Source organism: Ensifer sp. ENS08 (genome assembly GCF_014852195.1).
GTDB lineage: Bacteria > Pseudomonadota > Alphaproteobacteria > Rhizobiales > Rhizobiaceae > Ensifer > Ensifer adhaerens.
Map to the genome: position 1 here is coordinate 1 of NZ_JACVBF010000007.1, position 56,811 is coordinate 56,811.

The 56,811-nt window shown below is 62.6% G+C and carries 54 protein-coding genes and 3 tRNA genes (1 of these 57 only partly in view); 30 read left to right on the forward strand and 27 right to left on the reverse strand.

What is annotated here, in order from left to right; genetic code table 11:
• From IB272_RS17015 to IB272_RS17025, 3 genes are all read right to left on the reverse strand, one after another.
• The coding region (locus tag IB272_RS17015) for a GTP-binding protein (protein WP_244520023.1) at positions 1-127 on the reverse strand (127 nt) is incomplete at its 3' end.
• Positions 128-404: 277 nt separating this feature from the next.
• Positions 405-478 (reverse strand) — tRNA-Gly (locus IB272_RS17020).
• Between the two features lie 23 nt (positions 479-501).
• A tRNA-Tyr gene (locus IB272_RS17025) sits at positions 502-586 on the reverse strand.
• 217 nt (positions 587-803) lie between these two features.
• Here IB272_RS17025 and IB272_RS17030 point away from each other — a divergent pair.
• Positions 804-1,679, forward strand: a complete 876-nt coding sequence (locus tag IB272_RS17030) for an RNA methyltransferase (RefSeq protein WP_060606536.1) — start codon at positions 804-806, stop codon at positions 1,677-1,679.
• A 199-nt stretch (positions 1,680-1,878) separates the two neighbouring features.
• On the opposite strand, the gene IB272_RS17035 is transcribed toward IB272_RS17030, so the two are convergent.
• Positions 1,879-2,139 carry a hypothetical protein gene (locus IB272_RS17035; protein WP_226020708.1) on the reverse strand — a complete coding sequence of 87 codons (261 nt, stop codon included), beginning with the start codon at positions 2,137-2,139 and terminating at the stop codon, positions 1,879-1,881.
• Positions 2,140-2,299: 160 nt separating this feature from the next.
• Positions 2,300-2,920, reverse strand: a complete 621-nt coding sequence (locus tag IB272_RS17040) for an FMN-dependent NADH-azoreductase (RefSeq protein ID WP_034795463.1) — start codon at positions 2,918-2,920, stop codon at positions 2,300-2,302.
• Positions 2,921-3,057: 137 nt separating this feature from the next.
• Here IB272_RS17040 and IB272_RS17045 point away from each other — a divergent pair, with 137 nt between their 5' ends.
• Positions 3,058-3,999: a LysR family transcriptional regulator gene (locus IB272_RS17045; protein ID WP_043614179.1), complete on the forward strand. Its 942-nt coding sequence runs from the start codon at positions 3,058-3,060 to the stop codon at positions 3,997-3,999.
• Between the two features lie 197 nt (positions 4,000-4,196).
• Here IB272_RS17045 and IB272_RS17050 read toward each other — a convergent pair whose 3' ends face one another.
• The gene (locus IB272_RS17050) at positions 4,197-4,670 is read right to left on the reverse strand and encodes a hypothetical protein (RefSeq protein WP_210339465.1); all 474 of its coding nucleotides are present in this window, start codon (positions 4,668-4,670) and stop codon (positions 4,197-4,199) included.
• Between the two features lie 27 nt (positions 4,671-4,697).
• Here IB272_RS17050 and IB272_RS17055 point away from each other — a divergent pair, with 27 nt between their 5' ends.
• Complete coding sequence (locus tag IB272_RS17055) at positions 4,698-5,024, forward strand: hypothetical protein (protein ID WP_210339466.1); 327 nt, start codon at positions 4,698-4,700, stop codon at positions 5,022-5,024.
• Positions 5,025-5,130: 106 nt separating this feature from the next.
• Here IB272_RS17055 and IB272_RS17060 read toward each other — a convergent pair.
• A tRNA-Thr gene (locus IB272_RS17060) sits at positions 5,131-5,206 on the reverse strand.
• Positions 5,207-5,363: 157 nt separating this feature from the next.
• On the opposite strand from IB272_RS17060, the gene IB272_RS17065 reads away from it, so the two are divergent.
• Both IB272_RS17065 and IB272_RS17070 read left to right on the forward strand, forming a co-directional pair.
• Complete coding sequence (locus IB272_RS17065; RefSeq protein WP_034795458.1) at positions 5,364-6,137, forward strand: NAD kinase; 774 nt, start codon at positions 5,364-5,366, stop codon at positions 6,135-6,137.
• Between the two features lie 102 nt (positions 6,138-6,239).
• Positions 6,240-6,728 carry a hypothetical protein gene (locus IB272_RS17070; protein WP_060583568.1) on the forward strand — a complete coding sequence of 163 codons (489 nt, stop codon included), beginning with the start codon at positions 6,240-6,242 and terminating at the stop codon, positions 6,726-6,728.
• Positions 6,729-6,796: 68 nt separating this feature from the next.
• On the opposite strand, the gene prfB is transcribed toward IB272_RS17070, so the two are convergent.
• From prfB to IB272_RS17085, 3 genes are all read right to left on the reverse strand, one after another.
• A protein-coding gene (gene prfB, locus IB272_RS17075) for a peptide chain release factor 2 (protein ID WP_112771310.1) occupies positions 6,797-7,928 on the reverse strand; the annotation gives its coding sequence in 2 pieces (ribosomal slippage) (positions 6,797-7,858 and positions 7,860-7,928; 1,131 coding nt in all).
• Positions 7,929-8,025: 97 nt separating this feature from the next.
• On the reverse strand, positions 8,026-10,479 hold the full coding sequence (locus tag IB272_RS17080) for a penicillin-binding protein 1A (protein WP_034795452.1): 2,454 nt from the start codon (positions 10,477-10,479) through the stop codon (positions 8,026-8,028).
• A 338-nt stretch (positions 10,480-10,817) separates the two neighbouring features.
• Positions 10,818-12,038: an N-acetylmuramoyl-L-alanine amidase gene (locus IB272_RS17085; protein ID WP_060583578.1), complete on the reverse strand. Its 1,221-nt coding sequence runs from the start codon at positions 12,036-12,038 to the stop codon at positions 10,818-10,820.
• A gap of 770 nt (positions 12,039-12,808) precedes the next feature.
• On the opposite strand from IB272_RS17085, the gene IB272_RS17090 reads away from it, so the two are divergent.
• Positions 12,809-15,619 (forward strand): ribonuclease E/G, encoded by a 2,811-nt coding sequence (locus tag IB272_RS17090; protein WP_113135672.1) that lies wholly within the window; start codon positions 12,809-12,811, stop codon positions 15,617-15,619.
• 114 nt (positions 15,620-15,733) lie between these two features.
• Here IB272_RS17090 and IB272_RS17095 read toward each other — a convergent pair whose 3' ends face one another.
• Complete coding sequence (locus IB272_RS17095; protein ID WP_089045752.1) at positions 15,734-16,891, reverse strand: aminotransferase class I/II-fold pyridoxal phosphate-dependent enzyme; 1,158 nt, start codon at positions 16,889-16,891, stop codon at positions 15,734-15,736.
• A gap of 233 nt (positions 16,892-17,124) precedes the next feature.
• On the opposite strand from IB272_RS17095, the gene IB272_RS17100 reads away from it, so the two are divergent.
• From IB272_RS17100 to aat, 5 genes are all read left to right on the forward strand, one after another.
• Positions 17,125-17,892, forward strand: coding sequence for a DsbA family protein (locus IB272_RS17100; RefSeq protein ID WP_034795449.1), 768 nt, complete (start codon positions 17,125-17,127; stop codon positions 17,890-17,892).
• A gap of 106 nt (positions 17,893-17,998) precedes the next feature.
• Entirely contained in the window at positions 17,999-18,445 is a 447-nt protein-coding gene (aroQ, locus tag IB272_RS17105) for a type II 3-dehydroquinate dehydratase (RefSeq protein ID WP_034795448.1), read from the forward strand.
• A 25-nt stretch (positions 18,446-18,470) separates the two neighbouring features.
• Positions 18,471-18,950 carry an acetyl-CoA carboxylase biotin carboxyl carrier protein gene (gene accB, locus IB272_RS17110; protein ID WP_043614150.1) on the forward strand — a complete coding sequence of 160 codons (480 nt, stop codon included), beginning with the start codon at positions 18,471-18,473 and terminating at the stop codon, positions 18,948-18,950.
• Between the two features lie 12 nt (positions 18,951-18,962).
• Entirely contained in the window at positions 18,963-20,306 is a 1,344-nt protein-coding gene (accC, locus tag IB272_RS17115; RefSeq protein WP_034795446.1) for an acetyl-CoA carboxylase biotin carboxylase subunit, read from the forward strand.
• Between the two features lie 10 nt (positions 20,307-20,316).
• Positions 20,317-20,931, forward strand: a complete 615-nt coding sequence (gene aat, locus IB272_RS17120; RefSeq protein ID WP_034795444.1) for a leucyl/phenylalanyl-tRNA--protein transferase — start codon at positions 20,317-20,319, stop codon at positions 20,929-20,931.
• Between the two features lie 37 nt (positions 20,932-20,968).
• Here the strand turns inward: aat and IB272_RS17125 are convergent, their stop codons facing one another.
• From IB272_RS17125 to gatB, 5 genes are all read right to left on the reverse strand, one after another.
• Positions 20,969-21,421: a DUF2155 domain-containing protein gene (locus IB272_RS17125; protein ID WP_034795441.1), complete on the reverse strand. Its 453-nt coding sequence runs from the start codon at positions 21,419-21,421 to the stop codon at positions 20,969-20,971.
• Between the two features lie 125 nt (positions 21,422-21,546).
• Positions 21,547-21,942 (reverse strand): NADH:ubiquinone oxidoreductase subunit NDUFA12, encoded by a 396-nt coding sequence (locus IB272_RS17130; protein ID WP_060522222.1) that lies wholly within the window; start codon positions 21,940-21,942, stop codon positions 21,547-21,549.
• 108 nt (positions 21,943-22,050) lie between these two features.
• Positions 22,051-22,542 (reverse strand): GNAT family N-acetyltransferase, encoded by a 492-nt coding sequence (locus tag IB272_RS17135; protein WP_246810373.1) that lies wholly within the window; start codon positions 22,540-22,542, stop codon positions 22,051-22,053.
• A 102-nt stretch (positions 22,543-22,644) separates the two neighbouring features.
• On the reverse strand, positions 22,645-23,139 hold the full coding sequence (locus tag IB272_RS17140) for a GNAT family N-acetyltransferase (protein ID WP_034795435.1): 495 nt from the start codon (positions 23,137-23,139) through the stop codon (positions 22,645-22,647).
• A 2-nt stretch (positions 23,140-23,141) separates the two neighbouring features.
• On the reverse strand, positions 23,142-24,644 hold the full coding sequence (gene gatB, locus IB272_RS17145; RefSeq protein WP_034795650.1) for an Asp-tRNA(Asn)/Glu-tRNA(Gln) amidotransferase subunit GatB: 1,503 nt from the start codon (positions 24,642-24,644) through the stop codon (positions 23,142-23,144).
• Positions 24,645-24,804: 160 nt separating this feature from the next.
• Between gatB and IB272_RS17150 the strand changes: the two genes are divergently transcribed.
• Positions 24,805-25,083 carry a DUF1294 domain-containing protein gene (locus IB272_RS17150; RefSeq protein ID WP_060583564.1) on the forward strand — a complete coding sequence of 93 codons (279 nt, stop codon included), beginning with the start codon at positions 24,805-24,807 and terminating at the stop codon, positions 25,081-25,083.
• 207 nt (positions 25,084-25,290) lie between these two features.
• The gene (locus IB272_RS17155) at positions 25,291-25,545 is read left to right on the forward strand and encodes a YjhX family toxin (RefSeq protein WP_034795416.1); all 255 of its coding nucleotides are present in this window, start codon (positions 25,291-25,293) and stop codon (positions 25,543-25,545) included.
• 77 nt (positions 25,546-25,622) lie between these two features.
• On the opposite strand, the gene IB272_RS17160 is transcribed toward IB272_RS17155, so the two are convergent.
• The 5 genes from IB272_RS17160 to IB272_RS17180 all read right to left on the reverse strand — a co-directional run bounded on the left by IB272_RS17160 (position 25,623) and on the right by IB272_RS17180 (position 30,419).
• The gene (locus IB272_RS17160; protein WP_089045735.1) at positions 25,623-27,074 is read right to left on the reverse strand and encodes a GGDEF domain-containing protein; all 1,452 of its coding nucleotides are present in this window, start codon (positions 27,072-27,074) and stop codon (positions 25,623-25,625) included.
• Positions 27,075-27,206: 132 nt separating this feature from the next.
• Complete coding sequence (locus tag IB272_RS17165; protein ID WP_060583560.1) at positions 27,207-27,698, reverse strand: GNAT family N-acetyltransferase; 492 nt, start codon at positions 27,696-27,698, stop codon at positions 27,207-27,209.
• 87 nt (positions 27,699-27,785) lie between these two features.
• Complete coding sequence (gene gatA, locus IB272_RS17170) at positions 27,786-29,267, reverse strand: Asp-tRNA(Asn)/Glu-tRNA(Gln) amidotransferase subunit GatA (RefSeq protein ID WP_060583558.1); 1,482 nt, start codon at positions 29,265-29,267, stop codon at positions 27,786-27,788.
• A 50-nt stretch (positions 29,268-29,317) separates the two neighbouring features.
• A complete protein-coding gene (gene gatC, locus IB272_RS17175) occupies positions 29,318-29,605 on the reverse strand; it encodes an Asp-tRNA(Asn)/Glu-tRNA(Gln) amidotransferase subunit GatC (RefSeq protein WP_034795408.1) in 288 nt (95 codons plus the stop codon).
• Positions 29,606-29,714: 109 nt separating this feature from the next.
• A complete protein-coding gene (locus tag IB272_RS17180; RefSeq protein ID WP_034795392.1) occupies positions 29,715-30,419 on the reverse strand; it encodes a metal-dependent hydrolase in 705 nt (234 codons plus the stop codon).
• Between the two features lie 81 nt (positions 30,420-30,500).
• Between IB272_RS17180 and ruvX the strand changes: the two genes are divergently transcribed.
• Positions 30,501-30,986 carry a Holliday junction resolvase RuvX gene (gene ruvX, locus IB272_RS17185; RefSeq protein WP_034795390.1) on the forward strand — a complete coding sequence of 162 codons (486 nt, stop codon included), beginning with the start codon at positions 30,501-30,503 and terminating at the stop codon, positions 30,984-30,986.
• Here the strand turns inward: ruvX and IB272_RS17190 are convergent.
• Together IB272_RS17190 and IB272_RS17195 are read right to left on the reverse strand one after the other, a co-directional pair.
• A complete protein-coding gene (locus tag IB272_RS17190) occupies positions 30,932-31,273 on the reverse strand; it encodes a DUF6105 family protein (protein WP_060522216.1) in 342 nt (113 codons plus the stop codon). The genes ruvX and IB272_RS17190 overlap by 55 nt on opposite strands.
• Entirely contained in the window at positions 31,270-31,410 is a 141-nt protein-coding gene (locus IB272_RS17195) for a hypothetical protein (RefSeq protein WP_089045732.1), read from the reverse strand. The genes IB272_RS17190 and IB272_RS17195 overlap by 4 nt, the downstream gene beginning before the upstream one ends.
• A gap of 241 nt (positions 31,411-31,651) precedes the next feature.
• Between IB272_RS17195 and IB272_RS17200 the strand changes: the two genes are divergently transcribed.
• A complete protein-coding gene (locus IB272_RS17200) occupies positions 31,652-32,587 on the forward strand; it encodes an AEC family transporter (RefSeq protein WP_060583557.1) in 936 nt (311 codons plus the stop codon).
• Between the two features lie 48 nt (positions 32,588-32,635).
• Here the strand turns inward: IB272_RS17200 and IB272_RS17205 are convergent, their stop codons facing one another.
• Positions 32,636-34,288 (reverse strand): acyl-CoA dehydrogenase family protein, encoded by a 1,653-nt coding sequence (locus IB272_RS17205; protein ID WP_060583555.1) that lies wholly within the window; start codon positions 34,286-34,288, stop codon positions 32,636-32,638.
• A gap of 157 nt (positions 34,289-34,445) precedes the next feature.
• Between IB272_RS17205 and IB272_RS17210 the strand changes: the two genes are divergently transcribed.
• From IB272_RS17210 to rpmG, 10 genes are all read left to right on the forward strand, one after another.
• Entirely contained in the window at positions 34,446-35,387 is a 942-nt protein-coding gene (locus IB272_RS17210) for an aspartate carbamoyltransferase catalytic subunit (protein WP_034795379.1), read from the forward strand.
• Positions 35,384-36,676, forward strand: coding sequence for a dihydroorotase (locus IB272_RS17215; RefSeq protein WP_034795376.1), 1,293 nt, complete (start codon positions 35,384-35,386; stop codon positions 36,674-36,676). Before IB272_RS17210 ends, IB272_RS17215 begins: the two co-directional genes overlap by 4 nt.
• Before the next feature lie 30 nt (positions 36,677-36,706).
• Positions 36,707-37,318, forward strand: a complete 612-nt coding sequence (gene plsY / locus IB272_RS17220; protein WP_060583553.1) for a glycerol-3-phosphate 1-O-acyltransferase PlsY — start codon at positions 36,707-36,709, stop codon at positions 37,316-37,318.
• The gene (gene dprA, locus IB272_RS17225; RefSeq protein ID WP_060583551.1) at positions 37,318-38,466 is read left to right on the forward strand and encodes a DNA-processing protein DprA; all 1,149 of its coding nucleotides are present in this window, start codon (positions 37,318-37,320) and stop codon (positions 38,464-38,466) included. The genes plsY and dprA overlap by 1 nt, the downstream gene beginning before the upstream one ends.
• Before the next feature lie 229 nt (positions 38,467-38,695).
• Complete coding sequence (gene topA, locus IB272_RS17230; RefSeq protein ID WP_060583550.1) at positions 38,696-41,362, forward strand: type I DNA topoisomerase; 2,667 nt, start codon at positions 38,696-38,698, stop codon at positions 41,360-41,362.
• A gap of 2 nt (positions 41,363-41,364) precedes the next feature.
• Positions 41,365-43,737: a ribonuclease R gene (rnr, locus tag IB272_RS17235; protein WP_060583547.1), complete on the forward strand. Its 2,373-nt coding sequence runs from the start codon at positions 41,365-41,367 to the stop codon at positions 43,735-43,737.
• A 26-nt stretch (positions 43,738-43,763) separates the two neighbouring features.
• Positions 43,764-44,219, forward strand: a complete 456-nt coding sequence (locus tag IB272_RS17240; RefSeq protein WP_034795645.1) for a DUF983 domain-containing protein — start codon at positions 43,764-43,766, stop codon at positions 44,217-44,219.
• A complete protein-coding gene (locus IB272_RS17245) occupies positions 44,216-44,920 on the forward strand; it encodes an NUDIX hydrolase (protein ID WP_060583546.1) in 705 nt (234 codons plus the stop codon). The genes IB272_RS17240 and IB272_RS17245 overlap by 4 nt, the downstream gene beginning before the upstream one ends.
• A gap of 13 nt (positions 44,921-44,933) precedes the next feature.
• On the forward strand, positions 44,934-46,118 hold the full coding sequence (locus tag IB272_RS17250; RefSeq protein WP_034795359.1) for an MFS transporter: 1,185 nt from the start codon (positions 44,934-44,936) through the stop codon (positions 46,116-46,118).
• A 93-nt stretch (positions 46,119-46,211) separates the two neighbouring features.
• Positions 46,212-46,379, forward strand: coding sequence for a 50S ribosomal protein L33 (gene rpmG / locus IB272_RS17255; protein ID WP_034795357.1), 168 nt, complete (start codon positions 46,212-46,214; stop codon positions 46,377-46,379).
• Positions 46,380-46,958: 579 nt separating this feature from the next.
• On the opposite strand, the gene IB272_RS17260 is transcribed toward rpmG, so the two are convergent.
• Positions 46,959-48,326: a PleD family two-component system response regulator gene (locus tag IB272_RS17260; protein ID WP_060522207.1), complete on the reverse strand. Its 1,368-nt coding sequence runs from the start codon at positions 48,324-48,326 to the stop codon at positions 46,959-46,961.
• A 17-nt stretch (positions 48,327-48,343) separates the two neighbouring features.
• Entirely contained in the window at positions 48,344-48,715 is a 372-nt protein-coding gene (locus IB272_RS17265) for a response regulator (protein WP_003537642.1), read from the reverse strand.
• Between the two features lie 156 nt (positions 48,716-48,871).
• Between IB272_RS17265 and IB272_RS17270 the strand changes: the two genes are divergently transcribed.
• From IB272_RS17270 to IB272_RS17285, 4 genes are all read left to right on the forward strand, one after another.
• Positions 48,872-49,141 carry a DUF3572 domain-containing protein gene (locus tag IB272_RS17270; protein ID WP_060583544.1) on the forward strand — a complete coding sequence of 90 codons (270 nt, stop codon included), beginning with the start codon at positions 48,872-48,874 and terminating at the stop codon, positions 49,139-49,141.
• A gap of 2 nt (positions 49,142-49,143) precedes the next feature.
• Entirely contained in the window at positions 49,144-49,785 is a 642-nt protein-coding gene (locus IB272_RS17275; RefSeq protein WP_034795346.1) for a hypothetical protein, read from the forward strand.
• 167 nt (positions 49,786-49,952) lie between these two features.
• Entirely contained in the window at positions 49,953-51,245 is a 1,293-nt protein-coding gene (locus IB272_RS17280) for a DNA polymerase IV (protein WP_060522204.1), read from the forward strand.
• A 139-nt stretch (positions 51,246-51,384) separates the two neighbouring features.
• Entirely contained in the window at positions 51,385-52,614 is a 1,230-nt protein-coding gene (locus IB272_RS17285) for a L,D-transpeptidase family protein (RefSeq protein ID WP_060583542.1), read from the forward strand.
• A 109-nt stretch (positions 52,615-52,723) separates the two neighbouring features.
• Here the strand turns inward: IB272_RS17285 and dnaE are convergent, their stop codons facing one another.
• Positions 52,724-56,221 carry a DNA polymerase III subunit alpha gene (dnaE, locus tag IB272_RS17290; protein WP_192444579.1) on the reverse strand — a complete coding sequence of 1,166 codons (3,498 nt, stop codon included), beginning with the start codon at positions 56,219-56,221 and terminating at the stop codon, positions 52,724-52,726.
• A 417-nt stretch (positions 56,222-56,638) separates the two neighbouring features.
• Here dnaE and IB272_RS17295 point away from each other — a divergent pair, with 417 nt between their 5' ends.
• Positions 56,639-56,811: the 5' end (the start) of a hypothetical protein gene (locus tag IB272_RS17295; RefSeq protein ID WP_060522202.1), read on the forward strand. 397 nt of this gene lie beyond the right edge of the window; the window shows 173 of its 570 coding nt (coding positions 1-173); the start codon lies at positions 56,639-56,641; its stop codon lies off the right edge, out of view.

Sequence of the window (56,811 nt, forward strand, 5' to 3'; positions counted from 1 at the left end):
CGTACGCCTTGAACTCGCCGAAGTACTTCGTGATCGCTGCGGTCAGCGACGTCTTGCCATGGTCAACGTGGCCAATCGTGCCAATGTTAACGTGCGGCTTGTTGCGCTCAAATTTGCTCTTTGCCATGGGTACGTTTCCTGTGGTCAAGTATGAATAATGATCAGCCGGCAGGGCCGGTTTGTGGAGCCGTTTAAGGGTTTCAGGGGATTTGCGCAAGACTTAATTGCGCGCGCCCGGACCGGCCGCCGCTGGCCTTTTCCTGCCGATATATAAGAAGCGCGCGACGCCGCTACAAGATTCGGTGCTATCGAGCTACGAATCGCAGCCGCAGCAAAACATTCAAACGCTTAGCGATGAACGTTGACTTGATACATTAATTCGAAAAGAAAGAGGAAGCCGCTATTGGAGCGGGTAGCGGGAATCGAACCCGCGTATTCAGCTTGGAAGGCTGCTGCTCTACCATTGAGCTATACCCGCGGGCCTTCGATCCAGAAGCAGAATGGTGGAGGGAGTTGGATTTGAACCAACGTAGGCTGAGCCAACGGATTTACAGTCCGTCCCCTTTAACCACTCGGGCATCCCTCCATTATTCTGTCGGGATCTTTCGACCAAGCATTTGAGATCGTGAGACAACCAGCGACTTGGCCGTGCCGCTCTCGATCTGTGGCCGGGTATATGACTGCCCCGTTTCGTCCTGTCAACACGGGTCAGCGGAAAATTTCCGATTTTCTCCACAGCCGTAAAAAAGGACCCGGCGCTGAAAACCGTTTCGCCCCGCGTGCAACCTCTCTATAAGACGCCAATGAGCAAAGATCGCACCGGCGACAAGAGCGCCAAGGACACCCATTACGCCAACCTTCGGCGCGCGCATCGCGACGCCAAGCGGGAACGTGGCGAAATCCCCACGCCAAGAGAGGACAAGCGCCGCAAGGCGCCGGCCGACTGGAAGCCGCAGCCGCTCTCGCCCGAGCAGGTTCTGCTCTATGGCCTGCACACGGTTCGCGCGGCGCTGGACAATCCGGCGCGCAAGGTCATCCGTCTCAGCGTTACGCCGAACGCGGCCGCCCGCCTGGAACTCGGCGAGCTTTCGGCCCTGCCCTTCCCGGTCGAAACGGTGACGCCGCAGGATCTCGACAAGATTCTCGGTCCCGACGCGATCCACCAGGGCGTGATGCTCGAGACCCGCCCCCTGCCGCATCGCCGGCTCGAGGCTCTGCGCGACTGCCCGCTGATTCTCGTGCTCGATCAGGTGACCGATCCGCACAATGTCGGCGCCATCATGCGCTCGGCCGTCGCCTTCGATGCCGGCGCGCTGATCACCACGATGCGCCACAGCCCGACCGAATCGGGCGTGCTCGCCAAATCGGCCTCCGGCGCGCTTGAGATGATCCCCTATATCCAGATCACCAACCTTGGCGATGCCATCGAGGAACTGCATCGGCTGGGCTTCCAGACGATCGGCCTTGATTCGGAAGGGCCGCAGCCGCTGGAAGGGACATTCAGCGGCGAAAAGATCGCCCTCGTTCTCGGCTCAGAGGGCAAGGGGCTTAGGCAGAAGACCCGCTCGATCGTCAACGATCTTGCCCGGCTCGACATGCCCGGCGCGATAAAGTCGCTGAACGTATCGAACGCAGCGGCGATCGCGATGTATGCGGCGCGCCAGCATCTGAAGCGCTGACATCACCAGGTGTTCCGGGCGGCCTCACCGCAAAAACGCGGCGGCCGCATCCTCCGCAGCTCACAGACAACGGCGCCAAAGCCGAGGCGGTAACGCGAAATAGCGCCTGTGGAAATTTCCGCCCCGGTGGGATCGCGGAGCACTGCGCCATGCAGTTTCGAAAAAGATCGGAATGAGGACGGCAAGCCGCTCTTCCGCGTCAGAAACGGATCGATTGCCCCGCAAGGCTACCCGGTGTGCTCATGCCAGCCGTAGGGCAGCCTTCACGCAGTTTCTTCCAGGTCGTGACGTTGAGGTTCATCTCGCAGCGCGCGAGATAGGCGTTGCCGTCGACACGCAGGCAAGCGACCTGCCCAAGTTCGTATTTGGAACCGTCTCGATTGCGGCAGGTGCAGCCATGATCCGGCGGCGCAGCAAGGGGCGCTTCGGCGGCGAGCAAAAAGGCCACCGCAGCGGTCATGCCCCAAAGGATCGTCCGCCCGTCCATCATGAGGGCATTATAAAGCAGATATCGATGTTCGAAAACGGACAATGCCGGCTGCTTGCGCAACCGGCACCGTCCGCACGTGGGGCATACGCCCCTCCCACCGGATCACCTCGGTGATCCGCTGAATTTGGTCTTAGCTCGCCAGGCGAAGCACGCTGCCTTCGGAGATGGTCTTTTCGGCCTCGGCGATCGCAAACTGCTTGCTGTCGGCGCTGAGGTTCAGGCCTTCGGCGCGCACGAATTCGACATCGGTGATGCCAAGGAAGCCGAAGACCGTCTTCAGGTAAGATTCCTGATGATCCATGACGGCTGCCGGGCCGGCGGAGTAGTGGCCGCCGCGGGTCGAGGCGACGATGATCTTCTTGCCCTTGGCGAGGCCTTCCGGACCATTCTCCGTGTAGCGGAAAGTCTTGCCGGAGACGGCGATGCGATCGATCCAGGCCTTCAGCTGGCTCGGAATGCCGAAGTTGTACATCGGAGCGCCGATGATGACGGTGTCGGCGGCGAGGAATTCTTCCAGCATGTCGCGGCCAAGCTTGACGTCGGCAGCGAGACCCGCGTCGACGCCTTCGAGGTCGGCCGGGGCCATGATCTGGGCGCCGGTCAGATGGGGCAGCGAGCTGGCAGCGAGGTCGCGATAGGTCACCTGCGCATCCGGGCGGTCAGCCTTGACCTGGGCGGCAAGGGCGGCCGTCAGACGGCGGGAAACCGAGTGGTCGCCAAGGATACCGGAGTCGATATGAAGAACGTTCATGGGAACACCTTTGTGTTTACGTTGCGGTGATCCACATATGAGGGGAAAACAATGGCCCGATAAGCCAGCGGATATTTGACATACTGTTTCCAGACGGAAACAATCATACCCATCATCCGCACCTCGGAGACAGGACAATGCAGGATCTGAACGACCTCGGGCTTTTTGCCGCCGTCGTGCGAAACAACGGCTTCAGCGCTGCGGCACGGGACCTCAATATACCCAAATCCAAGCTCAGCAAACATGTGGCCCGCCTCGAGGAGCAGCTCGGTGTGCGGTTGCTGGAGCGCTCGACCCGCAAGCTGCGTGTCACCGATATCGGCCGGGTCTTCTATGAGCATTGCCAGAGCCTTCTCGACGGGGTGGCTGCCGCCGAAGCCGAGATCGCCGCCGTGCGCGCGGAGCCCTCGGGCACGGTGCGGCTCGCCTGCCCGCTTGGTTTCACCCCTATGCTTGCCGACATCCTGCCGGCGTTTCACCGCCGCTACCCCGGCGTCCGCCTGCTGATCACCGCCACCAACCGTCGCATCGATCTGATCGAGGAGCGGGTCGACGTGGCGCTGCGTGCCCGCGGGCAGCTCGATACGGACAACCAACTCATCATCCGCAAGTTCGGCGAGGTTCGCGAGCGGCTTGCAGCCAGCCCCACCTTCCTCGCCCGCTCCGGCGAGATCACGATCGAGAACCTCAGCCAGCAGGCGACGCTGTCGATGAACGAACAGCACCCGACCGATGTCTGGCGGCTGGTTTCAATCGATGGCAACACGACGGAAATCACCCATCGTCCGATCGTCGGCTGCAGCGATTTCCTGATTCTCGAACGCGCCGCGATCGAAGGGATGGGGGTCGCCCTCTTGCCTGACCATATCTGCGAGCGCGCTTTCCGCGCCGGCGTCCTTGCGCCGGTGCTGCCGGAATGGACGTCGAACGACGTCGTCGTGCACCTCGTCTTCCCGTCCCGCCAGGGCATGTTGCCGGCGACCCGGGCGCTGATCGACTATCTCGCCGAAAACCTGCTCAACGCCCTGCAGAAATGCCGCGAGGTTCCGGTGCGCATGGGACCGTCCTTCGACATCTGATGCCGCCGCGCTGCGGCTTTTCCGATCAGCAGCGGCAGATCATCAGCACGTCGCCGTCGGGATCGCGAATCGTGAACCATTGCCCGGACTGCACCGGCGTCACGATCTCGAGACGCACGGAGAGCGCCGGACCAAGCGATGCGGGAGCCGGTGATCGATCGAGCGTTGACCGCTTACTCCGACCAAGGCTCCGCATCTCATCGGCGGCAAAACTCGCCGCCGTCTGCAAGCTCGGCAAAAGACTTGGCGCCGACGTCATATCGATAGGCAATCACCTCCACTGTGCAGGCGTCCGTCGATCGCGCGCAAGCCTCCATCGAAACGCAGAGATGGTCGTTAGCACCCCAGACCTTCGCAGGGGGATTGTCATAGATGCCTTCGTAGATCGTCTGCGTCCGCTTGCCGCCGTCACGCCACTCAACCACGATCTCCGAACGAAAGTGGTCATAACCGATGTTGCTGTATCCCACGGAATAGCGGACCGCCCCCAAACCGGAAACTTGGGTCGCGCCCGAACTCATCTCCGCCCAATCGGATCCCTCCTGCGCGTTGGCAGGGCTCCAGACGACAAACCCACAAAGCAGAACGACCGCCCATCTGACCGGCGCCAGTGCCGCGGGGTTGGTAAGGCTGCTTTCGGCGGCAGCCGAAAGAACGTGTTCGATGACCAAGACCTTTCCAAGAGAGCCAGCTGACGAATGCTCGTCCTCCGTTCATCGGCGCTGGAGAAACAATCGGCGGTGGCCGAAACCACTGATTCCCTATATTTCAGGAGGATGAGAGCTCTTGGAAGACTGATCATCTCCGCCGTCCTGGCGTTCCTTGTCAGCCTTATCGTCGCGGGGCTGTTCCTACCCGTCTACGGCATATTCGAGGGCGGGCCGTACAACTGCCTGAAGGATGGCATTGCGGTATGCATCGCCGGCATACCGCTGAGCGCGCTGATCTATGGGCCGCTATTTTCGATTGCCGGCGTTCTGATCGGCACACCAGTGTTCATGGCCATCTTTGCGATGCGTGACTAACTGCTCGCTTTGCGCCGACGGTATACCCGCGGCAACACGCCGAACCTGAAATTCCGGCTCGAATAGCCGCCAAAAATTCGGAAAAAACAATGGGGAGGAAATGAAGTGGTGCCCCCAGAGAGACTCGAACTCCCGACCTACTGATTACAAATCAGCCGCTCTACCAACTGAGCTATAAGGGCACTTGCTTTGGTGGGAGTTACCATAATCTCATGTGGTGTAAAGCAAAATTGCGAATTCTCCCAATTTTTCAGATGCGTTCGGTTCCGGGCCATGCCAGAAACGATAGAGAGAGATTGCCGCTGGCGGCGCATAACATATCGAGCGGACTAGAGTTTCATGGCCCGAACGTTCACTTCCCTAGCCTTTCTCGCCTCGTCCGCGGAAGAGGCACAAAAGGCTGCGGCTGATCTCAAGGCGATCTATGGCGACCATGATCCGTCGAAGGCCGATGTGATCGTCGCGCTTGGCGGCGACGGCTTCATGCTGCAGACGCTGCATCAGACCATGAACAGCGGCAAGCTGGTCTACGGCATGAACCGTGGCTCGGTCGGGTTCCTGATGAACCGCTACAGCACCGAGAACCTGACGGACCGCATCTGCCAGGCAGTCGAGAACGCGTTTCATCCGCTGGAGATGCAGACGACCGACGTATATGGCGAGAGCTTCACGGCACTTGCGATCAACGAGGTCTACCTTTTCCGCCAGTCCTACCAGGCGGCGAAGCTCCGCGTCCTGATCGATGGCAAGACAAGGCTGGAGGAATTGACCTGCGACGGCCTGCTGGTCGCCACCCCTGCCGGCTCCACCGCCTACAATCTCTCCGCCCACGGGCCGATCCTGCCGCTCGAGGCCCCGCTTCTGGCGATGACCCCGGTCAGTGCCTTCCGCCCGCGCCGCTGGCGTGGCGCGCTTCTGCCGAACCATGTCACAGTCGAGATCGAAATCCTCGAGGCCGACAAGCGGCCGGTAAACGCGGTGGCCGACCATCAGGAAGTGAAGTCCGTGGTCAAGGTGAAGATCGCCGAATCGGAAAACATGACGGCGCGCATCCTCTCGGATCCCGATCATTCCTGGTCGGACCGCATCCTGGCCGAGCAATTTTCGAACTGAGCGCACGTTCTCCGCGCGATCTATGGTATCATCATGCCGGCCAGGTTTCCGCCGGCCCGCAGCATACGGCAACCGAGCCGCCGCCTTAAGGACGACGACCCAATGCACAGATCCGCCCTCCTCGCGCTGTTCCTGTTTCTCAGCAGTGCCGGCGCCAAGGCTCAGGATGCCAACATCGTTCCGCCTGAGGCGACCTTCGTGACCAGCACCGGCTACTGGGAGGAAAGCGGAGAGCCGCTTTCATCCCTCGATCCGAACGCGGCCGCCGAGAAGCCGGGCGACGCCCGGCGCGGTTACTACAAGCTGATCGCGCTTCGCCAGGCGGATGGAACCGCCCAGATCCATCTGCAGCAGGTAGCAGCGACCCCGGCCGGCCCTGTGGTGATTTCGTCGGCGGAACTCGAAGAATTCTCCGCGCTCAAGGCCTACGTCACCGACATCCGCCCGGAGACCTCGACCGGTGTGACCGCGCAGCCCGGCATGTTTGCGACCGTCTATCTGAAGACGGACCCGTCGGTGAGAGAGCCCGAGAGCTGGACCGTGCTCATCGACGATCTCGGCGACATCAAGATCGAGCGTGCCTCCAACTGAGCAAAAGCAAGGGCCGGATGCGAACACCCGGCCCTCTTCAATTGCATTGGTGCAGACCGCTGTCTGCCTTAGTTCAGATCATCCACGACGGCATCCGCGCCGCCGCTGACGCGGTGCGCAAGGGCGGCCTCCATGAACTCGTTGAGTTCACCGTCAAGAACGTCGCCCGGTGCCGTGCTTTCGACGCCCGTGCGCATGTCCTTGACCAGCTGATAGGGCTGCAGAACGTAGGAGCGGATCTGGTGGCCCCAGCCGATGTCGGTCTTCGACGCGGCTTCGGCGTTGGCGGCCTCTTCCCGCTTCTTCAGTTCGGCCTCGTAGAGGCGCGCACGCAACATGTCCCAGGCCTTCGCCCGGTTCTTGTGCTGCGAACGTTCCTGCTGGCACTGCACGACGATGCCCGACGGGATGTGCGTGATGCGCACGGCCGAGTCGGTCGTGTTGACGTGCTGACCGCCGGCGCCCGACGAGCGGTAGGTGTCGATACGGCAATCGCTCTCGTTGATGTCGATCTGGATCGAATCATCGACGACGGGGTAGACCCAGATCGAGGAGAACGAGGTGTGGCGGCGCGCGTTGCTGTCGTAGGGCGAGATGCGAACCAGGCGGTGCACGCCCGATTCGGTCTTCAGCCAGCCATAGGCATTGTGGCCCTTGACGAGCAGCGTCGCAGACTTGATGCCGGCCTCTTCGCCGTCCTGGATTTCCATAAGCTCGACCTTGTACCCCTGGCGCTCGGACCAGCGGGTGTACATGCGCAAAAGCATGTTGGCCCAGTCCTGGCTTTCGGTACCGCCGGCACCCGAATGCACTTCGAGATAGGTATCGTTCTGATCCGCCTCGCCCGAGAGCATGGCTTCGACCTGCTTCTTCGCCGCTTCGTTTCTGAGATCCCGCAACGCCTGTTCGGCGTCAGCGATGATGGCGGCGTCGCCCTCTTCCTCGCCGAGTTCGATGAGTTCGATGTTGTCATTGAGCTGCTGCTCGAAACGGCGCAGGCCATTGATGCCGTCATCGAGTTGCTGGCGCTCGCGCATCAGCTTCTGCGCTTCCGAAGCGTCGTTCCAAAGCGCCGGATCTTCCGCTTTGTTGTTCAACCAGTCCAGTCGTCTTACCGCCTGATCCCAGTCAAAGATGCCTCCTCAGCAGGCTTATGGCCTGCTTGATTTCGTCGACAATGTTCTCGATTTCGCTGCGCATGATCCTGCTTCTTGTGAACCGATAGGAAAGTGAGCGTCAAATAGCGATGCCCACCGCTGATGTAAAGGCGGCGGGCATCGCGTGAAGGGGATAAGGATTAGAACAGGCCGTTGGAACCGGAGGTCACTGCCTGGTTCGCCTGCGGCGAGTTCTTGAGGATCTCTTCTGGCGGCACGTACTGGTCAAGACCACCGATGACCGAGAAGGTGTCGGCCGGGCCGGTGCCGGGCTTGAAGGCCTCGATGATCGTGTCCGGCTCGCCCTCTTGGGCGGCCATGCCGGTCTTGCGGTTGACGGCGACCATGCTCATGCCTTCGGGCACGACGAACTTGCTCGGGCGCGTGCCCTTCACTGCTTCTGTCATGAAGTCATTGAAAATCGGCACGGCGAGGCTGCCGCCGGTCGCGCCGCGGCCAAGCGGGGCCGGGTTGTCGAAGCCGAGATAGAGGCCTGCAACCATGTCCGGAGTGTAGCCGACGAACCAGGCGTCCTTTTCGTCATTGGTGGTACCGGTCTTGCCGGCAACCGGACGATCGAGCTTGATCTTGCCGGCAGCCGTGCCGCGCAGCACCACGCCCTCCATCATCGACGTGATCTGGTAGGAGGTCATCGGGTCGAGCACCTGCTCGCGGTTGTCGGTGAGAACCGGTTCTTCCTGGCTCTGCCAATCGCCGGCGTTGCAGTTGTCGCAGGTGCGGTCCTCGTGACGGAAGATCGTCTTGCCGTAGCGGTCCTGAATGCGGTCGATCAGCGACGGCTTGATCTGCTTGCCGCCGTTGGCGAGCACGGAATAGGCCGAGACCATGCGCAGAACAGTCGTTTCGCCCGAGCCCAGCGACATCGCAAGCAGCGGCGGCATCTTGTCGTAGATGCCGAAGCGCTCGGCATATTCGGCGACAAGGTTCATGCCCATGTCGTTGGCAAGGCGAACGGTCATCAGGTTACGCGACTTCTCGATGCCGAGACGCAGCGTCGACGGACCGGCCGAGCCGCCGCCGTAGTTTTCCGGGCGCCAGACTTGGCCACCGGCGACGATCTCGATCGGCGCGTCGAGAATGACCGATGCAGGCGTATAACCGTTGTCGAGGGCGGCCGCGTAGACGAAGGGCTTGAACGACGAACCCGGCTGGCGCATCGCTTGCGTCGCGCGGTTGAATTCCGACTGGCCATAGGAGAAGCCGCCGACCATCGCCAGAACGCGGCCGGTCTGCGGGTCCATGGCGACGAGGCCACCCTGCACCTTCGGCGGCTGGCGCAGGCGATACTCGCCCTTCTCCGGCAGCGGCTCGACATAGATGACGTCGCCGGCGCCGAAGACGCCTTCAGGCGACTTCGCCGACTTGCGGTCGCCGCTGGCGGAACGGTAGGCCCACTGCATGTTCTTGGCGGAGATATGCCCGGTGACACGCTCGGCGACAATCTTGCCCGAGGCTTCCTTCTCTGGCTGAATGCCGATCTCGGCGCCCTGTCCATCGACGGAGAGAACAACGGCAAGCTTCCACTCCGGCACGTCGTTGAAGGCTACGACAGCGCCCAGCGGCTCGCCCCAATCGCCACCGATTTCGATCGACTTGACCGGGCCGTGGAAGCCGCGACGCTCGTCGTAGCTGAGCAGACCCGCCTGCAGCGCCTTGCGCGCGGCGATCTGCAGCCGCGGATCGAGCGAGGTGCGGACCGACAGGCCGCCTTCATAGAGAGCGTTGTCGCCGTATTTCTGGATGATCTGCCGGCGGACTTCCTCGGCGAAGAAGTCGGAGGCGAAGAGATGCGCCCCGCCGCGACGCGGGTTGACGCCGAGCGGCTGCTTCTTGGCTTCTTCGCCATCGGCCTTGGTGACGTAGCCGTTCTCGACCATGCGGTCGATTACCCAGTTGCGGCGCTCAAGCGCCGCTTCGGTCTTGCGGAACGGATGATAGTTGGCCGGGCCCTTCGGAAGGGCTGCGAGATAGGCGGTCTCGGCAATGGTAAGCTCAGTCACAGACTTATCGAAATAGGTCAGCGCCGCACCGGCTATGCCGTAGGAATTCAGGCCGAAGAAGATCTCGTTGAGATAGAGTTCGAGAATGCGGTCCTTGGTGTAGGCCTGCTCGATGCGGAAGGAGAGGATTGCTTCCTTGACCTTGCGGTCGATCGTCTGGTCGGACGAGAGCAGGAAGTTCTTGGCCACCTGCTGCGTGATCGTCGAGGCGCCGACCGGGCGACGGCCGGAGCCGAAGTTCTGCAGGTTCACCGCGATGGCGCGCGCAAGACCGGTGATGTCAACGCCCGGGTGCTGATAGAAGTTCTTGTCTTCAGCCGAGATGAAGGCCGCCTTGACGCGATCCGGGATGGCCTGGATCGGCAGATAGAGACGCCGCTCGCGGGCATATTCCGCCATCAGCGCGCCGTTGCCGGCGTGGAAGCGCGTGGTCACCGGCGGCGAATACTTCGCCAGCACCTCGTAATCCGGCAGGTCCTTGGTGACGACACCAAGATAGAGCGCCACGGCCCCGGCCACACCCAGCAGCAGAAACGCGCCAATCCCGAAGAAATATCCAATCAGCCTGATCATCAGTCAGATACCGGTACCTTAATTATCGTCCAATTGCCGAACCGCCCGACTGACAGTCCATGCTCTGTCCTGCCGGCTTCTATACAGCGGGCCGACCAAACTCTTTCACGAGAAATCGTCTGGCGTCGCAACGCCCCACCTAGCCCGGCTCCTCATATGGCGGGGAACTCCGGGCTTCAACTCGTTTCTCAACAAATCCGGGCGCAATTCCGGTTAGGTCCCGGATTGTGCGTAAAATAGGGCTGTTATGCGATAATCCCGTGCGCATCCCGTTGAAAAGCATAGCGCTGTTACCGGGGCGACACAAATCACTTCGTTCCAGGGCCTGCCTTCAAGCGTCAGCCGCCGCTGGCGATGGCCTGCTCGCGGTATCGCTGAACAGCGACCGCAAGACGCTCTGAAACCTTCTTGCGCCACTCCGGATCCAGCAGCAGTTTTTCGTCCTCCTTGTTCGACAGGAAGCCCAGTTCAAGCAGGATCGAGGGCACGTCCGGCGCCTGCAGCACGCGGAAGCCGGCAAAACGGTGCGGATTGTTGATGAGATTGATCTGGCCCTCGAAGGACGTAACGACGGCGCGCGCCATGTTGACCGAGAAGGCCTGCGTCTCGCGGCGCGTCAGATCGATCAGGATGTCGGCCACTTCCGCCGGCTCGCTCTGAAGCGGCACGCCGGCGATTTCGTCGGACAAATTTTCGCGGGCGGCAAGACTTGCGGCCAGGTGGTCGGATGCCTTGTCGGAGATGGTATAGACCGTCGCGCCGCGGATGTCCTTCTGGCGCAGCGCGTCCGCATGAAGCGAAATGAAGAGATGGGCGCCCTTGTTGCGGGCGATCTGTACGCGCTGGGGAAGCGAGAGGAAGACGTCCTTGTCGCGGGTGAGGAAAGCCTCGATCCCGGCGCCCTTGTTCAGGGCCTCGACGAGATCTTTCGCGAAGGCGAGCGTTACATGCTTCTCCTCCGTCTTCGTTTCGCCGGCGAGCGCACCGGTATCGATGCCTCCATGGCCCGCATCGATCGCGATGATGAACGGCCCGCCTTCCCTCGTGGGAGCGACGGCAACCGGCCTGTCGGTCTTGGCGGCGGCGACCGATCCGGTCCACTGCTGTTCGCCGAGAAGCGCATCGAAGCGCGCCTGGTCGACGCGCTCGGCATCGAGCACGAGCCGGTAGCCCTTGCCCCCCTCTTCCGCGACGACTTCCGCATGGGTTACCGCCACGGGGCCTTTCGCCGAAAGAACGATGCGGGAGCTGCCCGCCCCCATGCCGCCGTAGCGGATCGCATCGAATAGGCCGCGCGGTTCAAGGCTGTCCGCCTTGAGGCCGAAGGCCGTTTCCGGCAGGTCGACCACGACGCGAACGGGATCGGCTACGTAGTGCAGGGAGAATTCCGGTTTGCGATCGAACTCGACGACGACGCGCGTGCGTGCATCGTCACCGGCGATCCGCGCAGCAAAGGCGAGCAAAGGCCCCGGCTCGGCGGCAACCGCCGCCGGCACGTTCAAAAGAAGACCGCCGGCAAGCAGCGATGCTCCGAGCAGAAGCCTGCCCGTGCGCGACATCAACGACAACAGCGAACCACGCATACAAACCGCCAAAGGCCTCACCTCGGGCTCTCCACCACTTTCTCAGAAAACCAACAGCAGCCGACGCACGGCTGCTGGACGCACAGGTTGATCAATGAACCCTTATGGTTAACCAATGCTTGACAATGATCATCTTCCCCGGCCCGCCGGGACAATCGATTTACCGTTTATCGACCTACTCCACGTGGACAAGCGAATCGATCATTATTGTGGCGGCACGGGCTTTTCCCTTGCCAATGTGACATAGAAAACATAAAAGCGTCACAAGGAGAAAGTGTTGACGGGATAGAACAGTCGACCGGGCAGCCGGAGCTTCTCCAAAGCTTGGCGCCAGGGTGCGGTCGAACCGGATTGACCGGTTAACTTATCGCAATTCCGCGGTCGCAAGTGTTCATCCGCCGTCGCTGCATTTCCTCCCCGTACACTGGATCGCAAATTTCCGGCGGTGGCCGGAGTTCTTGATGGTGATTTTTCACCGACGCCCGCAAGCGGGCGCATTCATCGGGTCTTCATGAGACCTTGGACATTGGCATTCTTGTTTGGTCATTGATGTTGACTCAGCAGTATCGGTCAGAAGTAGCGCGGCCCCGGGACACACATGTTCCGGCTGTCGTCTGGCTGCTGCACCATCGCCTGCGCCAAACAGGAACTTTCATATCCGGCGCACCTTCCGACGTGTTTGGCAGTCTTCCTAAGGAAGCAGGTCTGTCTCCCGTTCCGCTGGCGCGCCGAGGAGCACAGCTTAGATGGCAGAGAAAATGCTTATCGATGCGTCTCATTCAGAAGAGACGCGCGTCGTTGTCGTTCGCGGGAACCGCATAGAAGAGTTCGACTTCGAGTCGGAACATAAGAAGCAGATCCGCGGCAATATCTATCTGGCGAAGGTCACCCGGGTGGAGCCCTCGCTCCAGGCCGCCTTCGTCGACTACGGCGGCAACCGCCACGGATTCCTGGCTTTCGCCGAAATCCATCCCGACTACTACCAGATCCCGCTCGCCGATCGTCAGGCGCTCTTGAAGGCCGAAGCCGAAGAAGCGCGGCGTGACGACGACATCGAGCATGTCGAGACCGCCCCTGCCCCGGCAAGCGAACTTTCCGTTCCCGTAGACCTCGAAGTCGTCGCGGAAACTGAAGCCGAGCCGGTCGCAGCCGTCGCTGACGCCGCACCGGTCGTCGAAGAGGAAGCGCCAGCCGAAAAGCCGAAGGCGAAGCCGAAGCGCACCCGCAAGACCAAGGCCAAGGCCGCTGAAGAAGCGGCTGCTGCATCGACCGACGGCGACGAGAGCAATGGCGGCGAAATGGCTGCCATGGTCGATACCGACGCCATTTCCGAGGATGTCGACAGCCGCCGTCGCCATGACGACGACGATGATGACGACGACAGCCACGACGGCGAAAAGGAAATCATCGAATCCGTCGGCGCCGAAGACGCCATGGAAGAAGTTCCGGATCGCCAGGTTCGCAAGCCGCGCAAGCAGTACCGCATCCAGGAAGTCATCAAGCGCCGCCAGATCCTGCTGGTTCAGGTCGCCAAGGAAGAGCGCGGCAACAAGGGCGCGGCACTGACGACCTACCTGTCGCTCGCCGGTCGCTACTCGGTGCTTATGCCGAACACCGCACGTGGCGGCGGCATCTCCCGCAAGATCACCAATCTGCAGGACCGCAAGCGCCTGAAGGAAATCGCCCGCGGCCTCGAAGTGCCGCAGGGCATGGGCGTGATCCTGCGCACCGCCGGTGCCAACCGCACCAAGGTCGAGATCAAGCGCGACTTCGAGTATCTGATGCGCCTGTGGGAAAACGTCCGCACGCTGACGCTGAATTCCACGGCCCCCTGCCTCGTCTATGAAGAAGGCAGCCTGATCAAGCGCTCGATCCGCGACCTCTACAACAAGGACATCAGCGAGATCATCGTTTCCGGTGAGGAAGGCTACAAGGAAGCCAAGGGCTTCATGAAGATGCTGATGCCCAGCCACGCCAAGGTGGTTCAGCCTTACCGTGACGTGCATCCGATCTTCTCGCGCTCCGGCATCGAAGCGCAGCTCGACCGCATGCTGCAGCCGCAGGTAACGCTGAAGTCCGGTGGCTACATCATCATCAACCAGACCGAAGCCCTGGTTTCGATCGACGTCAACTCCGGCCGTTCGACGCGCGAGCACTCGATCGAAGACACCGCTCTCCAGACGAACCTGGAAGCGGCGGAAGAAGTGGCACGCCAGCTCCGCCTGCGCGACCTTGCCGGCCTCGTCGTCATCGACTTCATCGACATGGAAGAAAAGCGGAACAACCGCTCGGTCGAGAAGCGTCTGAAGGATTGCCTGAAGAACGATCGCGCCCGCATCCAGGTCGGCCGTATCTCGCATTTCGGCCTGCTCGAAATGTCGCGCCAGCGCATTCGCGCCTCGGTGCTCGAATCGACGATGCAGACCTGCCCGCACTGCAACGGCACGGGTCACGTCCGCTCGCAGTCTTCGGTTGCACTGCACGTCTTGCGCGGCATCGAGGAACACCTGCTGAAGAACACGACGCACGACATCACCGTGCGCACCATCCCGGATATCGCGCTCTACCTGCTCAATCAGAAGCGCGGCACGATCATGGACTACGAAGCCCGCTTCGGCGTTTCGATCATCATCGAGGCTGATGCCCATGTCGGCGCACAGCACTTCGCGATCGATCGTGGCGAGCCGGTCGAAAATCCGGTCAAGATCGAACAGCTGCTGCACTTCGAGCCGGACGAGGAAGAAGACGACGTCGTGATCGAAGAGGATCTCGACGAGGAAGAAGCAGAAGAAATTGCCGGCGAACAGCGGCAGGAACAGCCGAAGGCTGCTGCCCAGTCCGACGATCAGAACGGACGCAAGCGCAAGCGCCGTCGCCGCCGGCGCGGCAAGGGCGGCCAGCAGGCCGAAGGCAGCGCTCTCCAGGTCTCCGAATCGGCAGGCGATGCCGACGACGGTTCCGATGAGGACGAAGGCGATGACGAGGGCGTCGATGCAGACGCCGCGACCGCCGATGGCGATCAGAAGCGCAAGCGCCGCCGCCGCGGCAAGCGTGGCGGCCGCCGCAACCGTCCGGAAGGCGAAGGTGAAGGTGAAGGCGAAGGCCAGCTTGAAGCCGGTGCCGATGCGGAAGCCGGCGACGACGGCGCAGAAGAAGCCGAAACCGTAGAGGCACCGGCCGCTGCGGCCGAGGTCGAGGTGGCTGTCGCTGTTGAGGAAACGGCTGTGGTGGCCGAAGAAGCCGAGGTGGCGGACGTAAAGCCTGCCAAGCCGAAGCGCACCCGCAAGAAGGCCGTCAAGGCTGAAGAACCGGCAGTAAGCGTCGACGAAGCTGCTCAGGCAGTGATCGAAGACCAGCCTGCGGTTGCCGACCCGGCCGTCGAAGCGGTGGAAGAGGCTGCGGCCGACCTTGCCGAAACCAAGCCTGTGCGTGCGAACCGCGACCTCTCGAAAATCGCTTCCGAACCGGTGGTAACGTCGAGCGCGACGAAGCCCGAAGAGGAAGAGCCGGGCAAGCCCAAGAAGGGCGGCTGGTGGCAGCGCCGCGGCTTCTTCTAAGAAGCCGCGCGGCCAGCGCCAAACTCTGAAAACACGAAAGGCCCGGAGCGATCCGGGCCTTTTCCTTTGGGCGGATGGCAGAAGGGACTTGCCCCTGCCTGCCTGTTCAGAGCGTCACGCCAGCCAACGCGCGATCCTGTCCATGGCCTCGACCATGTCGGCCTCGGCGCCGGCATAGGAGAAGCGCATTGTGCGGTGCCCTTCCAGCGGATCGAAGTCGAATCCCGGGGTTGCCGCGACGTTGATCTCGGCGAGCATCCGCTTGGCAAAGGCCATGCTGTCATTGGTAAAGCGGGTGACATCCGCATAGGCGTAGAAGGCACCGTCCATCGGCGAGGCGATCGAGAAGCCGATCTCCGGCAACCGCTTCATGAGCATGTCCCGGTTGGCGGCATAGGCGGCCTTGTAACGGTCGAGCTCCTCATGCGCGTTGAGTGCTGCTTCTGCCGCGATCTGCGAGAGCTCGGGCGGCGAGATGTAGAGGCTCTGGGCGATGCGCTCGAAGCCGCGCACCTTGTCAGCCGGCAGCACCATCCAGCCGATCCGCCAGCCGGTCATGCAATAGTATTTCGAGAAGGAGTTGATGACGATTACCTCGTCGGTCACCTCCAGCGCGCTTGCCTCTTCGCCGGCAAAGGTCAGTCCGTGATAGATCTCGTCGGAGATGAAGGCGATCGATTCGGCCCGGCAATAGTCAGCCAGCGCCTTGAGGCCCGCCCTGCCCGTCACCGTTCCGGTCGGGTTGGCTGGGCTCGCCAAGAGCACGCCCTTCAATGGACGGCCTATTTTCGCAGCGGCACGCGAAAGACTTTCAGGCGTCAGAGTGAAGCCGGTCTCGGCATTGGCCTCGACCTCGACGACCGTCAGGCCAAGCGCTGCGAGGATGTTGCGATAGGCCGGATAGCCGGGCCTCGCGATCGCTACGCAATCGCCAGGATCGAAGAGGGCCAGGAAAGCGAGATTGAAGCCTGCGGATGAGCCGGTGGTGACCGCGACCCGCTGCGGATCGAGCGCGATGCCGTGGCGCTTTTCATAGTGCCGGGCGATTGCTGTGCGCAGCGACAAGGTGCCGAGCGCGTCGGTATAGCCGAGCCGGCCATGTTCAAGCGCTTTGCGCGCCGCTTCAAGAGCTGCCTTCGGCGCCGGGTGGGCGGGCTGCCCGACGGCCATCGAGATCACCGGGTGGCCGGCATCCCGGCGACGGGTCGCCTCCGCCAGTACGTCCATCGCATGGAAAGGTTCGACGGCACTGCGTTTTGACAAATCTACCAACGGAAAATCCTCGATATGCGGCTGTTCTCCAGCCCTTTGCCCGATGAAAATGACCTTCACAAGTCCGCGAGTGCCGTATTTCCGCCGATTTTGCCGTTTCGTTTCCGCGGCACCCACCCTATGCTGCCGGCATATTGCGGATACGAGGAATCCTGTTGTCATTCAGAACAGCCGGTTGACCCGGCGACACGCGATGGACGACACACGGGATACGCAAGGACAACGAGGTAGAAATGAACTTCAGCACCAAGATGATTGCCGCCGGGACGCTCGCAGCGCTCGTGGCCGGGGTCAGCCTGCCCCAGAACGCATTCGCGCTCGACGCGAAGCAGAAGGAAGAGATCGGCGCCTTCATCAAGGAATACCTGATCGCCAATCCGGAGATCATGCTCGAGGTCCAGGAGGCGCTGACGACGAAACAGCGCGCCAAGCAGCAGGAAGCGGCGGAAAGCGCGATCACCGAGAACAACAAGGCGATCTTCAATTCCGACTACGACATGGTGCTCGGCAATCCCAAAGGCGACGTCACCGTTGTCGAGTTCTACGACTACAACTGCGGCTACTGCAAACGCGCGCTTTCCGACATGGACGACATCCTCGCCAAGGACAAGAACGTGCGCTTCGTGCTGAAGGAACTGCCGATCCTCGGACCGGATTCGCTGGCCGCCCACAAGGTGAGCGCCGCCTTCCGCCTGGTCGCTCCGGAAAAATACGGCGACTTCCACCGGGCGCTGCTCGGCGGGGAAGACCGCGCCACGGAGGAGACAGCGCTTGCGGTTGCCGCCAAGCTCGGCGTCTCCGAAAAGGACCTGCGCGCGAAAATGGAAAAGGAGCCGCATGATGCGGCCGTGCGCGAGGCCTACAGCCTTGCCAACGACCTCGGCATCACCGGAACGCCCTCCTACGTCATCGGCAACGAAGCGGTCTTCGGGGCCGTCGGCGCCGAGGAGATCGAGGGCAAGGTCGCCAATATGCGCGAATGCGGCAAGACCGCCTGCTGACAAACCTTCCCATGACTGTGGACAAATCCCGCGGGGGCCCAAAGGGCTTTTCCTCGCGGGACCATCAGTCTATAGGTAACCCTCCATGACCGGACCGGAATCCCTTATGCCATCGACCATTTTCGTGCTGAACGGCCCCAACCTGAATGCGCTGGGCAAGCGCGAGCCGGGTATTTATGGCGGCCAGACCCTGGCCGACATCGAGGCCATGTGCAAGGCAGAAGGCAAGGCGCTCGGATTCGACGTCGATTTCCGCCAGTCGAACCATGAGGGAATGCTGGTCGATTGGCTGCACGAGGCCGGCAACGTCGCCGCGGGCGTGGCAATCAACCCGGCCGCCTATGGCCACACGTCGATCGCGCTTCACGATGCCATCCGCGCCATCGGCATTCCGGTCGTCGAACTGCACCTCTCGAACATCCATGCGCGTGAGGAGTTCCGCCACAAGTCGATGATCGCACCCGCCGTCAAGGGCGTCATCTGCGGCTTCGGCGCCCAGAGTTACATTCTTGCGCTGCATGCGCTAAAGAACCTGACAAATCCGTCGAAATAAAAAGAACACAAGAGGCTCATATTCCATGGCTGACAAGAAACCAGGTATCGACCAGGCGCTGATCCGCGATCTCGCCAACATTCTCAAGGACACCGATCTGACCGAGATCGAAGTCGAGCAGGACGACCTGCGCATTCGCGTTTCGCGCAACGGCACGCCGGTTGCCATGCCGATGGCCATGCCGCAGATGCCGGCTTACCAGATGCCCGCCGCAGCGGCCGCTCCTGCAAACGCCGTTGCTGCTCCTGCCGCCGAGAGCGCCCGTGCATCGAAGAATGCCGTGACCGCGCCGATGGTCGGCACTGCCTATCTGTCTCCCGCACCGGGAGCCCGCCCCTTCGTTGAGGTCGGCGCCACGGTCAAGGAAGGCCAGACGATCCTCATCATCGAAGCGATGAAGACAATGAACCAGATCCCGGCTCCGCGCTCGGGCAAGGTCACCGAAATCTTCGTCCAGGACGCAGCCCCCGTCGAATATGGCGAACCGCTGATCGTAATCGAATAAGGCGGCGCGGCGATGATCTCGAAAATTCTCATTGCCAATCGCGGCGAAATCGCCCTTCGCGTGCTTCGTGCCTGCAAGGAACTCGGCATCGCCACGGTCGCCGTTCATTCCACGGCCGACGCCGACGCCATGCATGTGCGCCTCGCCGACGAGAGCGTTTGCATCGGCCCGCCGCCCTCGCGCGATAGCTATCTGAACATTCACCAGATCGTCGCCGCCTGCGAAATCACCGGTGCAGACGCTGTGCATCCAGGTTACGGCTTCCTGTCGGAAAACGCCAAGTTCGCCGAAATCCTTGAAGCGCACGACATCACCTTCATCGGCCCGACGGCGGAACACATCCGCATCATGGGTGACAAGATCACCGCCAAGCAAACGGCGCAGGAACTTGGCATCCCGGTCGTTCCGGGCTCCGACGGCGAAGTGAAGCCGGAAAACGCCCTCGAAGTCGCCCGCAAGATCGGTTTCCCGGTCCTGATCAAGGCGACCGCTGGCGGCGGCGGCCGCGGCATGAAGGTCGCCCGCAGCGAGGCTGACCTCGAGGAAGCCGTTGCGACGGCCCGCACCGAAGCGCTTGCCGCTTTCGGCAACGACGCCGTCTACATGGAGAAGTACCTCTCCAAGCCGCGCCACATCGAAATCCAGATCGTCGGCGACGGCGCCGGCAATGCGGTGCATCTCGGTGAACGCGATTGCTCGCTGCAGCGTCGTCACCAGAAGGTCTGGGAAGAGGCAAACTCCCCGGCGCTCAACGTCGACCAGCGCATGAAGATCGGCCAGGTCTGCGCCGACGCCATGAAGAAGCTGAAGTATCGCGGCGCCGGCACGATCGAATTCCTCTACGAAAACGGCGAGTTCTATTTCATCGAAATGAACACCCGTCTTCAGGTCGAGCATCCGATCACCGAGGCGATCACTGGCATCGACCTGGTGCACGAGCAGATCCGCGTCGCCTCCGGCGGTGGCCTCTCGGTCCGGCAGGAAGACATCGTGTTCTCCGGCCACGCGATCGAGTGCCGCATCAATGCCGAAGACCCGCGCACCTTCGTCCCATCCCCGGGCACGATCACGCATTTCCATGCGCCGGGCGGTCTTGGCGTGCGCGTCGACTCGGGTGCCTATCAGGGCTACCGGATCCCGCCTTACTACGACAGCCTGATCGGCAAGCTGATCGTGCACGGCCGTACCCGCGTCGAATGCATGATGCGTCTGCGCCGCGTGCTTGACGAATTTGTCATCGACGGCATCAAGACGACGCTTCCGCTGTTCCAGGACCTGATCAATAATCAGGACATTGCCAACGGCGACTACGATATCCACTGGCTGGAGAAGCATCTGGCCGCCACGTCCGAGTAAGGACCTGACATTGAAGGGGACGCGCAGCAAGCAGCCCGATATTACGCCGGACATGCTGCTGCGCGCCTATTCGATCGGCCTCTTCCCGATGGCCGATTCGGCTGACGACCCGGAAATCTTCTGGGTCGAGCCGGAAATTCGCGGGGTGATCCCGCTCGCAGGCTTCCACACCTCTCGCAGCCTCGCCAAAACCATCCGCCGAAAGCCCTTCGACATCCGCTTCAACACCGCGTTCGAAGCGGTCATGGACGGCTGCGCTGCCCCTGCTCCCGACCGGCCAACCACCTGGATCAACAACAAGATCCGCACGCTCTACGCGACGCTGCATACGATGGGCTATGCCCACAGCGTCGAGGCGTGGGAAGGCGACCAACTGGTTGGCGGACTTTACGGCGTTTCGCTCGGCTCGGCCTTCTTCGGCGAAAGCATGTTTTCCAGACGCACCGACGCCTCGAAGATCTGCCTCGTCCATCTGGTCGAGCGACTGAAGGCGCGTGGCTTCGAACTGCTCGATACACAGTTCACCACCGAGCACCTGAAGTCGTTTGGTGCCATCGACGTGCCAAAGGCGGAATACGAAGTGCTTCTGGCGAACGCGATGTCGTCGCCCGACCTCGCCTTCTAACCAAGCCAAATCTCAAAGAATGGGAATACGCCGCCGCTCAGCGCTTCTGCGCGGTGTCCGGCGGCGGCAGGTCCGAGGTCGCCTTGCAGGACTGCAGCCAGACGTCATAGACGGGATGCTCGACGGCGTTCAGACCGGGGCTATCGGCAAACATCCAGCCGGTGAAGATGCGGCGGATCTTGCGGTCGAGTGTGATTTCCTCGACCTCGACGAAGGTCGTGATCTTCTGCGCTTCCGTGTCGTCACGGCTGTAGCAGACGCGCGGCGTGACCTGAAGGGCGCCGAACTGCACGGTCTCGCCGATGTAGACGTCGAAAGTGGTGATGCGGCCGGTGATCTTGTCGATGCCGGAGAACACGGCGACGGCGTTGGAAAGGCGGGCTGCGTCAACCGCTTCCGCAGATGCGACCAGCGGCAAAGCGGCAAGCAGGGACAAGCCCAAACGCCGTGTTCCTTGGCCGATTGCCTTGCGCAGATCAGAACCTGCCATAGTCGCCTGTCTCCCGCGTATCCTGTTCGTCATCGATGGATTTCAGGCGCTAACCATCAATTGTGGCCGCGCCATGATCGAGGAACCCATTCCGCGGTCCGTCGTCGTCACTGAGAACAGATTGTTCAGGAGCCGGGCGTCCAGGCGTCGTAGTCGCCGGTCACGCGGGGACGCTTGCCGGTGGCGGCAATCGAGCCCTGCGGGCGGTAGGCGTTGGCCGTTCCGGTCGGATTGACGCGGTGCGCCTTCTGCCACTCGCGCGGCGTGTACTTTTCATCAGCCGGAGAAACGTCGGTCCGGTGATGCATCCAGCCGTGCCAGCCGGCCGGAATGGCGGAGGCTTCGGCGTAGCCGTTGTAGATCACCCAGCGGCGGGTGCGGCCTTCAGAATCCTTGCCGCCCTGGTAGTAGACATTACCGAGTTCGTCTTGACCGACCCGTTCACCGTGGCGCCAGGTGTGAAAGCGCGTTCCGATCGTCTGTTCGTTCCACCAGGTGAAAATCTGCAGCAGGAGCTTCATGGATGCCGTCCTTGACCGGCCGTTGGGAAGGCGGCCAGATACCAAAACAATGTTCCCGCTTATGCCCCGCCGCTCAGGGCTTGTCCAGTGATTCCGAGGCGGAGGCGGTCATTTCAACGGCAGGTGAAAGCCGAAGTGGCTGCGCACAAAGCCTAGACGCTCGTAGAAGCGATGCGCATCGGTGCGCACGGCGTTGGACGTGAGCCTTACCTTCTTTGCGCGCTTCTCCCGCGCCTCGCCAATGGCATGGCGCATCATGCGCTCGCCGATCCCACGGCCGCGCATGTCCGCACGCGTCTGGACCGCTTCGACGATCAGGCTGGAGCTTCCACGCCCAGACAGAGACGTGTGCAGCGCGGTTTGAAAAGTGCCGACGACCTGCCCTTCAAGAACCGCGACAAAGAGCGTCTGCAGCGTCGAGGCTTCAATCCGGTCGAAGGCAGCGGCGTAGTCCGCGAAGGCCTCGGGGTCGGTCGTGTCGCCGTGGCCGCCGAGCGGATCATTGGCGAAGAGCGCGACGATCGCTTCGAGGTCCTTACGCTCGGCCTTGCGGATCAAGAGTTCGGTCGCGTCCATGGTTTCCCCGCTCACATCGTTCATCGCCCGCGGATCAAACACCCGGAGGTAACGGCGCAATGACAGAGCCGTGCCTCTCAAGCTTGTCCACAGGCATGCGAAACTTCAGGCAATCGGACGGATCGCCTAGCCAAGAAGCGGCTTTTCCAGAGCGATGGCCGGCAGACCGGACGGGTCGTCAACCGGGGTCTCGCCCACTTCGGCAAAGCCGTGCGCGCGATAGAAGGTGAGCGCGTGCAGGTTCTGCGGCTCGACCTCGACGCGCATGCGCTCGGCGTCCGGGAAGCAGGTTTCGAGTTCGGCGAAGATATCGCGACCGACGCCCTGGCGCTGGAACTTCGGAAGGACATAGAGCTGGTGCAGCACCACCGTCTTGGCTTGCGTGTCGGACATCGCCGCATAGCCCATGCCGCCCAGCTGCCTTCCATCGTCGGCAACAAGAAACTCGGCGTTCTTGCGCGCGAGCCGGGCTTTGAGCGCCGGCAGCGAATGCCAGCGCTCCGTGAGTTCGTTGACCTTCTCGACACCGTAGAAAGTGTCATAGGTCGCGTGCCACGTTTCGATCAGCAGAGCGCGAACCTTCTCCAGGTCGCGCTCGCTTGCCGTGCGCACGAAGAACATCGTTATTCCTCGATGCCGAGCTTGGCCTTGACGAGCGCCTGTACGGCCTGCGGGTTGGCCTTGCCGCCGGTCGCCTTCATCACTTGGCCGACGAACCAGCCGGCGAGCGAAGGCTTGGCCTGCACCTTGGCGACCTGATCCGGGTTGGCGGCGATGATCTCGTCGACGGCCTTCTCGATGGCGCCGGTGTCGGTCACCTGCTTCATGCCGCGCGCTTCAACGATCTCGGCCGGGTCGCCGCCCTCGTTCCAGACGATCTCGAAGAGGTCCTTGGCGATCTTGCCGGAGATGGTCTCGGCCTTGATGAGATCGATGATGCCGCCGAGCTGTGCCGGGGAAACCGGAGTCTCTTCAATGGCTTTGCCGGCTTTGTTCAAGGCACCGAGCAGGTCGTTGATGACCCAGTTGGCGGCAATCTTGCCGTCGCGCCCTTCGGCAACCGCCTCGAAATAATCGGCGATCGACTTTTCGGAGACGAGCACCGAGGCGTCATAGACCGAGAGGCCGAGGTCGCGCACGAAGCGCTCCTTCTTGTCGTCGGGCAGTTCCGGCAGGTCGGCCTTCAGCGCCTCGACGAAGGCGTCGTCGAACTCCAGCGGCAGCAGGTCCGGATCCGGGAAGTAGCGGTAGTCGTGCGCGTCTTCCTTGGAGCGCATCGAGCGGGTCTCGCCCTTGTTCGGGTCGAACAGGCGGGTCTCCTGGTCGATGCTGCCACCGTCCTCAAGAATGCCGATCTGGCGGCGTGCCTCGTATTCGATCGCCTGGCCGATGAAGCGGATCGAGTTGACGTTCTTGATTTCGCAGCGCGTGCCGAAGCCCTCGCCCGGACGACGCACGGAAACGTTGACGTCGGCGCGCATCGAGCCTTCGTCCATGTTGCCGTCGCACGTGCCGAGATAGCGCACGATCGAGCGCAGCTTCGTCATGTAGGCCTTGGCCTCATCCGACGAGCGCATGTCCGGCTTGGAGACGATCTCCATCAGCGCCACGCCAGAGCGGTTGAGGTCGACATAGGACATCGACGGATGCTGGTCGTGCATCGACTTGCCGGCATCCTGTTCCAAATGCAGGCGCTCGATGCCGATCTCGACATCCTCGAACTGGCCCTGACGATCCGGGCCGACCGAAATGATGATCTTGCCCTCGCCGACGATCGGATCCTTGAACTGCGAGATCTGATAGCCCTGCGGCAGGTCCGGATAGAAATAGTTCTTGCGGTCGAAGATCGAGCGATTGTTGATCGCGGCCTTGAGGCCGAGACCGGTGCGCACCGCCTGCTTCACGCATTCCTCGTTGATCACAGGCAGCATGCCGGGCATAGCGGCATCGACCAGCGAGACGTTCGCATTCGGCGCATTGCCGAACTCCGTCGATGCGCCCGAGAACAGCTTCGAATTGGAAAGCACCTGGGCATGGACTTCCATGCCGATGATGACTTCCCAGTCGCCAGTGGCGCCGGGGATGAAGCGTTTCGGATCGGGGGTGCGGACGTCGACAATGCTCATATCATGCTCTTCTTTGAAGCCTGAATTCTTGGTTTCTCGGTAGAACAATTGGTCCGCCGGTGCAAGTTGTTCGGCTGGATCAGAAGCGCCATATGCAATCTCATGCGGACGGCGGGCGTCTCTTAACCACCGTTTAGCGCCTATCGGCAAGACTTCGCTCATGTCCATCGGCCCTGCCCTGCTCTCGTTCGCAATTCTCGTCAACTTGGCGGCCTTCGGGCTGTTCTGGTACGACAAGCAAGCGGCGCGCTCCGGCCGACGGCGGATCAGCGAGCGGACCCTGCTCACTCTCGCCTTTTTCGGCGGCAGCCCGGGAGCGATGGCGGCGCGCCATATCTTCCGACACAAGACGCGTAAGGAACCCTTTCGCACGCGCCTCGCGTTGATCATCGTCTTGCAAGTGGCGCTGGCGGCCATTGGCACCCTGGCGTTGCAATGACCCCTTGACGCGCGAACGACGGCCTTTTAGGAAGGCACCGTTCTATTGGAGTTTTTATGTTCCGTTCTTCGCCTGAGTCCCGGTAAAGCCCGTCCGCGTAATCCGCTTTGATTGCGCGCACGGGCCGGAAACGTCACCCCGCATCTTCAGTAATTTGCGGAACGTTTTCCTGCGTTCACACGAACGCGATTCCGGAACATTCAGACAATGGACATCTCGCGCGCAGAACAGCGCATTCTTCATCATTTGGCCCAGGGCGGCCGCATTGAAATCACCCGCGACGACAAGGCGATCACCGAAATCCGGTGCTTCACCCGTGACGGCTGGGTCTATCCCGGCTTCGACCTCGAACTTTTCCGCAAATTGAAACGGAAGAAGGCGATTTCATCGTCCGGCGGAAAACCCTACCGCATCACGGAACGCGGGCTGCAGCTCGTGCGCTCCGAACTTAACAACCGCTAGCGGCGAATACGAACGATACCGGGCATGCCAGCATGCCCGGTATCGCCAGATGCGCACTTTACTTTACGGAAAGCGACTTACGTTGCGTGAGCGCTCGATGGGGCCGCGCATTGCACGCGGTCGCGGCCCGCAGCCTTCGCCTGGTAGAGCGCGCGGTCGGCCGCAAGCAGCAAGCCGTCAAGGCCGGTGTCGCGGGTCAGGACTTCGGCAGCGCCGATGCTGATGGTGACGGCGATCCTTCCGCCCTGCTCCAGGTCGATATGGAGCGCGCGCACGGCCTCGAGCAGTCGCTCGGCGACCTTGAGCGCATCGGTCGGGGATTGCCGAACAAGCACAACGGCAAACTCTTCGCCGCCAAGCCGACCGACGAGATCCTCAAAACGCAGCGTCCCGCGAACGGCGCCTGCGACCGAGACCAGCACCTGATCGCCGACGGCGTGACCATAGGTGTCATTGATCGCCTTGAAGCGGTCGATGTCGAGCATCATCACCACCGTCCCGCCTTTTCGGGCGACCGGCGCTGCGATCAGCGCGGCCGCGCGCGCCATGAAGGTCGCGCGCGCCAGGCACTGGGTCAGAAAATCATAATCGACCGCATGGGACAGGCGCCCAATCAGCGCCCGTCGTGCGGCATCGACGCTGGCAACCGCCAGCGGGCAGAGCGCAAGAAGGGTCGTCCCCAGCCGGGTGGAGGTGAGCGTCTGTTCGGCAACGCCGCTGACGCCGAGATGCAGGGCGCCGGAGGCAACGGCAATCTGCGTCAACACACAGACGATCGCGGTCAGGATCGTCACCGGGAACAAGCCATAGCTGAGCGCGCACCACAAGAGTGCCGGCACCGGGAAAGCGAAAGCGCCTGGGCCGCCGATGACGAGCGCCGCAGCGCAGGACAAGACCAGGGAGACGAACGGCCAGACGGTTGCAGAAGCAGAGGCCGTTGACACCGTCATTCTCGTGGCACGGGATCGCAAACCGTCTTCAGGAAGCGGCGCTGCCAGGAAAACCGGGAGCAGAACCACATAATTGACCAGCTCGGTGGTGAGCCAGGCGACGAATGCGTCCGCGACGGGTTTGCCGAAGGACAAGTGAACCGCGACCGCTCCGACGAGCGAGGCGCCCATCGCCGCCAGAGAGGAGGCAGCGAACATGTAAAGGACCGAGCGCGCCCGGCGCAGGTGCCGATGCTCCGGCGAAAAGCGGCGATAGAGCAGGAAGCCGATGACGACGCCGACCATGTTGGCCGCATTCAGCGCCGCGGCTTCATAGAGATCCGCGCCGGTCACCAGGTCCGCAAGAACGTAGGCCAATGCCGCCGTCAGCCATCCAGCCGGGCTGGCGAGCGACGGTTTTCTGATCAGCAGACCGAGCAGGATCGCATTTGCCGGCCAGATCGAAGCCAGCATGCCGACCGGGCGACTCAAGATGCCGAGCACGCAGGCGGTGAAGACGATCACGCCCAGGCCGGCAAGCCAAAACGAATGGTGGAAAGGTCTCAGAACCAACGGTCGCGGAACCGTTTTATCCAGCATCTGCAACAAGCGCCCCCCTTGCGGTGCCCCACCACCACGTCATACCCCATAATATTTCATGGGCCTAATGAATGCGGTGTGAATAGGCCAGCCGGCTTTGCGCGTGGCTGCCATGCATGAGGTGGCGGGGTGTCAATGATCCGGGCTTTGCTCCAGAGATTTGCTCAGACCGATGAAGGCAACGTCGCTGTCGAGTTGCGGCGCATAGGCGGTCGACAGCCAACTCACGCCATAGCCGTGATTGCGGAAGAAGCGCACGGCGCGGTCGTTGCGCGCGTGCGTCTTGGTGGTGGCCGCGTCGAATCCGTCCGCAGCAATACGACGCTCGATCTCAGCAAGCAGCAGCCCGCCGAAGCCCCTGCCCTGGAGCTGCGGCTCGATCCATAGATCGGAGATCGCATTGTCGAAGTTCTCGCACGCCACCCAACCGCAGATGGCGCCCTCGCCTTCGACGAGCAAAACGGAAAGCCAGTGATCGAACAGAAAACGGAGAAATGCGGCCTCGGCCACGCGCCGCATCTTTTCGCCATCGGCGAGGCCCGCAATTGCCGACTGCCAGGATCTAAGGCCGATTTCGGCCAGCCGGTCGAGGTCGCCGGCGCGGGCATGGCGGATGACGGGCATGACGCGGTCTCCTTCCGCGACAAGAGTGGCTTTCAATGCAACCGAAGAAGAAAGGGCGGTACCTCGTCGGTACCGCCCCTCAAGAGATTACCACCATTTGGTGGGTGTGAAGCGGCCGGCCGCCTGTTCGATCACATGCGCCGTCTTGAACAGCGTCTCTTCCTCGAACGGCTTGCCGATCAGCTGCAGGCCAAGCGGCAGGCCCTTGTGGTCGAGACCGCCGGGAACGGCAATACCGGGAAGGCCGGCCATGTTCACCGTTACCGTGAAGATGTCGTTGAGGTACATCTTGACCGGATCGGATGCCAGATCCTCGTCGGCGATGCCGAAGGCAGACGACGGCGTCGCCGGCGTCAGGATGGCGTCAACGCCGGCATGGAACGCCAGTTCGAAGTCGCGCTTGATCAGGGTGCGCACCTTCTGTGCCTGCAGATAGTACGCATCGTAGTAGCCGGCCGAAAGCACGTAGGTGCCGATCATGATGCGGCGCTTGACTTCGTGACCGAAGCCGGCGGCGCGCGTCTTTTCGTACATGTCGACGATGTCCTTGCCGTCGACGCGCAGGCCGTAGCGAACGCCGTCATAGCGGGCAAGGTTCGAGGAGGCCTCGGCCGGAGCGACGATGTAGTAGGCCGGCAGCGCGTATTTCGTGTGCGGCAGGGTGATGTCGACGATCTCGGCACCGGCTTCCTTCAGCCAGGCAATGCCCTGCTGCCAGAGCGCTTCGATCTCTTCCGGCATGCCATCGACGCGGTATTCGCGCGGAATGCCGATCTTCATGCCCTTGATCGACTTGCCGATCGCGGCTTCGTAATCCGGCACCGGCAGATCGACCGAGGTCGTGTCCTTGGCGTCGACGCTTGCCATCGACTTCAGGAGGATCGCGGCATCGCGCACGTCACGGGCGATCGGGCCTGCCTGGTCGAGCGACGAGGCGAAAGCGACGGTGCCCCAGCGCGAGCAGCGACCATAGGTCGGCTTGATGCCGACGGTGCCGGTGAAGGCTGCCGGCTGGCGGATGGAGCCGCCGGTATCGGTGGCGGTCGCGCCGGCGCAGAGATGCGCGGCAACGGCTGCGGCGGAACCACCGGAGGAGCCACCCGGCACGAGATCCAGATTGGAGCCCTTGGCGCGCCACGGGTTCTTGACCGCGCCGTAGTAGGAGGTCTCGTTCGACGAGCCCATGGCGAACTCGTCCATGTTCAGCTTGCCGAGCATGACGGCGCCGTCGCTCCAGAGGTTCTGGGTCACGGTCGATTCGTAGCGCGGCGCGAAACCGTCGAGGATGTGGCTGCAGGCCTGGGTGTGCACGCCTTCGGTGGCGAAGAGGTCCTTGATGCCGAGCGGGATGCCTTCGAGCGCACCGGCCTTGCCGGCGGCGATACGCGCATCCGAGGCCTTGGCCATCTCTCGTGCCTTTTCGGGCGTGACGGCGATGTAGGCGTTGATCGCCTCATTGGCGGCATCGATCGCGCCGAGATAGGCATCGGTCAGTTCGACGGCGGTGATGTCCTTCGCGGCGAGCTTGGTGCGGGCTTCGGCAATCGTCAGGCTGGTAAGGTCGGTCATGGTAAAATCTGGCTTTCGCAATCAGAAACGTCGGGGCGGCTGGCGGGAGATTACTCGACCACCTTCGGAACGAGGAAGAAATTGCGATCGGAATTCGGCGCATTGGCAACGATGTCGTCGGCCTTGTTGCCGTCCGATACGGTGTCCGTCCGCTTCTTCATATCCATCGGCGTGACCGAGGTCATCGGCTCGACGCCATCGACATTCACTTCGGAGAGCTGCTCGACGAAACCGAGGATGCCATTGAGCTCACCCATCATCCGTTCGGCTTCTTCTTCGCTGACGGCGATACGGGCAAGGCGCGCGACGCGCTTCACGGTGGCAAGGTCTACGGACATGATCGTCTCCGGTAACTGGAACTTCCCCCGCTATAATGGCGCAGGGCGAGCCACGCAACGGGGGAATTGCCGGAGGACCGGGCCTCTCGTCAAAAGGCCCGGCGCAACATCAGATCTCGACGACGCCGCCGACGTGCGGCGTCGCCACCTTGGTCGACGCGCTTTCCATGCCGGCAACGAAGGTTTCCGGGGTCTGGTCGATGATCGGGAACGAGCCGTAATGGCAGGGGATGGCTGTCGAGAACTTGAAGAAGCGCTGGCAGGCCAGGGCCGCAACCGCCCCGCCCATGGTGAAACGATCGCCAATCGGCACGATGCCGATCTCCGGCTGATGCAGCTCGTTGATCAGCGCCATGTCGGAAAAGATGTCCGTATCACCCATGTGATAGAGCGTCGGCTCGTCCTCGAAATGCAGCACCAGGCCGTTGGCATTGCCGAGCGAGTGCGAGACGCCGTCCTCGGTCAGCTGCGCCGACGAATGCAGCGCGTTGACGAAGGTCGTCGAGAAACTACCGAGATTGATCGTGCCGCCGGTGTTCCCCATTTCCAGCGCCTTGACGCCATGCCGGCCGAGCCAGGCGGCAAGGTCGGCATTGGCAACGACCGTCGCGCCCGTCTCCTTGGCGATCGCAATGGTATCGCCGACATGGTCGCCGTGACCATGGGTCAGGAGAATGTGGGTGAGCCCGGCGGTCGCGTCCCGGCGCTCCTCGTCGCGGAACGCCGGATTGCCGGTAAAGAAGGGGTCGATCAGGATTTTGGACTTTGCCGTTTCGATGTGAAAGGCGGCATGGCCGAGCCATTTGATCTTCATGACGATCTCCCTGATGATTTGTCTGTCGCAACAGCATATGGATCAGACAACTCTCCGCGCAAAGATCGAATCGACAATCCCATGGCAATTCTCACTATCGAAGAACTCGCAGCCCAGCTACAGCCGAACCAGGCCATTGCAGGCCTCGACCTCGGCACGAAAACGATCGGTCTCTCGGTCTCCGATCTCGGTCGCCGCTTTGCGACCCCGCGCGAGGTGATCCGTCGGGTCAAGTTCGGCGTGGACGCGGAGGCGCTGCTGTCGGCAGCGACGAAAGAAAAGATCGCGGCCTTCGTCATCGGCCTGCCCGTCAATATGGACGGCAGCGAGGGGCCGCGCTGTCAGGCGACCCGCGCCTTCGTGCGCAACATGGAACAGAAAACGCCCCTTCCCTTCGCCTTCTGGGATGAACGGCTTTCGACCGTCGCGGCCGAGCGGGTGCTGATCGAGATGGACGTGTCACGACGCAAGCGGGCCGAACGCATCGATTCGGCCGCGGCCTCGTTCATTCTTCAGGGCGCGCTCGACAGGCTGGCGTCGCTGGCAAGAGACGGCCTCTCGGACTGAGGGGCCGCGGCACCGAAGCGGCGACGATACCAGGCGGCGATCTGGCGGCGCTTGCGAAAGCCGATGATGGCGAAAACGATCAGGCTGTCGACGACGATCGCGCGGGCTACGAGCGGCGGAATGGTTTCCGGCGGGATGCCGAGGACATTGCCGTAGATCTGGAACACCAGATCATGGGTTTGCCGCGTCAGCATGAAGAAGCCGAAGCTCATGTCGTAGTACGACAGGCCGTACCAGGAGCCCAGCAGCAGGATCGGCCCGCCCCAAAGGATCAGAAACCACTTCATGCGGCCCCCCTTTCCGAGATCTGCCGAAAGACAACCGGGTAAATCGCGCGGTCAGCCAGCACGACGGCCACAAGAACCATCGCGGGAACTGCGATATCTAGCGCCAGTCCGGCAAAAAACATCATCATGATGATCATAAGACCAGTTCTCACCGAACCGCTCCATTCCGGAATCCATTAAAATTCCGGATCAATCTCCGCCCTTGCGGCGACCCGCGCAACGTAAACCATTTGTTAAGGTTAATTTTCACAGGGCAGTCCGGTCGCGGATCCTTGAAGGCGGGACCCTCCCGTTTGATCGCCGCCTCGTGCCACTAGCGCATTCCGGTCGGCGATGATTTGAGGTAGCGATAGACGTCCCGCACGCAGGCCCTCCCCCATGACCGTCGTCTTTGAAAGCATCCTTCCCGTCTTCCTGCTGGTCCTGCTTGGCGCCTGGCTCAAGCGTTCGACCTTGATCGATCAGGGTCTTTGGCTCGGGCTCGAGCAGTTCGGCTACTTCATCCTTTTCCCGTCGCTGTTGTTTTCGACGCTCGCCCAGGCCGATTTTGCCGGATTGAAGGCCGATGCGACGGCTATAGCTACGATCGGAAGCGTCAGTTTGATGTCGGTCTTCGTGCTGCTGTTGTGGCCGATGCTGCGGAACCGCCAGGTATCAGGTGCATCCTTCACCTCGGTCTTCCAGACGGCGACACGCTGGAATGGGTTCATGGCGCTGGCGATCGCGCAGAAACTCTATGGCCCGATCGGCCTAACACTGACCGCCCTGGTGATGACGCTCGTGATCATCCCGATCAATCTCTACAATATCGGTGTTCTCGTCTGGTTCGGCGGTGGCAATCGCGACTTCCGCCGCTTCTTCGCCAAGATCGTCTCCAATCCGCTGATCGTCGCCTCGGTGCTCGGTATTCTCGTCAACATGATCGGATTGAAGATCTACGGCCCAGTGATGGCCACGATCGATATGCTGGCAAGCGCCTCGCTCAGCCTCGGCCTGGTGATGGTCGGTGCGGGCCTGCGGGCATCCGATGCGCTGAAGCCCAGCAGGACGGCGTTGCTCGCGGTCTTCCTCAAGCTGATCGTGATGCCGGTCTTCATGGTGAGCGCGAGCTACCTGCTCGGCATTCGCGGCGATGCTCTGCTGGTCATCGCGCTCGGCGCGGCCGTGCCGACCGCGATGAACGGCTATCTACTGGCCAAGCAGATGGATGGCGACGCCGAACTCTATGCGGCGGTCGCGACCGTCCAGACGGTCGTTTCGTTCTTCACGATACCGCTCGTGCTCTGGCTGACGGCTTACGCCGCAGGGGGCTGACGGCCTATGCCGCAGCGGCCTGACGGCTTACGCCGGACGTCCTGCGACTCAGGCCGCAGGGGGATAGAGAAGGTCCAGGATGTAGGCGGAATCGAAGCGCGAATCGAGCATGCCGTAGGTCGAGCGCCACCCGGCAGCCAGGCGCGATTCGAGGAAGGCATCGGCAATGCGACCGGCACCGAGACGGTAGAGCTCGGCGGCAGCGGCGGCGAGCGCCAGTTGCTCGACCAGCATGCGGGCCGCACCCTCATCACGCTCGCACAGCGACATGGCCGCGCGCAGCACGTCGATCGTCTTGCGACCGGACGGGCCGAGATCGCGGGCCAGCACGACGAAGAGCTGCTCGAACAGATCCTTGCCCTTGGCGAGAACCCGCAGCACATCCAGCGCCATGACGTTGCCGGAGCCTTCCCAGATGGCATTCACAGGCGCTTCGCGGTAGTGGCGCGCCAGTGCACGCTCTTCCACATAGCCGTTGCCGCCGAGGCACTCCATCGCCTCATAGATCAGAGCCGGCGCGATCTTGCAGGCCCAGTATTTCGCAACCGGCGTCATGATCCGCGCGTAAGCCGCGTCTTCCACGCTGCTGCGCGCCTTGTCGAAGGCTTCGGCCAGGCGGAACGAAAGTGCGCTTGCCGCGGCAACGTCGAGCGCCATGTCGGCGAGCACGCGCGTCATCATCGGCTGGCTGACGAGCGGCTTGCCGAAAACCTTGCGGCCGCGCGTATGATGTACGGCTTCGGCAAGCGAAGCGCGCATCATGCCGGCGGAAGCGAGCGCGCAGTCGAGCCGCGTCAGCGTCACCATGTCGAGGATCGTGCGGAGGCCGGCATCCGGCGCGCCGAGGATGAAGCCGAACGTGTCTGAGAACTCGACCTCGGAAGACGCATTGGAGCGGTTGCCGAGCTTGTCCTTCAGCCGCTGGAACCGCAAGCCGTTGGCGCTGCCATCTTCCAGGAGCCTCGGCACCAGGAAGCAGGCAAGCCCTTCGCGGGTCTGCGCCAGCATAACGAAAGCGTCGCTCATCGGGGCCGACATGAACCACTTATGACCATTCAGTCGATAGATGCCCTCGCCCACCCGTTCGGCCGTCGAGGTGTTGGCGCGCACGTCGGTGCCGCCCTGCTTCTCGGTCATGCCCATGCCGACGGTGACGGCCGACTTCTGCATCCACGGACGGTTGGTGGAATCGTACTTGCGCGACAGAATCTTCGGCGCCCACTCCTTCTGCACCGCCGGCGACGCGGTGATCGCGGCCAGCGATGCACTGGTCATCGTCAGCGGGCAGAGATGGCCGCATTCGAGCTGCGCCGTCAGATAGAAGCGGATCGCCCGCGTCTTGTGCGACTGGTTGCGCTCGTCCGGCAGATTTTCCCAGGCGGACGCGTGCAGGCCCGAGGACATCGAGCGGCGCATCAGCGCATGCCAGGCCGGATGGAACTCGACGACATCGAGACGCTCGCCGCGCGGCCCGTGGGTCTTCAGCTTCGGCGGACCTTCGTTCGCCATGCGCGCCAGTTCCTGGGCCTCCGGCGAGGTGACGTAGCGGCCGAGCACGTCGAACTCATCGCGCAGCGTCTTGCTCATGCCCGATGTGATGTCGACCACCAGCGGATCGGAGCGATAGGCGTTGACACCGGACCAGGGCTTGGGCTGGTTGAGCTCGGCGAGTTTCTGTTCAGTCCGGTTCATCTGATTCATGGGCCGGTTCTAGCGCAAGTTTCTCGACCACGGAACGGGGCGAAGAAAAGATAGGATCGCCGTTGCAAGTTTTCTGCGGACTGAACCGCGCAAGCCTTGCCGTGCCGGGGACCAGGTCTTATAGAGCGACCACATTTCCAGAGCGCAAGGGCGGCCCATGATCACTTTCCCGCATCGCCACCTGCTCGGCATCAAGGGGCTCACGGAGCAGGATATCACCTATCTGCTCGATCGCGCCGATGAAGCCGTCCAAATCTCCCGTCAAAGAGAAAAGAAGACGTCGACGCTTCGGGGTCTGACGCAGATCAACCTCTTCTTCGAGGCCTCGACCCGGACGCAGTCTTCCTTCGAGCTTGCCGGCAAACGCCTTGGCGCCGACGTGATGAACATGTCGGTCGGCAATTCCTCGGTGAAGAAGGGCGAGACGCTGATCGACACGGCGATGACGCTGAACGCCATGCACCCGGACGTGCTGGTCGTGCGTCACTCCTCGGCCGGTGCCGCAGCCCTTCTCGCACAAAAGGTCTCCTGCTCCGTCGTCAACGCGGGCGACGGCCAGCACGAGCACCCGACGCAGGCGCTGCTCGACGCGCTGACGATCCGCCGCGCCAAGGGCAAGCTCTCGCGCATCATCGTGGCGATCTGCGGCGACGTGCTTCACTCGCGCGTTGCGCGCTCCAACATCCTGCTCCTGAACCAGATGGGCGCACGGGTTCGGGTCGTCGCACCGGCGACGCTGCTTCCCTCCGGGATCGCCGACATGGGCGTCGAAGTCTACCACTCGATGGCCGAGGGCCTGAAGGATGCCGATGTCGTCATGATGCTGCGCCTGCAGCGCGAGCGCATGGCCGGGTCCTTCGTGCCGTCTGTACGCGAATACTTCCACTACTACGGGCTCGATGCGGAAAAGCTGAAGGCAGCCAAGGCGGATGCGCTTGTCATGCATCCCGGGCCGATGAACCGCGGCGTCGAGATCGCCTCGGAAATCGCCGACGGGCCGCAGAGCGTGATCGAACAGCAGGTCGAGATGGGCGTTGCCGTGCGCATGGCGGTTATGGAAACGCTGCTTCTCTCGCAGAACCAGGGGCCGCGCACATGACCAGACCACTCGTTCTGAAGAACCTTCGCATCGTCGATCCCTCGCGCAATCTCGATGAAGTCGGCACTGTTATCGTCGGCGACGACGGCCTTATCCTTGCTGCCGGTGCCGATGCCCAGAACCAGGGCGCGCCGGATGGCGCCTTCGTCAAGGACTGCGCCGGCCTCACCGCCGTTCCGGGCCTCGTCGATGCCCGCGTCTTCGTCGGCGAACCGGGAAGCGAACACCGCGAGACCTTCGAGTCAGCATCGCGGGCCGCCGCTGCCGGCGGCGTCACCACCTTCATCGCCATGCCGGAGACCGACCCTGTCATCGACGACATCGCGCTCGTCGAATATGTGAAGAAGACGGCGCGCGACAAGGCGCTCGTCAACGTGCATCCGGCCGCAGCGCTGACCAAGGGTCTTGCCGGCGAAGAGATGACCGAGTTTGGCCTGCTTCGCGAAGCGGGTGCTGTCTGCTTCACCAATGGTCGTCGCTCGATTCACGACACGCTGGTCCTGCGCCGCGCCATGACCTATGCGCGCGAATTCGGCGCCGTCATCTCCCTTGAGACCCGCGACAAGTATCTCGGTGCCAACGGCGTCATGCACGAGGGCCTGCTTGCAAGCTGGCTCGGCCTTTCCGGGATCCCGCGCGAAGCGGAGATCATTCCGCTCGAGCGCGACCTGCGCATCGCCGGACTGACGCGTGCCGCCTATCACGCCGCCCAGATCTCGGTTCCCGAATCGGCCGCCGCGATCCGTACCGCACGCGAGCGTGGCGCCAACGTCACCTGCGGCGTGTCGATCAACAATCTCGCGCTCAATGAGAACGACATCGGCGAATACCGGACATTCTTCAAGCTTTCGCCGCCGCTGCGCAGCGAGGACGACCGGATCGGCATGGCCGAGGCACTGGCCGACGGCACAATCGATATCATCGTCTCCTCGCACGACCCGCAGGACGTCGACACCAAGCGGCTGCCCTTTGCCGATGCTGCCGATGGGGCGATCGGCCTGGAAACGCTGGCCGCGGCCGCGCTTCGCCTGCATCACAGCGGCCAGGTTCCGCTGATGCGCCTGATCGATGCGATGTCGACGCGGCCGGCGGCGATCTTCGGTCTCGACGCCGGTACGCTGAAACCCGGCGCCAAGGCCGATATCACCGTCCTCGATCTCGACGAGCCTTGGGTGCTTTACGAAGAGGCGATCGTTTCTCGCTCCAAGAATACGCCGTTTGAAAATGCGCGCTTTACCGGGCGGGTCGTGCAAACCTATGTTGCCGGCAAGCTGGTGCATTCGGCCTAAGCCGAAAGCGGTCGCGCGGGAGGGGAACCGGTGGATCTATTGTCCTGGCAGCTTGGGCTGCCCTTTACGCTCTTAAGCCTTGCCTTCGGCTATCTGCTTGGCTCGATCCCGTTCGGACTGATCCTGACGCGCATGGCCGGGCTCGGCGACGTACGCAAGATCGGCTCGGGCAATATCGGCGCGACCAATGTGCTGCGAACCGGCAACAAGAAGCTTGCTGCCGCAACGCTGTTGCTCGATGCCCTGAAAGGCTCCGCCGCAGCGTTCATCGCATCCTACTGGGGCGTCGAGGCGGGAATCGCCGCGGGCTTTGCCGCCTTCATTGGCCATCTCTACCCGGTCTGGCTTGGCTTCAAGGGCGGCAAGGGTGTCGCCACCTATATCGGCGTCCTGCTCGGCCTTGCTCCCCTCATGGTGCTTGCCTTCGCGGTCATCTGGCTCGGCATGGCGAAAATCAGCCGCTACTCCTCATTGTCCGCCCTGGTTGCAACGGCTATCATTCCGGTTCTACTCTACGCGGCAGGCAACGAGAAGGTCGCCCTCCTCTTTACCGCCATGACGGTCATCACCTGGGTGAAGCACCGCGCCAACATTCAGCGGCTGCTCGCCGGCACGGAAAGCAAGATCGGAGACAAAGGATAATGTCTGAGGCCAGCGCAGGACGAAACGGAGTGGCGCTGACCGAACGACAGAAGATATCCTGGCTCCGGCTCATTCGCAGCGACAATGTCGGCCCCATCGCCTTCCGCGACCTGATCAACCATTTCGGCACCGCTGAAAACGCGCTCGACGCCTTGCCTGAACTGTCGCGGCGCGGTGGAACCAGGCAGACCTATCGTGTGGCTTCCGTAAGCGAGGTCGAACGGGAACTCGAAGCTGCCCGACGCCATGGCGCTGTCTTCATCGGCATCGGCGAAGCAGCCTACCCCTCGGCACTCAGGCAGATCGACGGTGCTCCCCCTCTGCTCGCGATGAAAGGCGATCTCAGCGCGGCTGGCCGCCCGTCGCTCGGCATTGTCGGCTCGCGCAACGCGTCGGTCAGCGGCGCAAAGTTTGCGGCGATGATTGCGCTCGACGCCGGCCGCGCCGGTTATGTCGTGACCTCGGGCCTCGCGCGCGGCATCGATACGGCCGCCCACCGCGCCAGCCTTGATACCGGCACGATCGCTGCCCTTGCCGGCGGTCTCGACCGTCCCTATCCGCCCGAGAACGTCGGCCTGCTCGAAGAAATCACGGCCGGTCGGGGCCTCGCGATCAGCGAAATGCCTTTCGGCTGGGAGCCACGGGCGCGCGACTTTCCGCGCCGCAACCGCCTGATCGCCGGCATCAGCCTCGGCGTTGCGATCGTCGAGGCCGCGCACCGCTCCGGCTCGCTCATCACCGCGCGCTACGCCGCCGATTTCGGCCGGCTCGTTTTTGCGGTTCCCGGCTCGCCGCTCGATCCGCGCTGCCATGGCACCAACGATCTCCTGAAACAGGGCGCGATCGTCACGACCGGCCCGGATGACGTGATCGAGGCGCTGGCGCCACTCAGCCAGCTGGAGCTGCCGCTGCCGGGCGTGCGGGAACCGGATGGTCAGGCGCGGGTTGGTGTTCCGGCGAGCGCGAGCGACGGCGACCGCGCCGCGGTCAGCACCGCGCTCGGCCCGACGCCGGTCGAGATCGACGATATCGTCCGCCACACCGGGCTTTCGCCGGCTCAGGTCTATCTGCTTCTGCTGGAACTTGATCTGGCCGGTCGGCTTGATCGCCATGCTGGCGGCCTCGTGTCGCTCGCGACGCCCGAATGATGACAAGCCACAGCCACAGGCGGGCACGCCAGCGGGACCAATCACACGTTTCAGATCGCAGATTCCGCGTGTTTCCGCATGGTTCGCCCACTGGCCTCTCTTCGTTATTTTGGGCGAACCCCCTTGACCCCGTTCGAATCCCTGTCCATTTCGGGGCGTCGATATCAGGCGAAGTACGGCGCAAACGGCGCTGACGCCGAACCAGGACCGGTTGTCTCAGAAAATGACGATGAATGTTGTAGTGGTGGAATCGCCTTCCAAGGCAAAGACGATCAACAAGTACCTGGGCCCCGGCTACAAGGTACTGGCTTCGTTTGGTCACGTGCGCGACCTGCCGGCGAAGGACGGTTCGGTCCGTCCCGACGAAGACTTCGAGATGTCCTGGGAAGTCGACAGTGCCTCGGCGAAACGCATGAAGGACATCGCCGACGCGGTCAAATCCGCCGACGGCCTCATTCTCGCAACCGACCCGGATCGCGAAGGTGAAGCGATTTCCTGGCATGTGCTTGACCTTCTGAAGAAGAAGAAGGTGCTCGGCGACAAGCCGGTCAAGCGCGTGGCCTTCAACGCCATCACCAAAAAGGCCGTTCTCGAAGCAATCGCTCATCCGCGCGACATCGACACCTCGCTGGTCGACGCTTACCTGGCGCGCCGCGCACTCGACTATCTCGTCGGTTTCAACCTCTCGCCGGTGCTCTGGCGCAAGCTGCCGGGCGCCCGCTCGGCTGGCCGCGTGCAGTCGGTGACGCTGCGCCTCGTCTGCGATCGTGAAAACGAGATCGAGCGCTTCATCTCCGAGGAGTACTGGAACATCTCGGCGCTCTTGAAGACGCCGCGCGGGGACGAGTTCGAGGCGCGTCTCGTTTCGGCCGATGGCAAGCGTCTTGCGCCGAAGGCTGTCGGCAACGGCGAAGAAGCAAATCGTCTCAAGGCCCTGCTCGATGGCGCCGCCTATGTGGTCGATAGCATCGAAGCAAAGCCGGTCAAGCGCAACCCGTCGCCGCCCTTCACCACCTCGACACTGCAGCAGGCCGCCTCCTCCAAGCTCGGCTTCTCCGCTTCGCGCACCATGCAGGTCGCGCAGAAGCTCTATGAAGGCGTCGACATCGGCGGCGAGACGGTCGGTTTGATCACCTATATGCGTACCGACGGCGTGCAGATGGCGCCGGAAGCGATCGAAGCCTCGCGCCTTGCGATCGCCAGCCAGTTCGGCGACCGCTATCTACCGGAAAAGCCGCGCTTCTATTCGACCAAGGCGAAGAATGCCCAGGAAGCGCACGAGGCCATCCGCCCGACCGATTTCAACCGGACGCCGGACCAGGTTCGACGTTTCCTCGATGGCGACATGCTCAGGCTCTACGACCTCGTCTGGAAGCGCGGCATCGCCAGCCAGATGGCATCGGCCGAGATCGAGCGTACGACCGCGGAAATCACTGCGGACAATGGCGGCCAGAAGGCCGGTCTGCGCGCCACCGGCTCGGTCATCCGCTTCGACGGCTTCATCGCTGCCTATACGGATGCCAAGGAAGACGGCGAACAGACTGATGACGGCGACGAGGATGGCCGCCTGCCGGAGATCAATGCGCGCGAAAACCTCGCCAAGCAGAAGATCAATGCCTCGCAGCATTTCACTGAGCCGCCGCCGCGCTATTCCGAAGCAAGCCTGATCAAGAAGATGGAAGAGCTCGGCATCGGCCGTCCCTCCACCTATGCCGCCACCGTCACGACCCTGCTCGATCGCGACTACATCACCAACGACAAGCGCAAGCTCATCCCCCAGGCCAAGGGACGGCTGGTGACGGCGTTCCTGGAAAGCTTCTTCACACGCTATGTCGGCTACGACTTCACCGCGTCGCTTGAAGAAAAGCTCGACCAGGTCTCCGCCGGCGAGGTCAACTGGAAAGACGTGCTTCGCGACTTCTGGAAGGATTTCTTCGCCCAGATCGAGGAAACCAAGGAACTGCGCGTCACGAACGTGCTCGACGCGCTGAACGAGGAACTGGCGCCGCTGGTCTTCCCCAAGCGCGAGGACGGCGGCGATCCGCGCATCTGCCAGGTCTGCGGCACCGGCAAGCTGTCGCTGAAGCTCGGCAAGTACGGCGCCTTCGTCGGCTGCTCGAACTATCCGGAGTGCAACTTCACCCGCCAGCTTTCCTCCGACAGCAACGGCGAGGAGGCGGCGGTCTCGAACGAACCGCAGGCGCTCGGCAAGGATCCGCATACCGGCGAGGAAATCACGCTCAGGAGCGGCCGCTTCGGCCCCTATGTCCAGCGTGGCGACGGCAAGGAAGCCAAGCGCTCGAGCCTGCCGAAGGGCTGGACGCCGTCGACGATCGACCACGAGAAGGCGGTTGCGCTGCTGTCGCTGCCGCGCGATATCGGTGCCCATCCGGAATCCGGCAAGATGATCTCGACCGGGCTTGGCCGCTACGGACCGTTCGTGCTGCACGACGGCACTTATGCCAACCTCGAATCGATCGAAGACGTCTTCTCGATCGGCCTCAATCGCGCCGTCTCGGTTCTCGCCGACAAGCAGTCGAAGGCCGGTGCCGGCCGGGGCCGCACCGCTGCCGCGTCGCTCAAGGAACTCGGTGACCATCCCGACGGTGGCCCGATCACCGTTCGTGACGGTCGCTACGGCCCCTATGTCAACTGGGGCAAGGTCAACGCCACCCTGCCGAAGGGCAAGGATCCGCAGTCGGTGACGGTCGAGGAGGCACTTGTGCTGATCTCGGAGCGTGCTGCCAAGGGCGGAACGGCCAAGGGGAAGGCAACCAAGGCCAAGACGACCAAGGCAGCGGCGAAGTCCGAGGACGGCGCCAAGGCGACCAAGGCTAAGGCCAAGGCGCCCGCCAAGAGCAAAACAAAGACGGCCGCCAAGGCCAAGAAGGGCTGATCTTGACCAGAATACCGCGCGACCCGACCGAACAGTCCGGCAAGAGAAGCCAGGGCAAGAAGCCTGCTCGCGCGGCAAAGGCCGGATCGGCCCAGCCAAGCGAGCCGATCATCCACGGCGCGGTCCCGCCGCGTGACGTGCTGATGCGCTTCATCGCTGAAAACCCGGACCGCGCCTCCAAGCGCGAAATCGCCAAGGCTTTCGGCCTGAAGGGCGAGACCCGTGTCGAACTCAAGGCCCTGCTGAAGTCGCTGGAAGTCGACGGCCTGGTCGAAAAGAAGCGCAAGTCGCTGGTGCGTCCGGGCGCCCTGCCCCCGGTGACCGTGCTCGACATCACCATCCGCGATGTCGATGGCGAGCTGATCGGCCGCCCGGCCGAATGGCTCGACGACGACGGCGTCGCACCGGCGGTGCTGATCAAGCAATCCGCCGTCGCCAAGGGTAAGGGCAAGGCTCCGGTCGGCGGTCTCGGCGACCGCGTTCTCGCCAAGATCTTCCCGGCCAAGGAACGGGGCGGCCCGGCCTATACGGCGCGCATCATCAAGGTGCTGGACAAGCGCAAGGATGCCGTGCTCGGCGTTTTCCGCTCGACGCCCGGCGGCGGTGGCCGCCTGATGCCGATCGAAAAGCGCGGCGAGGAAATACTCGTTGATCCGGAGTTCACGGGCAACGCTGAGGACGGCGATCTGGTCGAGGTGCAGCTGTCGCGTCTCGGCCGTTACGGTCTGCCGCGCGCGCAGGTGCAGACCGTCATCGGTTCGGTCGCCTCGGAGAAAGCGATCTCGATGATCGCCATCCATGCCCACGGCATTCCCCACGTTTTCCCGGAACGGGTGATCGAGGAGGCGAACGCCGCAGGCCCCGCCACCATGGCGCACCGCGAGGACTGGCGCACGCTGCCGCTGATCACCATCGATCCGGCCGACGCCAAGGACCATGACGACGCCGTTTATGCGGAGCCGGATCCGTCCGAGGACAATCCCGGCGGCGTCATCGTCACGGTGGCGATTGCCGACGTCTCCTACTACGTGCGTCCGAAGTCCGCTCTGGACCTTGAAGCGCTGAAGCGCGGCAACTCGGTCTACTTTCCCGATCGGGTCGTGCCAATGCTGCCCGAGCGCATCTCCAACGACCTCTGCTCGCTCAAGGAAGGCGTCGATCGCCCGGCGCTTGCCGTGCGCATGCGCTTCTCCAAGGAAGGCCGGAAGGCCGGCCATACCTTCCATCGCATCATGATGAAGAGTGCGGCAAAGCTCTCCTACCAGCAGGCGCAGGCAGCGATCGACGGCAATCCGGACGACAAGACCGGGCCGATCCTCGAGACGATCCTGAAGCCACTCTGGGAAGGCTATCGCATCCTCACGCGCGGCCGCGACCGGCGCCAGCCGCTCGAGCTCAACATGCCCGAGCGCAAAATCATCCTGAAACCCGACGGTACGGTCGACCGTGTCTTCGTTCCCGAACGCCTCGACGCGCACAAGCTGATCGAGGAAATGATGATCCAGGCGAACGTTGCCGCCGCCGAGACGCTGGAGCAGAAGCGCCAGGTGCTGATCTACCGCATCCACGACCAGCCCTCGCTTGCCAAGCAGGAAAGCCTGCGTGAATTCCTGGCGACGCTCGACATCTCGCTCGTCAAGGGCGGGAACATGCGCTCGAACCACTTCAACGGCATCCTCGCCAAGGCCGAAGGCAAGCCCTTCGAGACCATGGTCAACGAGATGGTGCTGCGCTCGCAGAGCCAGGCGATCTACAGCCCCGAGAACATCGGGCACTTCGGCCTCAACCTTTTGAAGTACGCGCATTTCACGTCTCCGATCCGGCGCTATGCCGACCTGATCGTGCACCGGGCGCTGGTTGCCTCGCTCGGCCTTGGCGAAGGCGGGCTGACACCGCAGGAAGAGGCCGTACTCGACGACATCGCCGCCGAGATCTCGACTTTCGAGCGCCGTGCCATGGCGGCCGAGCGCGACACGGTCGACCGACTGATCGCGCATCATCTCAACGGTCGCGTCGGGGAGGAATTCGACGGCCGCGTTTCCGGTGTCACCAAGGCGGGACTCTTTGTCACCCTGCCGGCCTATGGCGCCGACGGCTTCGTTCCGATATCAACACTTGGACGCGACTACTTCATCTACGATGAGGCGCATCAGGCGCTTTCCGGCGAGAAGACCGGGCTCGGCTATCGCCTGGGCGATCCGGTACGCGTCAAGCTCGTCGAGGCCGTGCCGCTTGCGGGTGCGCTCCGCTTCGAGATGATCAGCGAAGGACGCAAGATGCCGACGGCAACGCGCTCCTTCCACAAGTCCGGTCGCAGGGATCGCACCGGCGCCCGGAAGAAGCCGGGAACACGGCCGCCGCGCGGCCGGCGATAGGGTCCCGATAGGACAGAGGAATGCACATGAAAGCGGCGTCAGGCGAAACACTTCATCTGGGCGGGTCCAAAAGCGACGAGCGCTCCGTTGGTCTTTCGATGAAGCGCGGCTTTCTCGGCCGCTGTCCAGCGTGCGGCAGCGGCAAGCTGTTTCGCAGCTACCTCAAGTCGGTTGAGACGTGCGCGGCCTGCGGCGAGCGCATGGACCACCACCGCGCCGACGACTTCCCGCCCTATATCGTCGTCACGATCGTCGGCCACCTCGTGCTTGCCGGCTACATGGCGACCGACCTCATCCTTCCGCTCAACAGCTGGCAGCATCTCGCCATCTGGGCACCGATCACCGTCATCAGTTCGCTGGCGCTGCTGCAGCCTGTAAAAGGCGCCGTCATCGGCCTGCAATGGGCGCTGAAGATGCATGGCTTCGGCGGACACGAAGATGCGCCTGAGGACGTGTTGCCCCCGAGAGACGAACGGGCATGAGGCCGGCGCGGGAGACGGGCAACGAACCCAAGCCTCCGCGTCCCGCGACCATGCGGCCCCGGGATGCCGCTTCGATCATGCTGCTCGATCGCGTTGGCGGCCGCGTGCGTGTGCTTATGGGGCGGCGCCACAGTGCGCACGCCTTCATGCCGGATCTCTATGTGTTCCCCGGCGGACGCCGCGATACCGGCGATCATCGAATTGGCTTCGGCTCCGATCTCCATCCCTCCGTCCTGCGAACGCTGAAGGTGGCCGGCGCGCGCGGACTGTCGGATGCCCGGGCGCGCGCGCTCGCGCTTGCCGCCCTGCGTGAACTTTACGAGGAAGCCGGCATCGCCATAGGCGCGCCGCTTCCTTCGGCCGAAGCTCCCGTTCCCTTTCTTCCCGATCTTGCAAAGTTGCGCTATATGGCTCGGGCCATCACCCCTCCAGGCAACACGAGGCGGTTCGATACGCGTTTCTTCGCCGTGTTCGCCGACGAGGCCGAAATCGATCCTACGCGGTTCCTGGACAGTCGGGAGCTTCAGGATTTGCAGTGGATCGATGTGAACGTTACTCCGTCGCTACGGATACCTGACATCACCGCGGTCATCCTCGCGGACCTCAGGAACGGACTGGACGCCGATCCTTCGCTGCCCTGCGAACGACCGGTTCCACTCTATACCTCGCGCCATGGGCGCTTCGTGCGCACATTGCTCTAAGGATCCGCGTCAGATGTCACAGCCATCGCCCGGTACGGCTGCACCGGTTGAGGAAATTCACTGGCGGTCGCTGATCGCGGCCGTTGCTGCCATCAGCGCGGTCGGCATCGCCATCGGCCTCGGCCTGCCGCTGCTATCCATCATCATGGAGAAGCGCGGAATTTCCTCGACCCTCATCGGCTTGAATTCCGCCATGGCGGGCCTGGCATCGATGGTGGCTGCCCCCTTCACGACGAAGTTCGCCCACCGGCATGGCGTAGCGCCAACGATGCTATGGGCCGTGCTAATCGCGGCCACCAGCGCGCTCGGCTTCTATTACATCACCAATTTCTGGCTCTGGTTCCCGCTCCGAATCGTTTTCCACGGAGCGATCACCGTCCTCTTCATTCTTTCCGAGTTCTGGATCAACGCGACGGCCCCGCCGAGCAAGCGCGGTTTCGTGCTGGGGATCTACGGCACATTCCTGTCGCTTGGGTTCCTGACCGGCCCGCTGCTGTTTTCGATCCTCGGCAGCGAAGGCCTCCTGCCCTTCCTCGTCGGCGCCGGCGTCATCCTCCTGGCATCCGTGCCGATTTTCCTCGCGCGCGACGAAAGCCCCGTCATCGACGAGAAGCCCGAGCGGCATTTCCTGCGCTACGTCTTCCTCGTGCCCACGGCAACGGCTGCCGTCTTCATATTCGGCGCGGTCGAATCAGGCGGTCTCTCGCTGTTCCTCATCTTCGGGACGCGGTCCGGTTTCAGCGAATCGCAGGCAGCGCTTCTGCTAACGGTCATGGGGGTCGGCAATTTCATCTTCCAGATCCCGGTCGGCATGCTCTCCGACAGGGTCAAAGACCGGCGCACACTGCTCTCGGCGATGACGCTGATCGGTCTTATCGGCGCGCTGTTCCTGCCGCTGTTGGTCGAGAGCTGGTTCCTGATGGCAATTGTGCTGTTGTTCTGGGGCGGCTGTGTCTCCGGCCTCTACACGGTCGGCCTCAGCCACCTGGGCTCACGGCTTCAGGGCGCGGATCTCGCCGCCGCCAACGCGGCCTTCGTGTTTTCCTACGCCGTCGGTACCGTCGCTGGACCGCAGGCGATCGGCGCGGCAATGGACGCCACCGGCAACAACGGTTTTGCCTGGGCGATCGCCGGCTTTTTCGGTCTCTATGTCGCGCTTTCGGTGGTCAGGATCGTTTTGAAACCAAAACGGTCTTGACTTTTCGGCCGCGATTTGTAGTTTCGCGCCAACCTTGCCCGTGGCCCGCAACCGGTTGTCCACGGCTTTCATTGTTACAAAGGCAGGACGACCATGGCAAAAGCCACCACCATCAAGATCAAGCTGCTTTCGACAGCCGACACGGGTTTCTTCTACGTCACGACCAAGAACAGCCGTACGATGACGGAAAAGATGACGAAGACCAAGTACGACCCGGTCGTCAAGAAGCACGTCGAATTCAAGGAAACCAAGATCAAGTAAGATCGCCGGTTTACGGGAATTGAAGGGCGCCGACCGCAAGGTCAGGCGCCCTTTCCTTTTTAGGCCAATGCCCTGAGCATCTCGCATAGGCGCTGAGTGAAACGGGTTCCACGCCAGAGGGAGGAAACGGCTCGCCCGCCCCTACTCTTCCCCCAGAATCAAAACGCCGCCCCGAAGGCGGGACGGCGTGTCGGAAAGGGGGTCGGCTGGCCTCTGACTGCGGCACGAGGATTCCGCGGACGCCAAAAGCCAACCGACCGACCCCACGACCCAGGAGATGCGGCGGACCTGAGCATCATGGGGTAACGAATATCGCAGAAGGCTGGATGCCCCCTCTTTCATGAGCATCACCTGAAAATAAAAAAAAATCAACGAATTCTTAATGCGCGGAGCGGTGCCGCTCGGCGCATGGTTAATTCTGTATCAGACCTGGACAGGCACACTGCATGATCTCTGCTGCCACCCAAACTCCCCGGTAGCAACAGGTGACGCGAGAATACAACTTTGAATGCAGGCCGCAAGAGGCGGGCAAAGAAATTCCCTGGGGTGCTTTGAGGCCAGAAACGCAGCAGGCGCGGCTCAGGCGGCGGCTGCCACCACCCGATTTCGGCCTTCGTGCTTGGCCTGATAGAGCGCCGTATCGGCGCGCTTCAGCAGCGCTTCGGCCGTGTCGCTGCCGGGCCTGAGCGTGGCAATCCCCATGGACGCGGTGACCTTCAGGGGGCCGTCCGCCTGCGGGATCGCAAATGGCAGGCTTTCGATGATCGTGCGCAGACGCTCGGCGACACCGGCCGCCATTTCGGCTGACGTATCCGGCATCACCACGATGAACTCTTCACCGCCGAACCGGCAGGCAAGGTCGGCACCCCGCACCGTCGTGCGGATGCGATTGGCGAATTCCCGCAAGACTTCGTCGCCAACGTCATGGCCGTAGGTGTCGTTAACCTGCTTGAAGCGGTCGATATCGGTCATGCAGATGGACAGCGGCCGACCGCGCGCAGCAGCCCGATCCATCAGCAGTTTCAGGTGCGTGTCGAAATAGCGCCGGTTATGCAGCCCGGTGAGGCCGTCGGTGACGGCAAGCTCGATGGTTTGCTGCACGCTCGACCGCAGCCTGTCATTGCAGTGCTTGCGCCGGATCTGGGTCATCGACCGGGCAATCAGTTCATTGGGATCGACCGGCCGCATCAGATAGTCCGTCACGCCCAGATCGAGCGCGCGGACAACCAACTCGTCGCTGCCCTGCTCGGCGATCAGCAGGATAGGGATGAAACGGGTGCGCTCCAGCGAACGCAACTGCGAGCAGAGCCGCAACGGATCGTAGTCGTCGAAATTCGCATTGACGATGACGAGGTCGAAATTGTTCTCCGCCGCCTCGAACAATGCCGCCTGCGGATCGGAGATGACCGAGACCTCGGCAATCGGCTTGAGGGCGCGCTGCAGCCGCTCCTGCGACGAGCCGCGGCCATCGACGAGCAGGACGTTGCCGGGCTCGTCAGGCCGGTCCGCCCGGCCAACATCTTCAAGCCCGATCGTCTGCGCCGTCTGGGCCCGCAGGCGCAGCTCATCGCTGACGTTCTTCAGCCGCACCAAGCTCTTCACCCGCGACATCAGCTGCAGATCGTTGACGGGCTTCGTCAGGAAATCGTCGGCGCCGGCCTTCAGGCCACGCACGCGATCAGAAGGCTGGTCGAGCGCGGTGACCATGACAACCGGGATATGTGCCGTCTTCGGGTTCGCCTTCAGCCGTTCGCAGACTTCGAAACCATCGAGACCGGGCATCATGATATCGAGCAGCACCAGGTCGATGGGCGTCTTTTCGCAGAGCGCCAGGGCGGCATAACCGTCACTGGCCGTCAGCACGTCGAAGTACTCGGCAAGCAACCGGGCTTCGAGCAGCTTCACATTGGCCGGAACGTCATCGACAACAAGAATACGCGCAGTCATATCAATTTTCCCGCCGCTCAGGCATCGCCCAGGTAGGTTTTGATCGTCTCAATGAACTTCGGTACGGAGATCGGCTTGGAGACATAGGCTTCGCACCCGCCCTGGCGGATCCGCTCCTCGTCTCCCTTCATCGCAAAGGCGGTCACGGCGATGACCGGGATGACGTGTAGCTCATCGTCTTCCTTCAACCACTTCGTCACTTCCAGACCGGAAACCTCCGGCAGCTGAATGTCCATGAGAATGAGATCGGGCCGATGCTTGCGCGCGAGCTCGAGCGCCTCCATGCCGTTGCGAGTCTGGATCGTCGCATAGCCGGAGGCCTCAATCAGGTCGCGGAAGAGCTTCATGTTCAGCTCGTTGTCCTCAACAATCATCACCTGTTTGGGCATGTCGATCCCTTGCTGTCCATCGTCACCTTGCAAGTCTCCTCAGGACAATTAACGTGCGGAGCCGACGACTCGACCCATTTCCTCAACGTCAGAGATAGGCCTATTTGGTTGAAAAATAGGTAACTCCGCACGTAAAAACCATACGGGGGCAAACCATTGAAGAGCGCCGACGAAATCGCCATCGACATTCTCTCCTGGCTTGCCGGCGAGCCTGAGCTTCTGTCCCGCTTTCTGGCGCTGACCGGCACGGACCCGACGGCGTTGCGCAACGCGATTGCCGAACCCGGCTTCATGGGCGGGCTCGTCGCCTTTCTGATGGACCATGAGCCGACCCTGATGGCATTCTGCACGGCGACTGGTACGGCGCCTGAAGACGTCGTGCGCGCCCATATGGTACTTTCCGGCCACGCAGGCTTCGAGGATTGAGGGTGGCAAACGCGCCGACAGCTCACCGCATCACGCTTGGAAACCGCCCGCTGATCGTCAGCGACATCGACGATGTCGTGCTTGAATTCATCAATCCGTTCAAAGCGTTCCTTGGGAGCTGCGGCCATGTCCTCCTGCCCCGATCGTTTCGCCTGACCGGCAACATCATCACCCACGCGGACGAGCAGCCGGTGACGGAGCCAGAGGTCAAGATCCTGCTCGACACCTTCTACGGCTCGCAGGATCGTTGGCAAACGCCCGCCGCCAAGGTCGTCGAGACCCTGGCCGCATTGTCGGAGGAAGCCGATATCGTCTTTCTGACTGCGATGCCGCCGCAGCACGCTGCGGTTCGTCGCGCTCTTCTTGACCGGCTCGGCCTGCCCTATCCGCTGCTTGCGTCCGAAGAGCCGAAGGGGCCGATCGTCCAAAAACTTCACGGCAGCCGCACCGTCCCCCTCGTCTTCATCGACGACATGCTTCGCAACCTGCGATCGGTGAAGGATCACGCGCCGACCTGCCTGCCGATAAACCTCATGGCCGACTCGGAGTTCAAGGCGCTCGCGCCGAAGCTCGACGCCGACATCCGCGCCGTCGCAGACTGGCCGGAGGCAGCCGCAGCCATTCGCGCGCACTTCCGCGGCTAGCCCGGATCGGCTGCCCGTCGGCGCAAATTCAGCCGCGCCGGCGCTGCGCAAGACGCGCCCGGTGATCCTTTTCAACGGCGACAATTGCATTGTGATTTCCAATCGCGCCTCCTTGAGACTCGCTAGAGTAGAGCTTAAGGTCGCAATGTTCAATATTTGTTCCCGATATGCCCGACAGCGCTGCTCACTCTCCAGGCTTCTGCCGCGACTGCCTCAAGGAACAGGCGGCGTCGGTGCGGCGCTGCCTTGCCTGCGGCAGCCCGCGCATTCTGCGGCATGCGGAGCTCTATGACCTGACGCTGGCGCACATCGACTGCGACGCCTTCTATGCCTCGATCGAGAAGCGCGACAACCCGGAGCTTGCCGACAAGCCGGTGATCATCGGCGGCGGCAAACGCGGCGTGGTCTCCACCGCCTGCTACGTCGCCCGCATTCACGGCGTGCGCTCGGCCATGCCGATGTTCAAGGCGCTGGAAGCCTGCCCCCAGGCCATCGTCATCAAGCCCAATATGGAGAAATACGCCCGCGTCGGCCGCGAGGTGCGCACGCTGATGCAGGAACTGACCCCGCTGGTGCAGCCGCTGTCGATCGACGAAGCCTTCCTCGAACTCAGCGGCACGGAGCGACTGCATCACGATCCACCGGCACGCACGCTTGCGCGGCTCGCCCGCCGGATCGAGCAGGAAGTCGGCATCACCGTCTCGGTCGGCCTCTCCTATTGCAAGTTTCTCGCCAAGGTGGCGTCCGACCTGCAAAAGCCGCGCGGCTTTTCCGTCATCGGCCAAGCCGAGGCGCTGGAGTTTCTGCGCGAGAAGCCGGTGACCCTGATCTGGGGCGTCGGCAAGGCCTTTGCCGCCACGTTGGAGCGTGACGGCGTGCGCACGATCGGGCAATTGCAGACCATGGAGGAAGGCGACCTGATGCGGCGCTATGGCACCATGGGGCAGCGGCTCTTTCGCCTATCGCGCGGGCTCGACGAGAGAGCGGTCGAAATCGACGGGGAAGCCAAGAGCGTTTCCGCAGAGACGACGTTCAACGACGATATCGCGCGCTATGACGATCTGGTCACGCATCTGCGGCGCCTCAGCGAGCAAGTGGCCCACCGGCTGCGAAAGTCGGAACTCGCCGGCCAGACGGTCGTTCTCAAGCTCAAAACCGCCGACTTCAAGATCCGCACCCGCAACCGGCGCCTGGATAGCCCTACCCGCCTTGCCGACCGCATCTTCCGCATCGGCCTGCAGCTTCTCGAAAAAGAGGCGGACGGAACGAAGTATCGGCTGATCGGCATCGGTGTCAGCGATCTCTCCGCCCCGGATCTCGCCGATCCGCCCGATCTCGTCGATCCCGCGGCCACCAGGCGCGCTGCGGCCGAGGACGCGATCAACAAGCTGCGCGACAAATTCGGCAAGGCGAGCGTCGAAACCGGCTACACTTTCGGCACCAGAAAACGCGATCCGTGAGACCGCAAGCGTGCTTGCCCGAGCAGGCACGCTTCGCAAAGCGATCACGCAACCTTGATCGACAGCCCACACAGCAGGATGAATTCCTTAAAGATTGAAGGCTAGGCTTGTTCGCCAAGTCACGTGTTGGGTTGAGTGTATGGTATCGCGTTTCGCTCTCACCGCCAGCGTCGTCGCACTGCTTTTGTCGCCGGCTACCGGCTTTGCAGGCAGTCGCGGGCCGCTGCAGATCATCGTCTCGAAAGATCAGCAATCGCTCGTCGTCTATGACGGCGACGCTGTCATTGCGACATCACCGGTCTCGACCGGCAAGGCGGGCCACACGACGCCATCGGGCATCTTTTCGATCCTGGAAAAGCGGCGTCATCACAAGTCGAACATCTATTCGAACGCGCCGATGCCGTTCATGCAGCGGCTCACTTGGTCGGGCATTGCTCTGCATGGCTCCAACCATGTGCCGGACTATCCGGCGTCCCATGGCTGCGTGCGGTTACCGAGCGAATTTGCTGCCTCGCTCTACAAGTTGACCGAGCGCGGCGTGCACGTGCTGATCTCCGACCGGCAGATAACGCCCTTGGAGGTCAAGAGCGCCCTACTCTTCCGCCCGGCCCCGATCGATCTCCAGCCGCCGCTTTCCGACGTGCCGCTCAGACCGGCGATCAGCCAGGCCGGCGACACACCGGTGGAAGTGGCGATGCGGGAGCCGCCCGGCGGCGCCAATTCGATGCGATCCACCGAGGAGCCGATCCGTATCCTGATCACCCGCAGCGATACCCGCGACACCATGCGCGAGGTTCAGACGTCCCTGGATTTCCTCGGCTACGCGCCGGGCGCGATCGACGGCCATGCCGGGCCGGCGACGATTGCGGCCCTGCGTGCCTTCCAGGCAAGCGAAGGCATCGACGGCGACGGCAAGCTCACACCGGACCTGACCGACAGGCTCCTGCGGAAGGCCGGCCGTACGCCGCCGCAGAACGGCAAGATCCTCGTGCGGCAAGGGTTCAAGCCGCTCTTTGAAGCCGGGCTTACGATCGACAAGCCGGAAGAGGCGCTCGGAACGCATTTCCTCCAGTTCCGGCACAATGAAGAAGAAGGTGCCGAAGGCAAATGGTTCGGCGTCTCGCTCGAGAACCACCTGCCCGCCTCGACGAAGAAGCGGCTCGGCATCTCCACGGAGGCCGATCCCTTCGTCTATAACGGCATCCAGCGCACGCTGGCGCGCATGACGATCTCCGACGATGTGCGCAGGCGCGTGGAAGCGTTGCTCGCCGAGGGCTCGTCGCTCTCGATTGCCGATGTGGAAAGCGGTCTGGAGACCGGTCAGGGCACCGACTTCATCACCATTACTCGGACACGTCCCGGCGACTGATCTGCGAGACCGGCAGACAAGCACCCGGCCAGCGTCCCGCCGCGGGTCGATAGGTTCCAAGCCGGCTCAATCGCCGCTCCACTGCAATTCAGCGGAGCCCCGCCTCGGATTACACCAGTTCGACGTCGATGACGCCCGGCGCCGAGCGCAATGCTGCAGCGATCTCCGGCGAAATCCGGAACTTCTCGTTCAGTTCAACCTCGATCTCGCGCTGGCCATTGTCCTTAATGACGACGAAGGAGACGAGCCCGTCGCCCTTCGTGTTGAGGTGCGAGGCGATCGACTTCAGCGGTCCGGAATCGCGCACATAGACGCGCAGCGCCTTCTGCAGTTGCAGCGATTCTTCTTCGAGCGAACGCAGCGTCTGGATGCGCAGGCCGATGCCTTCCGGCCGCTCTTCCGCCGCCACGGTCATGACCAGCGACTTGCCGGGCTCCAGCAGGTCTCGATACTGGTGCAGCATCTCGGAGAACAGTACCGCCTCGAACTGGCCGGAGGAATCCGAGAAGGCAATGATGCCCATCTTGTTGCCGGTGCGCGTCTTGCGCTCCTGCTTCGAGGTTACGGTTCCGGCGAGCCTTCCGGCCGTCGCCCCCTTCTTCACAGCGCCGGCGAAATCGCCGAAGGTCTGCACGCGCATCTTGGCGAGCAGCGCATTGTAGGTGTCGAGCGGATGGGCAGACAGATAGAAGCCCAGAACCTGGAACTCGCGGTGCAGCTTTTCCGAGGCAAGCCACGGCGTGTAGGTCGGAAGCGCAATGCGCTCCGGCCCGGTGGCCGCCCCTGCGCCGAACATGTCGCTCTGCCCGCTCGTCTTGTTTTCCTGAGCCCGCTGGGCAAACCCGAGAATACGATCGAGCCCGCCGACCAGCTCCGCCCGGTCGTAGCCGAAGCAATCGAAGGCGCCGGCGGCAATCAGGCTTTCAAAGACACGACGGTTGAGCAGCTTGGGGTCGATCCGGAGGCAGAAGTCTTCGAGGCTTGCGAAGGCCTTGTCGCCTCGAACCTCGACAATGTGCTCGACGGCTGATTCGCCGACGCCCTTGATCGCTGCAAGCGAGTAATAGATGCGGCTTTCGCCCGTCTGGAAGTGCCGGAACGAGGTCTGTACCGACGGGGCGATCACCTCGATGCCCAGACGCTTGGCATCCTGGCGGAAGTCGTTGACCTTTTCGGTGTTGGACATGTCGAGCGTCATCGACGCCGCCAGGAACTCCACCGGATAGTGCGCCTTCATGTAGGCGGTCTGATAGGACACGATCGCGTAGGCCGCCGCGTGCGACTTGTTGAAGCCGTAGTTGGCGAACTTGGCGAGCAGGTCGAAAATGAGGTCGGCCTGCGGCTTCGACACCTCGTTCTTGACGGCGCCGTCGACGAAACGGGCGCGCTGCTTGTCCATCTCCTCCTTGATCTTCTTACCCATGGCGCGGCGCAGAAGGTCGGCCTCGCCGAGCGAATAGCCAGAGAGCACCTGGGCGATCTGCATCACCTGCTCCTGGTAAACGATAACGCCCTGCGTTTCCTTGAGCAGGTGGTCGATCTTCGGATGGATCGACTCGACCTCTTCCTCGCCATGCTTACGGGCGTTATAGACCGGGATGTTCTCCATCGGGCCTGGGCGATAGAGCGCCACGAGTGCGATGATGTCCTCGATGCAGTCGGGCCGCATGCCGATCAGCGCCTTGCGCATACCGGCACTTTCCACCTGGAACACGCCGACCGTTTCGCCGCGCGACAGCATCTCGTAGGTCTTCAGATCATCGAGTGGGATGCTCGCGAGATCGACCTCGATGCCGCGCTGCTTGACGAAATCGACCGCGACCTTCAACACCGTCAGCGTCTTCAGGCCGAGGAAGTCGAACTTGACGAGACCGGCCTGCTCGACCCACTTCATGTTGAACTGGGTGACCGGCATGTCGGAGCGCGGATCGCGATACATCGGCACCAGCTGCGACAGCGGCCGGTCGCCGATCACGATACCGGCGGCGTGGGTCGAGGCGTGGCGGTAAAGGCCTTCGATCTTCTGGGCGATATCGAGAAGGCGGGCGACCACCGGCTCCTTCTCGGCCTCTTCCTGCAGGCGCGGCTCCTCCTCGATCGCCTTGGAAAGCGGCGTCGGGTTGGCGGGGTTGTTGGGCATCAGCTTGCAGATCTTGTCGACCTGACCATAGGGCATTTCGAGCACGCGACCGACGTCGCGCAAGGCGGCACGGGCCTGCAGCGAACCGAAGGTGATGATCTGCGCCACCTGTTCGCGACCGTACTTGCGCTGAACGTAGCGGATCACCTCTTCGCGCCGGTCCTGGCAGAAGTCGATGTCGAAGTCGGGCATCGAGACGCGCTCGGGATTGAGGAAGCGTTCGAACAGCAGCGAGAAGCGCATCGGATCGACGTCGGTGATCGTCAGCGCATAGGCGACGAGCGAGCCGGCGCCCGAGCCGCGGCCCGGCCCGACGGGGATGTCGTGCTGCTTGGCCCATTTGATGAAGTCGGCAACGATCAGGAAGTAGCCGGGGAACTTCATGCGCTCGATGACGCTCAATTCGAAGGCCAGGCGCTCGCGGTATTCCTCTTGGGTGTAGCCGGGCGCCATACCGAGTCTCGCGAGACGGTCTTCGAGGCCCTCCTCCGCCTGGCGACGCAGTTCGTCCGACTCGGCGCGCTCGGCCTCCTCCGGATCCGCCGTCGCGCCGGTAAAGCGCGGCAGGATCGGCCCACGGGTCTTCAGCATGAAGGAGCAGCGCCGGGCGATCTCGATCGTGTTTTCCAGTGCCTCGGGCAGATCGGCAAACAGCGCCGCCATTTCTTTGCGGCTCTTCAGATAGTGGTCCGGTGTCAGGCGGAACCGGCTGTCGTCCGACACCATGGCGTTGTGCGCTACCGCCATTAGGGCGTCATGCGCCTCATAGTCGGAGGGCGACGGGAAGAAGGCTTCGTTGGTGGCGACAAGCGGAATATCGAACTTGTAGGCAAGCTCGATCATCCGGCTCTCGTGCCGCCGGTCATGGCCACCGTGGCGCTGCAGCTCGATATAGAGCCGATCGCCAAAGAGATCATGCAAGGCTTCGAGACGCGCTTCGGCGAGCGCCGTGGAGCCCGCCTTCATGGCGATATCCACCGGGCCACCGGACGCGCCGGTCAGCGCAATCAAGCCCTCGGTGCCGCATTCGGCAAGCCAGGAGCGCGTAATGCGCGTCGCCTGGCTGCCCTCGCCGCTCAGATAGGCACGGCTGACGAGATCGACGAGGCGCGTATAGCCGTCATCGGTGGCGGCGATGAGCACGATCGACGGCAGCTTGGCGAGCTGATGCCCATGGCCGCGCCGATCCCCCTCGGTCTCGTCCTCCATGTCGATCGACAACTGGCAGCCGGTGATCGGCTGCAGCCCGTCACCGGCTGCCTTCTGCGAGAATTCGAGGGCTGCGAAGAGATTGTTGGTGTCGGCGATCCCGATCGCCGGCTGGTTATCGGCGACCGCCTTGCCGATGACCTTCTTCAGCGGCAGAGCGCCTTCGAGCAAGGAGAAGGCAGAGTGGACGCGCAGATGCACGAACTGCGGATCCGTGCCGAGCGCCTCACTCGATGCTGCCTTGCTGTCGTCTGCCATTGTCGCACCCTGATTCCTGTCCAGTCGGAAGGATATCCCGTTTATCGCCCGTCATGTCCAGATTCCCCTGACATGTCGTCCCCCTTATTCAACGGGGATGAGACGCTTTGCGGAGGTGCTTGAGAGAAGATGTTGACGCCCGCCTTCAGAGGCCGAGCGCAATGAAAGAGATGCTTGCGATGAACAGGCTCATCGACGCGAAGGCGGCGAGGTCACGAACAAAATCAGTCATAACATGGCTCCTTTTCCGTTATGTTTTTACTTTGTTCCATTTTTGTTCACGCGTCAAGCAGTGCACAGGCATTCTGTTCACGATGGTTAACATCGCGCCCGAATGCAGGTTAACTGACGACGAGCCGCTTGAGGAAAGCGCGGCGCCCGCATATCAAGAGGAACGACCACGCGGAGCGCTCCGACATGCTTGCACGCCTGATTCTCCCCTTGCTGATCCTGCTTCCGACCACCGTCTCCGCAGCAGAGACGATAGACCCCGCCCGCATCGTCTCGGCGGCGACCGGCGACTGGAACAAGGACGGGAGCCCGGATCTCGCGCTCATCGTACGACCCGCCGAAGGCAGCGACGAGGACAA

Bases quoted from the DNA above. Each gene is read 5' to 3' on its own strand.
- IB272_RS17030 (WP_060606536.1), top strand. From the start codon at position 804: ATGAGCAAAGATCGCACCGGCGACAAGAGCGCCAAGGACACCCATTAC.
- IB272_RS17035 (WP_226020708.1), bottom strand. From the start codon at position 2,139: ATGACCGCTGCGGTGGCCTTTTTGCTCGCCGCCGAAGCGCCCCTTGCT.
- IB272_RS17040 (WP_034795463.1), bottom strand. From the start codon at position 2,920: ATGAACGTTCTTCATATCGACTCCGGTATCCTTGGCGACCACTCGGTT.
- IB272_RS17045 (WP_043614179.1), top strand. From the start codon at position 3,058: ATGCAGGATCTGAACGACCTCGGGCTTTTTGCCGCCGTCGTGCGAAAC.
- IB272_RS17055 (WP_210339466.1), top strand. From the start codon at position 4,698: ATGCTCGTCCTCCGTTCATCGGCGCTGGAGAAACAATCGGCGGTGGCC.
- IB272_RS17065 (WP_034795458.1), top strand. From the start codon at position 5,364: ATGGCCCGAACGTTCACTTCCCTAGCCTTTCTCGCCTCGTCCGCGGAA.
- IB272_RS17070 (WP_060583568.1), top strand. From the start codon at position 6,240: ATGCACAGATCCGCCCTCCTCGCGCTGTTCCTGTTTCTCAGCAGTGCC.
- IB272_RS17080 (WP_034795452.1), bottom strand. From the start codon at position 10,479: ATGATCAGGCTGATTGGATATTTCTTCGGGATTGGCGCGTTTCTGCTG.
- IB272_RS17085 (WP_060583578.1), bottom strand. From the start codon at position 12,038: ATGTCGCGCACGGGCAGGCTTCTGCTCGGAGCATCGCTGCTTGCCGGC.
- IB272_RS17090 (WP_113135672.1), top strand. From the start codon at position 12,809: ATGGCAGAGAAAATGCTTATCGATGCGTCTCATTCAGAAGAGACGCGC.
- IB272_RS17100 (WP_034795449.1), top strand. From the start codon at position 17,125: ATGAACTTCAGCACCAAGATGATTGCCGCCGGGACGCTCGCAGCGCTC.
- aroQ (WP_034795448.1), top strand. From the start codon at position 17,999: ATGCCATCGACCATTTTCGTGCTGAACGGCCCCAACCTGAATGCGCTG.
- accB (WP_043614150.1), top strand. From the start codon at position 18,471: ATGGCTGACAAGAAACCAGGTATCGACCAGGCGCTGATCCGCGATCTC.
- accC (WP_034795446.1), top strand. From the start codon at position 18,963: ATGATCTCGAAAATTCTCATTGCCAATCGCGGCGAAATCGCCCTTCGC.
- IB272_RS17125 (WP_034795441.1), bottom strand. From the start codon at position 21,421: ATGGCAGGTTCTGATCTGCGCAAGGCAATCGGCCAAGGAACACGGCGT.
- IB272_RS17130 (WP_060522222.1), bottom strand. From the start codon at position 21,942: ATGAAGCTCCTGCTGCAGATTTTCACCTGGTGGAACGAACAGACGATC.
- IB272_RS17135 (WP_246810373.1), bottom strand. From the start codon at position 22,542: ATGAACGATGTGAGCGGGGAAACCATGGACGCGACCGAACTCTTGATC.
- IB272_RS17140 (WP_034795435.1), bottom strand. From the start codon at position 23,139: ATGTTCTTCGTGCGCACGGCAAGCGAGCGCGACCTGGAGAAGGTTCGC.
- gatB (WP_034795650.1), bottom strand. From the start codon at position 24,644: ATGAGCATTGTCGACGTCCGCACCCCCGATCCGAAACGCTTCATCCCC.
- IB272_RS17150 (WP_060583564.1), top strand. From the start codon at position 24,805: ATGTCCATCGGCCCTGCCCTGCTCTCGTTCGCAATTCTCGTCAACTTG.
- IB272_RS17155 (WP_034795416.1), top strand. From the start codon at position 25,291: ATGGACATCTCGCGCGCAGAACAGCGCATTCTTCATCATTTGGCCCAG.
- IB272_RS17160 (WP_089045735.1), bottom strand. From the start codon at position 27,074: ATGCTGGATAAAACGGTTCCGCGACCGTTGGTTCTGAGACCTTTCCAC.
- IB272_RS17165 (WP_060583560.1), bottom strand. From the start codon at position 27,698: ATGCCCGTCATCCGCCATGCCCGCGCCGGCGACCTCGACCGGCTGGCC.
- gatA (WP_060583558.1), bottom strand. From the start codon at position 29,267: ATGACCGACCTTACCAGCCTGACGATTGCCGAAGCCCGCACCAAGCTC.
- gatC (WP_034795408.1), bottom strand. From the start codon at position 29,605: ATGTCCGTAGACCTTGCCACCGTGAAGCGCGTCGCGCGCCTTGCCCGT.
- IB272_RS17180 (WP_034795392.1), bottom strand. From the start codon at position 30,419: ATGAAGATCAAATGGCTCGGCCATGCCGCCTTTCACATCGAAACGGCA.
- ruvX (WP_034795390.1), top strand. From the start codon at position 30,501: ATGGCAATTCTCACTATCGAAGAACTCGCAGCCCAGCTACAGCCGAAC.
- IB272_RS17190 (WP_060522216.1), bottom strand. From the start codon at position 31,273: ATGAAGTGGTTTCTGATCCTTTGGGGCGGGCCGATCCTGCTGCTGGGC.
- IB272_RS17195 (WP_089045732.1), bottom strand. From the start codon at position 31,410: ATGATCATCATGATGATGTTTTTTGCCGGACTGGCGCTAGATATCGCA.
- IB272_RS17200 (WP_060583557.1), top strand. From the start codon at position 31,652: ATGACCGTCGTCTTTGAAAGCATCCTTCCCGTCTTCCTGCTGGTCCTG.
- IB272_RS17205 (WP_060583555.1), bottom strand. From the start codon at position 34,288: ATGAATCAGATGAACCGGACTGAACAGAAACTCGCCGAGCTCAACCAG.
- IB272_RS17210 (WP_034795379.1), top strand. From the start codon at position 34,446: ATGATCACTTTCCCGCATCGCCACCTGCTCGGCATCAAGGGGCTCACG.
- IB272_RS17215 (WP_034795376.1), top strand. From the start codon at position 35,384: ATGACCAGACCACTCGTTCTGAAGAACCTTCGCATCGTCGATCCCTCG.
- dprA (WP_060583551.1), top strand. From the start codon at position 37,318: ATGTCTGAGGCCAGCGCAGGACGAAACGGAGTGGCGCTGACCGAACGA.
- topA (WP_060583550.1), top strand. From the start codon at position 38,696: ATGAATGTTGTAGTGGTGGAATCGCCTTCCAAGGCAAAGACGATCAAC.
- IB272_RS17240 (WP_034795645.1), top strand. From the start codon at position 43,764: ATGAAAGCGGCGTCAGGCGAAACACTTCATCTGGGCGGGTCCAAAAGC.
- IB272_RS17245 (WP_060583546.1), top strand. From the start codon at position 44,216: ATGAGGCCGGCGCGGGAGACGGGCAACGAACCCAAGCCTCCGCGTCCC.
- IB272_RS17250 (WP_034795359.1), top strand. From the start codon at position 44,934: ATGTCACAGCCATCGCCCGGTACGGCTGCACCGGTTGAGGAAATTCAC.
- rpmG (WP_034795357.1), top strand. From the start codon at position 46,212: ATGGCAAAAGCCACCACCATCAAGATCAAGCTGCTTTCGACAGCCGAC.
- IB272_RS17260 (WP_060522207.1), bottom strand. From the start codon at position 48,326: ATGACTGCGCGTATTCTTGTTGTCGATGACGTTCCGGCCAATGTGAAG.
- IB272_RS17265 (WP_003537642.1), bottom strand. From the start codon at position 48,715: ATGCCCAAACAGGTGATGATTGTTGAGGACAACGAGCTGAACATGAAG.
- IB272_RS17280 (WP_060522204.1), top strand. From the start codon at position 49,953: ATGCCCGACAGCGCTGCTCACTCTCCAGGCTTCTGCCGCGACTGCCTC.
- IB272_RS17285 (WP_060583542.1), top strand. From the start codon at position 51,385: ATGGTATCGCGTTTCGCTCTCACCGCCAGCGTCGTCGCACTGCTTTTG.
- dnaE (WP_192444579.1), bottom strand. From the start codon at position 56,221: ATGGCAGACGACAGCAAGGCAGCATCGAGTGAGGCGCTCGGCACGGAT.